Source organism: Pseudomonas sp. PDM16 (genome assembly GCF_014851865.1).
Lineage (GTDB): Bacteria > Pseudomonadota > Gammaproteobacteria > Pseudomonadales > Pseudomonadaceae > Aquipseudomonas.
In genome coordinates this window covers 340470-396687 of the sequence record NZ_JACVAM010000004.1, presented here as the reverse complement: position 1 = coordinate 396687, position 56218 = coordinate 340470, and the positions used below count along the sequence as shown (strand labels likewise).

At 62.5% G+C, this 56218-nt stretch carries 55 protein-coding genes (2 of these 55 only partly in view); 36 read left to right on the top strand and 19 right to left on the bottom strand.

Annotation, left to right across the window (positions count from 1 at the left end; all coding sequences use genetic code 11):
- Positions 1 to 80, bottom strand: partial view of an RES family NAD+ phosphorylase gene (locus IB234_RS16745; protein ID WP_192319924.1) — the beginning only. The gene continues 373 nt to the left of window position 1, outside the view; the window shows 80 of its 453 coding nt (coding positions 1-80); it begins with the start codon at positions 78 to 80; its stop codon lies beyond the left edge, outside the window.
- Positions 77 to 538 (bottom strand): antitoxin Xre/MbcA/ParS toxin-binding domain-containing protein, encoded by a 462-nt coding sequence (locus tag IB234_RS16740; RefSeq protein WP_192319922.1) that lies wholly within the window; start codon positions 536 to 538, stop codon positions 77 to 79. Before IB234_RS16740 ends, IB234_RS16745 begins: the two co-directional genes overlap by 4 nt.
- A gap of 207 nt (positions 539 to 745) precedes the next feature.
- Between IB234_RS16740 and mexE the strand changes: the two genes are divergently transcribed.
- The 3 genes from mexE to IB234_RS16725 are packed head-to-tail and all read left to right on the top strand — an operon-like array spanning position 746 to position 6566.
- A complete protein-coding gene (gene mexE, locus IB234_RS16735) occupies positions 746 to 1987 on the top strand; it encodes a multidrug efflux RND transporter periplasmic adaptor subunit MexE (protein ID WP_192319920.1) in 1242 nt (413 codons plus the stop codon).
- Between the two features lie 11 nt (positions 1988 to 1998).
- On the top strand, positions 1999 to 5181 hold the full coding sequence (locus tag IB234_RS16730; protein WP_192319918.1) for an efflux RND transporter permease subunit: 3183 nt from the start codon (positions 1999 to 2001) through the stop codon (positions 5179 to 5181).
- Positions 5178 to 6566 carry an efflux transporter outer membrane subunit gene (locus IB234_RS16725; protein ID WP_192319916.1) on the top strand — a complete coding sequence of 463 codons (1389 nt, stop codon included), beginning with the start codon at positions 5178 to 5180 and terminating at the stop codon, positions 6564 to 6566. The genes IB234_RS16730 and IB234_RS16725 overlap by 4 nt, the downstream gene beginning before the upstream one ends.
- Positions 6567 to 6685: 119 nt before the next feature.
- Here the strand turns inward: IB234_RS16725 and IB234_RS16720 are convergent, their stop codons facing one another.
- A complete protein-coding gene (locus IB234_RS16720) occupies positions 6686 to 6934 on the bottom strand; it encodes a DUF1127 domain-containing protein (protein WP_192319914.1) in 249 nt (82 codons plus the stop codon).
- A gap of 95 nt (positions 6935 to 7029) precedes the next feature.
- Between IB234_RS16720 and IB234_RS16715 the strand changes: the two genes are divergently transcribed.
- Positions 7030 to 7881 (top strand): LysR substrate-binding domain-containing protein, encoded by an 852-nt coding sequence (locus IB234_RS16715; protein ID WP_192319912.1) that lies wholly within the window; start codon positions 7030 to 7032, stop codon positions 7879 to 7881.
- A gap of 26 nt (positions 7882 to 7907) precedes the next feature.
- Here the strand turns inward: IB234_RS16715 and IB234_RS16710 are convergent, their stop codons facing one another.
- Positions 7908 to 8660, bottom strand: coding sequence for a sulfite exporter TauE/SafE family protein (locus tag IB234_RS16710; RefSeq protein ID WP_192319910.1), 753 nt, complete (start codon positions 8658 to 8660; stop codon positions 7908 to 7910).
- Between the two features lie 99 nt (positions 8661 to 8759).
- Here IB234_RS16710 and IB234_RS16705 point away from each other — a divergent pair, with 99 nt between their 5' ends.
- Positions 8760 to 9716 (top strand): LysR family transcriptional regulator, encoded by a 957-nt coding sequence (locus IB234_RS16705; RefSeq protein WP_192319908.1) that lies wholly within the window; start codon positions 8760 to 8762, stop codon positions 9714 to 9716.
- Between the two features lie 2 nt (positions 9717 to 9718).
- On the opposite strand, the gene IB234_RS16700 is transcribed toward IB234_RS16705, so the two are convergent.
- Positions 9719 to 10297, bottom strand: a complete 579-nt coding sequence (locus tag IB234_RS16700) for a TetR/AcrR family transcriptional regulator (protein ID WP_192319906.1) — start codon at positions 10295 to 10297, stop codon at positions 9719 to 9721.
- A 107-nt stretch (positions 10298 to 10404) separates the two neighbouring features.
- Between IB234_RS16700 and IB234_RS16695 the strand changes: the two genes are divergently transcribed.
- On the top strand, positions 10405 to 10842 hold the full coding sequence (locus IB234_RS16695) for a hotdog fold domain-containing protein (protein WP_192319904.1): 438 nt from the start codon (positions 10405 to 10407) through the stop codon (positions 10840 to 10842).
- A 48-nt stretch (positions 10843 to 10890) separates the two neighbouring features.
- Here IB234_RS16695 and IB234_RS16690 read toward each other — a convergent pair whose 3' ends face one another.
- Entirely contained in the window at positions 10891 to 11880 is a 990-nt protein-coding gene (locus tag IB234_RS16690; protein ID WP_192319902.1) for a YhdH/YhfP family quinone oxidoreductase, read from the bottom strand.
- Positions 11881 to 11889: 9 nt separating this feature from the next.
- A complete protein-coding gene (gene sohB, locus IB234_RS16685) occupies positions 11890 to 12912 on the bottom strand; it encodes a protease SohB (protein WP_192319900.1) in 1023 nt (340 codons plus the stop codon).
- 213 nt (positions 12913 to 13125) lie between these two features.
- Here sohB and IB234_RS16680 point away from each other — a divergent pair, with 213 nt between their 5' ends.
- The 4 genes from IB234_RS16680 (at position 13126) to IB234_RS16665 (ending at position 16267) form a co-directional block, all read left to right on the top strand.
- On the top strand, positions 13126 to 13836 hold the full coding sequence (locus IB234_RS16680; RefSeq protein ID WP_192319897.1) for a histidine phosphatase family protein: 711 nt from the start codon (positions 13126 to 13128) through the stop codon (positions 13834 to 13836).
- A 60-nt stretch (positions 13837 to 13896) separates the two neighbouring features.
- Positions 13897 to 14208, top strand: coding sequence for an SCP2 sterol-binding domain-containing protein (locus IB234_RS16675; protein WP_043307735.1), 312 nt, complete (start codon positions 13897 to 13899; stop codon positions 14206 to 14208).
- Between the two features lie 199 nt (positions 14209 to 14407).
- The gene (locus IB234_RS16670) at positions 14408 to 15475 is read left to right on the top strand and encodes a phosphotransferase family protein (RefSeq protein WP_192319895.1); all 1068 of its coding nucleotides are present in this window, start codon (positions 14408 to 14410) and stop codon (positions 15473 to 15475) included.
- Positions 15476 to 15499: 24 nt separating this feature from the next.
- Positions 15500 to 16267 (top strand): SDR family oxidoreductase, encoded by a 768-nt coding sequence (locus IB234_RS16665; protein WP_192319892.1) that lies wholly within the window; start codon positions 15500 to 15502, stop codon positions 16265 to 16267.
- Positions 16268 to 16325: 58 nt separating this feature from the next.
- Here IB234_RS16665 and IB234_RS16660 read toward each other — a convergent pair whose 3' ends face one another.
- Positions 16326 to 16976: a hypothetical protein gene (locus IB234_RS16660; protein ID WP_192319890.1), complete on the bottom strand. Its 651-nt coding sequence runs from the start codon at positions 16974 to 16976 to the stop codon at positions 16326 to 16328.
- Between the two features lie 100 nt (positions 16977 to 17076).
- Here IB234_RS16660 and IB234_RS16655 point away from each other — a divergent pair, with 100 nt between their 5' ends.
- Together IB234_RS16655 and IB234_RS16650 are read left to right on the top strand one after the other, a co-directional pair.
- Positions 17077 to 17853, top strand: a complete 777-nt coding sequence (locus IB234_RS16655) for a TSUP family transporter (protein WP_192319888.1) — start codon at positions 17077 to 17079, stop codon at positions 17851 to 17853.
- Positions 17854 to 17867: 14 nt separating this feature from the next.
- The gene (locus IB234_RS16650) at positions 17868 to 18233 is read left to right on the top strand and encodes a glyoxalase superfamily protein (RefSeq protein ID WP_192319886.1); all 366 of its coding nucleotides are present in this window, start codon (positions 17868 to 17870) and stop codon (positions 18231 to 18233) included.
- A gap of 2 nt (positions 18234 to 18235) precedes the next feature.
- Here the strand turns inward: IB234_RS16650 and nudC are convergent, their stop codons facing one another.
- The 9 genes from nudC to IB234_RS16605 form a co-directional block, all read right to left on the bottom strand.
- Complete coding sequence (nudC, locus tag IB234_RS16645; RefSeq protein ID WP_192319884.1) at positions 18236 to 19069, bottom strand: NAD(+) diphosphatase; 834 nt, start codon at positions 19067 to 19069, stop codon at positions 18236 to 18238.
- Positions 19069 to 20742 (bottom strand): ferrous iron transporter B, encoded by a 1674-nt coding sequence (locus tag IB234_RS16640; protein ID WP_192319881.1) that lies wholly within the window; start codon positions 20740 to 20742, stop codon positions 19069 to 19071. The genes nudC and IB234_RS16640 overlap by 1 nt, the downstream gene beginning before the upstream one ends.
- Positions 20743 to 20758: 16 nt before the next feature.
- Entirely contained in the window at positions 20759 to 21571 is an 813-nt protein-coding gene (locus tag IB234_RS16635) for a crotonase/enoyl-CoA hydratase family protein (RefSeq protein WP_192319879.1), read from the bottom strand.
- A 195-nt stretch (positions 21572 to 21766) separates the two neighbouring features.
- Positions 21767 to 23119: an amino acid permease gene (locus tag IB234_RS16630; protein WP_192319877.1), complete on the bottom strand. Its 1353-nt coding sequence runs from the start codon at positions 23117 to 23119 to the stop codon at positions 21767 to 21769.
- A gap of 59 nt (positions 23120 to 23178) precedes the next feature.
- A complete protein-coding gene (locus IB234_RS16625; RefSeq protein ID WP_192319875.1) occupies positions 23179 to 25431 on the bottom strand; it encodes an Orn/Lys/Arg decarboxylase N-terminal domain-containing protein in 2253 nt (750 codons plus the stop codon).
- A 127-nt stretch (positions 25432 to 25558) separates the two neighbouring features.
- Positions 25559 to 26323: a DNA polymerase III subunit epsilon gene (dnaQ, locus tag IB234_RS16620; RefSeq protein ID WP_192319873.1), complete on the bottom strand. Its 765-nt coding sequence runs from the start codon at positions 26321 to 26323 to the stop codon at positions 25559 to 25561.
- Positions 26324 to 26475: 152 nt separating this feature from the next.
- On the bottom strand, positions 26476 to 27390 hold the full coding sequence (galU, locus tag IB234_RS16615) for a UTP--glucose-1-phosphate uridylyltransferase GalU (RefSeq protein WP_192319870.1): 915 nt from the start codon (positions 27388 to 27390) through the stop codon (positions 26476 to 26478).
- 66 nt (positions 27391 to 27456) lie between these two features.
- A complete protein-coding gene (locus tag IB234_RS16610) occupies positions 27457 to 28413 on the bottom strand; it encodes a methyltransferase (RefSeq protein WP_192319868.1) in 957 nt (318 codons plus the stop codon).
- A gap of 1 nt (position 28414) precedes the next feature.
- Positions 28415 to 29779, bottom strand: coding sequence for an iron-containing redox enzyme family protein (locus tag IB234_RS16605; RefSeq protein WP_192319866.1), 1365 nt, complete (start codon positions 29777 to 29779; stop codon positions 28415 to 28417).
- Positions 29780 to 29883: 104 nt separating this feature from the next.
- On the opposite strand from IB234_RS16605, the gene IB234_RS16600 reads away from it, so the two are divergent.
- On the top strand, positions 29884 to 31044 hold the full coding sequence (locus IB234_RS16600) for a carboxylate-amine ligase (protein ID WP_192319864.1): 1161 nt from the start codon (positions 29884 to 29886) through the stop codon (positions 31042 to 31044).
- A gap of 78 nt (positions 31045 to 31122) precedes the next feature.
- Here IB234_RS16600 and IB234_RS16595 read toward each other — a convergent pair whose 3' ends face one another.
- Positions 31123 to 31593 carry a hemerythrin domain-containing protein gene (locus IB234_RS16595; RefSeq protein WP_192319862.1) on the bottom strand — a complete coding sequence of 157 codons (471 nt, stop codon included), beginning with the start codon at positions 31591 to 31593 and terminating at the stop codon, positions 31123 to 31125.
- A gap of 145 nt (positions 31594 to 31738) precedes the next feature.
- On the opposite strand from IB234_RS16595, the gene IB234_RS16590 reads away from it, so the two are divergent.
- Genes IB234_RS16590 through IB234_RS16580 form a run of 3 tightly spaced genes read left to right on the top strand, consistent with a single transcriptional unit; the run spans position 31739 to position 33732 of the window.
- Positions 31739 to 32263 carry a DUF4142 domain-containing protein gene (locus IB234_RS16590; protein WP_192319860.1) on the top strand — a complete coding sequence of 175 codons (525 nt, stop codon included), beginning with the start codon at positions 31739 to 31741 and terminating at the stop codon, positions 32261 to 32263.
- A gap of 3 nt (positions 32264 to 32266) precedes the next feature.
- Positions 32267 to 32599, top strand: a complete 333-nt coding sequence (locus IB234_RS16585) for a hypothetical protein (protein ID WP_192319858.1) — start codon at positions 32267 to 32269, stop codon at positions 32597 to 32599.
- Positions 32600 to 32607: 8 nt separating this feature from the next.
- On the top strand, positions 32608 to 33732 hold the full coding sequence (locus IB234_RS16580) for a mechanosensitive ion channel family protein (protein ID WP_192319856.1): 1125 nt from the start codon (positions 32608 to 32610) through the stop codon (positions 33730 to 33732).
- Positions 33733 to 33742: 10 nt separating this feature from the next.
- Here IB234_RS16580 and IB234_RS16575 read toward each other — a convergent pair whose 3' ends face one another.
- Positions 33743 to 34231 (bottom strand): CinA family protein, encoded by a 489-nt coding sequence (locus IB234_RS16575; RefSeq protein WP_192319854.1) that lies wholly within the window; start codon positions 34229 to 34231, stop codon positions 33743 to 33745.
- Positions 34232 to 34262: 31 nt separating this feature from the next.
- Between IB234_RS16575 and IB234_RS16570 the strand changes: the two genes are divergently transcribed.
- From IB234_RS16570 to IB234_RS16475, 20 genes are all read left to right on the top strand, one after another.
- The gene (locus IB234_RS16570; RefSeq protein WP_192320094.1) at positions 34263 to 34526 is read left to right on the top strand and encodes a hypothetical protein; all 264 of its coding nucleotides are present in this window, start codon (positions 34263 to 34265) and stop codon (positions 34524 to 34526) included.
- A 10-nt stretch (positions 34527 to 34536) separates the two neighbouring features.
- Positions 34537 to 36036 carry a glycogen synthase GlgA gene (glgA, locus tag IB234_RS16565; RefSeq protein WP_225580633.1) on the top strand — a complete coding sequence of 500 codons (1500 nt, stop codon included), beginning with the start codon at positions 34537 to 34539 and terminating at the stop codon, positions 36034 to 36036.
- Positions 36036 to 37790: a malto-oligosyltrehalose trehalohydrolase gene (gene treZ, locus IB234_RS16560; protein WP_192319850.1), complete on the top strand. Its 1755-nt coding sequence runs from the start codon at positions 36036 to 36038 to the stop codon at positions 37788 to 37790. The genes glgA and treZ overlap by 1 nt, the downstream gene beginning before the upstream one ends.
- A complete protein-coding gene (gene malQ / locus IB234_RS16555) occupies positions 37787 to 39847 on the top strand; it encodes a 4-alpha-glucanotransferase (protein ID WP_192319848.1) in 2061 nt (686 codons plus the stop codon). The genes treZ and malQ overlap by 4 nt, the downstream gene beginning before the upstream one ends.
- On the top strand, positions 39840 to 42653 hold the full coding sequence (locus IB234_RS16550; protein WP_192319846.1) for a malto-oligosyltrehalose synthase: 2814 nt from the start codon (positions 39840 to 39842) through the stop codon (positions 42651 to 42653). The genes malQ and IB234_RS16550 overlap by 8 nt, the downstream gene beginning before the upstream one ends.
- Positions 42640 to 42912, top strand: coding sequence for a DUF2934 domain-containing protein (locus IB234_RS16545; protein ID WP_192319844.1), 273 nt, complete (start codon positions 42640 to 42642; stop codon positions 42910 to 42912). Before IB234_RS16550 ends, IB234_RS16545 begins: the two co-directional genes overlap by 14 nt.
- Before the next feature lie 9 nt (positions 42913 to 42921).
- Positions 42922 to 45048 (top strand): glycogen debranching protein GlgX, encoded by a 2127-nt coding sequence (gene glgX / locus IB234_RS16540; protein ID WP_192319842.1) that lies wholly within the window; start codon positions 42922 to 42924, stop codon positions 45046 to 45048.
- 190 nt (positions 45049 to 45238) lie between these two features.
- Positions 45239 to 45646, top strand: coding sequence for a CBS domain-containing protein (locus tag IB234_RS16535; RefSeq protein WP_192319840.1), 408 nt, complete (start codon positions 45239 to 45241; stop codon positions 45644 to 45646).
- Positions 45647 to 45670: 24 nt separating this feature from the next.
- Positions 45671 to 46954 (top strand): zinc-dependent alcohol dehydrogenase, encoded by a 1284-nt coding sequence (locus IB234_RS16530; protein WP_192319838.1) that lies wholly within the window; start codon positions 45671 to 45673, stop codon positions 46952 to 46954.
- A gap of 55 nt (positions 46955 to 47009) precedes the next feature.
- Positions 47010 to 47909, top strand: a complete 900-nt coding sequence (locus IB234_RS16525; RefSeq protein WP_192319836.1) for a DUF72 domain-containing protein — start codon at positions 47010 to 47012, stop codon at positions 47907 to 47909.
- Positions 47906 to 48688 carry an endonuclease/exonuclease/phosphatase family protein gene (locus tag IB234_RS16520; protein ID WP_192319834.1) on the top strand — a complete coding sequence of 261 codons (783 nt, stop codon included), beginning with the start codon at positions 47906 to 47908 and terminating at the stop codon, positions 48686 to 48688. The genes IB234_RS16525 and IB234_RS16520 overlap by 4 nt, the downstream gene beginning before the upstream one ends.
- Complete coding sequence (clsB, locus tag IB234_RS16515) at positions 48685 to 49896, top strand: cardiolipin synthase ClsB (RefSeq protein ID WP_192319832.1); 1212 nt, start codon at positions 48685 to 48687, stop codon at positions 49894 to 49896. Before IB234_RS16520 ends, clsB begins: the two co-directional genes overlap by 4 nt.
- The gene (locus IB234_RS16510; RefSeq protein WP_192319830.1) at positions 49893 to 50876 is read left to right on the top strand and encodes a lysylphosphatidylglycerol synthase domain-containing protein; all 984 of its coding nucleotides are present in this window, start codon (positions 49893 to 49895) and stop codon (positions 50874 to 50876) included. The genes clsB and IB234_RS16510 overlap by 4 nt, the downstream gene beginning before the upstream one ends.
- A gap of 45 nt (positions 50877 to 50921) precedes the next feature.
- Positions 50922 to 51443 (top strand): GNAT family N-acetyltransferase, encoded by a 522-nt coding sequence (locus IB234_RS16505; protein WP_192319827.1) that lies wholly within the window; start codon positions 50922 to 50924, stop codon positions 51441 to 51443.
- A gap of 547 nt (positions 51444 to 51990) precedes the next feature.
- On the top strand, positions 51991 to 54315 hold the full coding sequence (locus IB234_RS16500) for a hypothetical protein (RefSeq protein ID WP_192319825.1): 2325 nt from the start codon (positions 51991 to 51993) through the stop codon (positions 54313 to 54315).
- Between the two features lie 189 nt (positions 54316 to 54504).
- Positions 54505 to 54726, top strand: a complete 222-nt coding sequence (locus tag IB234_RS16495; protein ID WP_192319822.1) for a hypothetical protein — start codon at positions 54505 to 54507, stop codon at positions 54724 to 54726.
- A gap of 2 nt (positions 54727 to 54728) precedes the next feature.
- Positions 54729 to 55337 (top strand): NAD(P)H-binding protein, encoded by a 609-nt coding sequence (locus tag IB234_RS16490; protein ID WP_192319820.1) that lies wholly within the window; start codon positions 54729 to 54731, stop codon positions 55335 to 55337.
- The gene (locus tag IB234_RS16485; protein ID WP_318652030.1) at positions 55334 to 55570 is read left to right on the top strand and encodes a hypothetical protein; all 237 of its coding nucleotides are present in this window, start codon (positions 55334 to 55336) and stop codon (positions 55568 to 55570) included. Before IB234_RS16490 ends, IB234_RS16485 begins: the two co-directional genes overlap by 4 nt.
- Before the next feature lie 81 nt (positions 55571 to 55651).
- A complete protein-coding gene (locus IB234_RS16480; RefSeq protein WP_192319818.1) occupies positions 55652 to 56041 on the top strand; it encodes a hypothetical protein in 390 nt (129 codons plus the stop codon).
- Between the two features lie 44 nt (positions 56042 to 56085).
- A protein-coding gene (locus tag IB234_RS16475) for a hypothetical protein (RefSeq protein ID WP_192319816.1) crosses the window boundary here: on the top strand, positions 56086 to 56218 show its 5' end (the start). 251 nt of this gene lie beyond the right edge of the window; 133 of the gene's 384 nt are visible here — the first part of the coding sequence; it begins with the start codon at positions 56086 to 56088; its stop codon lies off the right edge, out of view.

Below are 56218 nucleotides of genomic sequence, written 5' to 3'. Positions count from 1 at the left end.
CGGCCGCCGTAGAGCTCCGCACCCACTCCACTCCAGCAACTGTCGATATGACGGCGCCGGCAGATTCGATAAAGCCTCACACGAACACGCCATGTTCCAGGCGATGAATCAGGGCGAGAACTTCCCGGGTACCGAGCTCGGTACGCAGGTAATCGACTGGAGTCTGCCCTCCCAAAGCTCGTTCGGGGCCGTTGAGCCAGCGCGAGGTAGCCTCGGCGTTGCCACCGAAGAGCTGGAGCGCGGCGTCGTAGATGGTCAACAAGCTGACCAGGCGATCGCTTTCCTCACGCTGGAGGCGGCCACTCTCGCGTCGTCTGGCGAGAGTGCGCTCGCTCAGATTGAGGCTGCGCAGGATCTGGGCGGAGGTCAGTTGGGAGGCGCGAGCGAAACGGTCGATGAGCGCATGGCTCATCCCTTTCTCTATCTCCAGTTGCAACAGCCTGACATCCGCAGGTAGGCCCAAGAGGCTCCAGATAGAGCGGCTACTCGATGGCGGCGGCTGGAAGCGGGGCATTTCGGCCAGAGCGACGATACCCATGATGTCTCCTGTCAGATGGCAGGCAATTGTTTGCCATATGGCAAGAATACTACCCCGTGTGGTACCAGCCAAGTCCGTTGTTGCCGCACCGATTTGATGACTCAAAATCACGCGCATTGATAATTGAATTTGCGGCATTCGATTCGTCGCAGAAAAGAACACTGCGCAGACTCCGCCCATTCACAAATCCGACTGGCGGAGTCAAACATGGAACAGTCAAACACTATCTCCTGGCGCTTTCCCCTGGCCATTGCGGCGATGCTGGTACTAAGCGCCTGCGGCAAGGGTGAGCAAGCCAGCCAGCAGATGCCGGCCGCCAAGGTCAGCATCGCCGAAGTAATCGAGCAGCCGATCAACGAATGGGACGAGTTCACCGGTCGCCTGGAGGCTCCTGAGTCGGTCGAGGTCCGCCCGCGCGTTTCCGGCTACATCGACAAGGTGGCCTTCGACGAAGGCAGCCTGGTGAAGAAAGGCGACCTGCTGTTCCAGATCGACCCGCGCCCGTTCCAGGCCGAGGTCAAGCGCCTGCAGGCCCAGCTGCAGCAGGCCCGCGCCAGCCAGACCCGCGCCAACAATGAAGCCCGCCGTGGCGAGCGCCTGCGCCAGAGCAACGCCATCTCCGCCGAATTGGCCGATGCCCGCGCCAGCGCCGCCACCGAAGCTCAGGCTGCGGTAGCCGCCACCCAGGCCGAACTGGAGAACGCCCAGCTCAACCTCAGCTTCACCCGCATCACCTCACCGATCGATGGCCGCGTCAGCCGCGCCGAGATCACCGAGGGCAACCTGGTCGGCGCCGGCCAGTCCTTGCTGACCTCGGTGGTGTCCACCGACAAGGTCTACGCCTACTTCGACGCCGACGAGCGCGTGTTCCTCAAGTACATCGAGCTGGCCCGCAAGGCCGGTAGCGATGCCCGCGGCGCCAGCCCGGTGTACCTCGGTCTGTCTAGCGAGAGCGGCCACCCGCATGCCGGTCAGCTCGACTTCCTCGACAACCAGGTCAACCCACGCACCGGCACCATCCGAGGTCGTGCCGTGTTCGACAACAGCAAGGGCGAGTTCACTCCAGGCCTCTACGCCCGCCTCAAGCTGGTCGGCAGCAGCACCTACGCGGCAGCGCTGATCAAGGACGAAGCGGTCGGCACTGATCTCGGCAAGAAGTTCGTCCTGGTCCTCGGAGACAACAACACCGTGAACTACCGTGCCATCGAGCTCGGCCCGAAGCTGGAAGGTCTGCGCATCGTCCGCACCGGCTTGGCCAAGGGCGAGAAGATCGTGGTCAACGGTCTGCAACGTGCCATGCCGGGTGCCACTGTCGATCCGCAGTCCGTGCCGATGGCCGACGACGCCACCCTCGCCCAGCTGGCGCGCCTGCGTCAGGCCGTGGATGGCCGCGATGCCCCGCGCGTGGCCGAACAGCAAGTCAAATCCAGCAACGCACCGCGCGGCTGAGGTAGAACCCTATGAATTTCTCCCAGTTCTTCATCAAGCGGCCGATCTTCGCCGCCGTGCTGTCGCTGCTGATCCTGATCGCCGGTGCGATCTCGCTGTTCCAGCTGCCGATCAGTGAATACCCGGAAGTGGTGCCGCCCACCGTGGTGGTGCGCGCCAGCTTCCCCGGCGCCAACCCCAAGGTGATCGGTGAAACCGTCGCCTCGCCTTTGGAACAGGCCATCGTCGGCGTGGAAGGCATGCTCTACCTGTCGTCCCAGTCCACTGCCGACGGCAAGCTGACCCTGACCGTCACCTTCGCACTGGGTACCGACCTGGACAACGCCCAGGTGCAGGTGCAGAACCGCGTGACCCGCACCATGCCGACCTTGCCGACCGAAGTGCAGCGCCTGGGCGTGACCGTAGACAAGGCCTCGCCGGACCTGACCATGGTGGTGCACCTGACCTCGCCGGATCAGCGCTACGACATGCTCTACCTGTCCAACTACGCCGCGCTCAACGTGAAAGACGAGCTGGCGCGCCTGAATGGCGTGGGCGATGTGCAGCTGTTCGGCATGGGCAACTACTCGCTGCGTGTGTGGCTCGACCCGAACAAGGTGGCCTCGCGCAACCTCACCGCCACCGACGTGGTCAACGCCATTCGCGAACAGAACCGCCAGGTCGCCGCCGGCGCCCTCGGTGCGCCGCCCTCGGATGCTGGCAACAGTTTCCAGCTGTCGATCAACACCCAGGGTCGCCTGGTCAGCGAGGAAGAGTTCGAGAACATCATCATCCGTGCCGGTGACGATGGCGAAATCACTCGCCTGAAGGACATCGCCCGCGTCGAACTGGGTTCCAGCCAATACGCCCTGCGCTCGCTGCTGAACAACCAGCCAGCCGTAGCCATCCCTGTATTCCAGCGCCCCGGCTCCAATGCCATCGAAATCTCCGACTCGGTGCGTGAACGCATGGCTGAGTTGAAGCAGGCCTTCCCCCAGGGCATGGACTACGAGATCGTCTACGACCCGACCATCTTCGTGCGTGGTTCCATCGAGGCGGTGGTGCACACCCTGCTCGAAGCCATCGTGCTGGTGGTGCTGGTAGTGATCCTGTTCCTGCAGACCTGGCGCGCCTCGATCATCCCGCTGGCCGCCGTGCCGGTGTCGCTGATCGGTACCTTCGCCGTAATGCACATGTTCGGCTTCTCGCTCAACGCCCTGTCGCTGTTCGGCCTGGTACTGGCCATCGGCATCGTGGTGGACGATGCCATCGTCGTGGTGGAGAACGTCGAACGGAACATCGGCCTCGGCAAGTCACCGGTGGAAGCTACACGTCAGGCCATGAAGGAGGTGACAGGCCCCATCGTCGCCACCGCCCTGGTGCTGTGCGCCGTGTTCGTGCCGACCGCGTTCATCTCCGGTCTCACCGGGCAGTTCTACCAGCAGTTTGCCCTGACCATCGCCATTTCCACGGTGATCTCGGCGATCAACTCGCTGACCCTGTCGCCGGCCCTGGCTGCCGTGCTGCTCAAGGATCACCACGCGCCGAAGGACCGCTTCTCCCGCGTGCTCGACAAGCTGTTCGGTGGCTGGCTGTTCGGCCCGTTCAACCGTTTCTTCGACCGCGCCAGCCATGGCTACGTCGGCACTGTGAAGCGCGTGCTGCGCGGCAGCTCCATCGCCCTGCTGGTCTACGGCGGCCTGCTGGTGCTCGGCTACCTGGGCTTCTCCAACACCCCGAGCGGCTTCGTGCCACAGCAGGACAAACAGTACCTGGTCGCCTTCGCCCAGCTGCCGGACGCCGCCACCCTCGACCGTACCGAGGACGTGATCAAGCGCATGTCGGAAATCGCCGGCAAGCATCCGGGTGTGGAGAACACCGTGGCCTTCCCGGGCCTGTCGATCAACGGTTTCACCAACAGCCCGAACAGCGGCATCGTGTTCACCCCGCTCAAACCGTTCGATGAGCGCAAGGACCCAAGCATGTCTGCCGGCGCCATTGCTGCCGAGCTGAATGCCCAGTTCGCCGACATCCAGGATGCCTATATCGCCATCTTCCCGCCGCCACCGGTACAGGGCCTTGGCACTATCGGGGGCTTCCGCCTGCAGGTAGAGGACCGTGGCAGCCTGGGTTACGAAGAGCTGTACAAACAGACCCAGAACGTCATCGCCAAGGCGCGTCAGCTGCCTGAATTGGACCCGATGTCGGTGTTCACCAGCTACCAGGTCAACGTGCCGCAGGTGGAAGCCAACATCGACCGCGAGAAGGCCAAGACCCACGGCGTGGCCATCAGCGACATCTTCGACACCATGCAGGTGTACCTGGGTTCGCTGTACGCCAACGACTTCAACCGCTTTGGCCGCACCTACCAGGTCAACGTCCAGGCCGACCAGCAGTTCCGCCTGGAGCCCGAGCAGATCGGTCAGCTCAAGGTGCGCAACAACCGTGGCGAGATGATCCCGCTGTCGACCTTCGTCAAGGTGGACAACAGCGCAGGTCCTGATCGTGTGATGCACTACAACGGCTTCCTCACCGCCGAGATCAACGGTGCGGCGGCTCCGGGCTACAGCTCCGGCCAGGCCGAGGCGGCGATTGCCAAGCTGCTCAAGGAGGAACTGCCCAACGGCATGACCTACGAGTGGACCGAGCTGACCTACCAGCAGATCCTCGCTGGCAACACCGCGATCTTCATCTTCCCACTCTGCGTGCTGCTGGCCTTCCTGGTGCTGGCCGCCCAGTACGAGAGCTGGAGCCTGCCGCTGGCGGTGATCCTGATCGTGCCGACCGTGCTGTTCTCGGCCATCACCGGGGTGATCCTGGCCGGGGGAGACAACAACGTGTTCACCCAGATCGGTTTGATCGTATTGGTGGGCCTGGCGTGCAAGAACGCCATCCTCATCGTCGAGTTCGCCAAGGAGAAACAGGAAGAAGGCCTCGACCGCATGGCCGCGGTGCTGGAAGCCTGCCGCCTGCGTCTACGCCCGATCCTGATGACCTCCATCGCCTTCATCATGGGCGTGGTGCCCCTGGTGCTGTCGTCCGGTGCCGGCGCCGAAATGCGCCATGCCATGGGCGTGGCGGTGTTCAGCGGGATGAACGGCGTGACCTTCTTCGGCCTGTTGCTGACCCCGGTGTTCTACGTACTGATCCGCGCCTTCGTGGAGAAGCGCGAAGCACGCAAGGCCACCCAGATCGCTCACGAGGTGCATGCATGAAGCCGTTGATTCCCGCCCTGCTCGCCCTCGCGGTCAGTGCCTGCGCCGTCGGCCCGGACTATAAGGCGCCAGAAACCCAACCCGCGCAGATCACCGCTCTGGAGGCCGGCGATTACGACCGTACCGACTTCGAATCGGCCTGGTGGCAGCAGTTCGACGACCCGATCCTGAGCCAGCTGGTCCAGCAGTCGCTCAAGGAAAACCGTGAGCTGCGCGTGGCCTTCGCCCGCCTGCGCGCCGCCCGCGCCATCCGTGACGATGTCGGCAACGACCAGATGCCGGTGATTACCAGCCGTGCCAGCGGTGAGTTCGGCAAAGCTCAGCAGCCACCGACCAGCGACGAGCGCATCCGTCAGGAACGCTACGACCTGGGCCTGGATATGGCCTGGGAGCTTGACCTGTTCGGCCGCATCCAGCGCACCATCGAAGCCAGCGACGCGCAGAGCGAGGCCGCCGAGGCCGAGCTGTATCAGCTGCAGGTCAGCCTGATTGCCGAGCTTGTAGACGCCTATGGCAACCTGCGTGGTGCCCAATTACGTGAGCGGATTGCCCGCGACAACCTGAAGAACCAGAGCCAGTCGCGCGCCCTCACCGAGCAATTGCGCGACGCCGGCATCGGCAGCGAACTGGACGTGCTGCGCGCCGATGCGCGCCTGGCCGCCACCGAAGCCAGCCTGCCGCAACTACAGGCCGAAGAGGCGCGTGCCCGTCACCGCATCGCCACCCTGCTCGGCCAACGCCCGGAGCAGCTGACGATTGACCTGTCGGCCAAGCCGCTGCCGGTGATCGCCAAGGCCCTGCCGATCGGCGATCCGGCCGAGCTGCTGCGCCGCCGCCCGGATGTGCGCGTGGCTGAACGCCAACTGGCTGCTGCCACCGCCAACGTCGGCGTGGCCACCGCCGACCTGTTCCCGCGGGTCAGCCTGTCCGGCTTCCTCGGCTTCACCGCCGGGCGCGGCTCGCAGCTCGGCGCCGCCGATGCGCGGGCCTGGGGCGTGGCACCGACCATCAGCTGGGCGGCGTTCGACCTGGGCAGTGTGCGAGCCCGCCTGCGCGGCGCCGAGGCCGACGCCGATGGCGCACTGGCCAGCTACGAGCAGCAGGTGTTGCTGGCCCTGGAAGAATCGGAAAACGCTTTCAGCGACTACGCCAAGCGCCAGCAGCGCCTGGTCTCCCTGGTGCGCCAGTCCGAAGCCAGCCGCGCGGCTGCAGCCCAGGCTGCGGTGCGCTACCGCGAAGGCACCGAGGACTTCCTCGTGCTGCTGGATGCTGAGCGTGAGCGCCTGTCTGCCGAGGACGCCCAAGCCCTGGCCGAAATCGAGCTGTACCGCGGCATCGTCGCCATCTACAAGGCCCTCGGCGGAGGTTGGCAGCCCAGCGCCTGATCGAATCCGGCCCGAGCACGCTCGAGCCACACCATCCCTCCTGGGCCGACCCTGCCCTTGTCGGCCATTGCGCTCCCCGCGGCTCGCTCCTGACCGCGGGGATTTTTTTGCGCAGCCTTTCAACGTCTGATGGATTCATTCGGCTTCGACTCATCCCAGAACGGCCGCTCGCTTTCCTGAAGCGCATCGGCACGGCTCAGCCCTATATCCTTGAGCGCCATGTCGTCCAGGGTTGCCAGCATCCGGCGCTGGTTCGCAAGGTCATGCCAGTGCTTGAGCCGCTGCCAGAACTGCCTGAAGGAGAATTCGGGTTGCTCCCGCTCGAAGGAAACCGAGCGACTCAACACGTAGCCATTCTGATTCTTCATTTCATGCCCTCCCTGTGGGTTGGCGTCAGTCTCCCTTTCCCCATAAGATCAATCCAACGAATGTTTCTTATGTGACTCATCTTTAGGGTTGATGAATGACTGCCTATCCCAGCATTGATACCGAGCTGTTGCGCAGCTTCGTCGCCATCGCTGACAACGGTGGCTTCACTCGGGCAGCCGAGGCGGTGAATCGCACGCAATCCGCCGTTAGCATGCAGATGAAACGTCTGGAGGATGATGTGGTGCAGCGTGCCCTCTTCGAGCGCGATGGCCGGCAGGTGCGACTGACAGCCGAAGGCCAGGTGCTTCTTGGGTACGCAAGGCGCATCCTCAAATTGCACGGCGAAGTACTCAATACCCTGCGCGAGCCGCACATGGTGGGAGCCGTGCGTATCGGCACGCCAGACGACTATGTGATGCGCTTTCTACCCGAGATCCTCTCGCGCTTTGCCCAGGCCTATCCACTGGTGCAGGTGGAGGTACATTGCGAGCCTTCGAAGCAGTTGTTGCAGCGGCAAGATCTGGACCTGACCATCGTTACCCGGGAGCCGGGCAAGGAGATCGGCCAGTTGCTGCGCCAGGAGCGCTTTGTCTGGGCCGTGGCGCAGGGCCATACGCCCCATGAGCAGAATCCCCTACCGCTGGCGATGTTCAATGCCGACTGCTTCTGCCGTGCCTGGGCGTGCAATGCGCTGGATGCGATGGAACGTCCCTACCGCATCGCCTACACGAGCCCGAGCCTGGCTGCGCTGTTTGCGATCGTGGGCGCAGGCCTGGCCGTGACCGCCCAGCTGCAGAGCCTGATCACGCCAGATATGCGCATCCTTGGGGAATCGGAAGGCCTGCCCGTACTCCCGGCAACCAGTATCGTTCTGGTGCGCCACCCCCAGCGGCAGTCACAGGTCATCGACACCCTGGCAGAGCATATCGTCGAAGGGTTCAGGTAATGATGGCGAGGGCCGCCGTAGTGCTCTCAGCGCAGAGCCAGCAAGACAGCGCACAGCAGCAGGAAGCCGCAAAACAGACCGCGCAATACCCGCTCCGGTAGCGCATGGGCGAGCCTGACTCCCCACGAAATGCTGAGTAGACCACCGGCCGCCAGGGGAACACCCATGGCCCAGTCGACATGATCGTGCAGAGCGTAAGTGAACAGCGTGACGCCGGTGCTGGGGAGGGCCAGTGCCAAGGATAGGCCTTGGGCGACCAGCTGGCCGGCGCCGAACACATTGGTCAGCACCGGAACCGCCAGCACCGCCCCTCCTACGCCGAACATTCCGCCTAGAGCGCCCGCCGTACTGCCCAAGACACCGAGCCAGGGCCAGGGGTAGCGAAGCTCCGCCGAAGGCGTCGGATTGCGCATGACCAGCCGTGCCAGATTGTAGATAGCCAGGGCGACGAGGAACCCGATGAAGGCTATGCGCATGCGTTCCGCCTGAAGCTCCACGGCATAGAGCGAAGCCAGCCAGGCGAAAACGAACGCCGAGAGACTCAGCAGCAGTGCATTCCTGGGGTCGATGCGATTGCGTTGGTTATAACGCCATAGTGCCAGCACCACATTGGGCACCACCATGACCAGAGCGGTACCCTGGGCAAGCTGCTGATCCAGGCCAAACAGGACGCCGAGGGCTGGAATCGCTACCAGGCCTCCCCCAATGCCGAACAATCCTCCCAGGGTGCCCATTACCAAGCCGAGCAGCACATTCATGACGAGATCGAGGGTGTTCATCGGCGCCTCCTGAGGGTGGCCGCATGCTAGCTATTCCGTTATGGCTCGGAAACGCATAGCAGCGCACAATGGCTTTGCATAAATCGCAAAGGAAGACCTATGAATCCCGATGCTCTCACCGAACAGCTCGACCTCTACATGGATGTGCTGGAAACCGGCAGCTTCTCCGCCGCAGCTCGGCGTCAGCAGCTGAATCCATCATCGGTGGCCCGGCGCATCGATGCGTTGGAGCGTGCCATGGGCTGCCCTTTGCTGGTCCGTAGCACGCATGCCGTCAGGGCAAACCCGGCCGGCCTGGCTTTCGCGGAGCGCGCGCGGCGCATCCTCGTCGAACTGCGCCAGGCTCGTGCAGAAGCCGTCTCCCTGAGCAGCGCACCCGAAGGTCTGATCCGTATCGATGCCCCGGCACCGTTCGGCCGTCGCCACCTGGCCCCGGCCATCGCCGAGTTCCTCATGGCCTATCCGGGGCTGGACGTGCAACTTCGTCTGATCGATAGCTTCATCGATATGCAGGGCGAACACCTGGGAGAGGTCGATCTGGTGCTGCGTATCGGCCCGCTGGCCGACACCCGCCTGGTTGCCACACCACTTGCCCCCATGGTGCGGATACTCTGCGCCAGTCCCGAGTACATCCGCCGGCGCGGTATGCTACGAGACCCGCGTGAGCTGCCGGAGCACGATGGCTTGGACTGGGACGCCCTTTCGCCCCCTCATGCCTGGCGATTCGATGTAGACGGACGTTCGCAGGTGTATCGGCCGGGGCGGCTGAGAATGACCGCCAACAACGCGGAGACGCTGCTGTTCAGTGCTCTGGCGGGCCTAGGCATCGCGCATCTCCCGACCTGGCTGATCAGTGACTACCTGCTGCGCGGCGAGCTGATCCCCCTGCTGTGCGAGGGTGGGCTTCCGTCTGCCGAGCCCAGCGGCATCTATGCGCTGCGCCTCGCCAGCGACGCCAGCTCGCGTAGCCGACTGTTGCTGGAGTTCCTCAAGCGGCGCTTCGGCCCGATCCCGCCATGGGACCTGGCACTGCAGCGTGGCCTGAAACGCGACTAGCTTCAGACCCTGACGGATTCCCAGGCCACACTGGCCAGCAGCTCGCGGCAATCTGCCAACTGTGAGTGGGTACGCCCGGCCAGCCAATTACGGGCGAAGTCATGAGCCGGTCCGATGATCACCGACCCGAAGCAATCCGCTGGCATGGCCTTGAACAGCCCGTCCTGGCGATAGCCGGCCAGGGCATCGAGGATCCGTTGGTAGTGAACGCGATTGGCCTCGCGCAGCTGCTCGCCCATTTCACTGGCCTCCACTCGCCCGCGGCTGTGCAGGACGAATCGGGCCCAGTCCGGATTGGCCACCACCCAGTCGATATAGCTGGTGACCAGCAGCCTGACGCAGGCCTCGGCGCTGTCGGCCGTGGCGAAGCCCTGGTCCAGCAAGGCTGCGTATTCGGCAGTGCCGGCCAGGTAGAGCGCACCGATGATGCGCTCCTTGTTGCCGAAGTGGTGGTAGAGGCTGCCGATGCTGGCGCCGGAGCGGTCGCGGATCATCTCGATGGTGGTGGCATCCACGCCGGTTTCGGTGAAGCAGGCCAGGGCGGCCTGGAGGATTTCGTCTTTGCGAGAGCGGCGAGCCATGAGGCTTCCTTGGAGTATTAGAATAATGTTCTAGAATTAAATTCTGATATTCGTATACTGCCTCGGCGCGCGCTTCTCTTCAATGCCATCCATTTCAGGAGCACCCCATGAGTCAGATGATGCAAATGTACAAGCAGGCAGGCCCGGCACAGTTCAGCGCCATGATCGGTCAGGTCGCGCCCTACTTCGCCAGCATCGCCCCGCAGTTCGTCGAACTGCGCCCGGGCTACGCCGAAGTGACCTTCCCCAAGCGCCGCGAAGTGCTGAACCACATCGGCACCGTGCACGCCATTGCTCTGTGCAACGCCGCCGAACTGGCCGCCGGCACCATGACCGACGCCTCCATTCCCAGCGGCTGCCGCTGGATTCCGCGTGGCATGACGGTGGAGTACCTGGCCAAGGCCAAGGGTGACGTGCGTACCGTGGCGGACGGCAGCGCCATCGACTGGAGCCAGACTGGTGACGTGAAGGTGCCAGTGGTGGCCTACGTGGAAGGCGAGCCAGTGTTCCGCGCCGAGATCACCATGTACGTCAGCCAGGCGTAGAAACGAAAAGGCCCGGCATGCGCCGGGCCTTTTCTACTGTTCGCGCTCTCAGGCGAGATTGACCAGTACCCGTCCGACCATCTGACCGGCGAGAATCTGCTCGATGGCCTTGGGCAGTTGCTCCAGGCTTACTTCCTCGGCCAGGCTTTCCAGATTGCCAAGCTTCCACTGCAGGGACAGCTTGTCCCACATGGAGGCCTTGACTACCAATGGCAGCTCCACCGAATCCACCCCGAGCAGGTTGACCCCGCGCAGGATGAAGGGCGCCACGCTGCCCTTGAAGCCCATGCCAGCGGTCAGGCCGCAGCAGGCCGCACTGGCCCCATAGCGCAGCGACTTGACCACGTTGAACAGGATGTCGCCGCCGACGGTATCCACCGCGCCGGCCCAGCGCTCCTTGAGCATCATCTTCTCGCTGCCGTCCTGCAGCTCCTCACGCGGCACGATCTGCTGCGCGCCGAGCTGACGCAGGAACTCGCCCTGCCCGGCCTTGCCGGTGGACGCGGCGACGTTGTAGCCCAGGCGCGACAATAACGCGACGGCGATTGAGCCGACGCCACCGGTGGCGCCGGTGACCAGTACCGGGCCGGCAGCCGGCGTCAGGCCGCTCTGCTCCAGCTTGTCCACACACAGTGCAGCGGTCAGGCCGGCAGTGCCGAGCAGCATGGCCTCGCGCAGGCTCAGGCCCTTAGGACGCTTGATCACCCAGGCGGCCGGCACGCGGATGTACTGGCCGAAGCCGCCGGCGGTGTTCATGCCCAGGTCGTAACCAGTGACAATCACCTCGTCACCCGCCGCGAACTCGCTCGCCGATGACTCGGCCACTATGCCAGCCGCGTCGATACCCGGGGTATGCGGGAAGGCCTTGGTCACGCCGCGATTACCGCTGGCGGACAGGGCGTCCTTGTAGTTGAGCGAGGAATACTGCACACGGATCAGCACCTCGCCCGCTGGCAGATCGGCGATGGCTCGCTCTACCACCTTGGGCACGAAGGCGCCATTCTCCTCGCTGACCAGCAGAGCCTTGAAGGCAGTCATGACTTACTCCTACCAGAATCGTTGTTGATTGAGACGGCTCCACCAGTTCAGCAGCAGACGGTCCAGCGTAACGCTGGCCGCCAGGCCGAAACGCTCGGGCAGGCTCTTCTTCTCGGCGAAATGCAGATGAAACAGTTCGGCTTCGCGCGCACGCTCGGCCAGGTATTCGTCGCTGGTCTTGAGTTCGTCGACCAGCTGTTTATCCAGTGCGGAGATGCCCAGCCAGACCTCGCCAGTGGCGATCTCGTCGATATTCAGACGCGGGCGGTAACTGGCCACGAAGTTCTTGAACAGCTCGTGGGTAGTCTCGAGGTCTTCCTGGAATTTCTCGCGGCCCTTCTCGGTATTCTCGCCGAGCACGGTTAAGGTACGTTTGAATTCGCCGGCCGTGAGCATCTCGACATCTATATCGTGTTTCTTCAGCAGACGATGGATGTTGGGCAGCTGCGCCAGTACACCGATGGAGCCGAGTATGGCGAACGGCGCGGACAATACCTTGTCGCCGATACAAGCCATCATGTAGCCACCGCTGGCGGCGACCTTGTCGACGCACACGGTAAGCGGCACGCCGGCCTGACGGATACGCGCCAGTTGCGAAGAGGCCAGGCCGTAGCCATGCACCATACCGCCGCCGCTCTCCAGGCGCAGCACCACTTCGTCCTGGGCGGTGGCCATGCTCAGCAGCGCAGTGACCTCATGGCGCAGATTGTCGGTTGCCGAGGCCTTGATATCGCCATCGAAGTCCAGCACGAACACTCGTGCTTTCGCCTTCCCTTCCTTTTTCTCCAGTTTGGTCTGCTTCGCCTCGGCCTTGCGCTGAACCTTGAGCTGCGCCTTGTCCAGCAACTCATGCTCCAGGCGCTCGCGTAGCGCCTTGTAGAACTCGTTCAGTTTGTGCACCTGTAACTGGCCGCCGGCCTTGGTGCGCCCTTTGCCGCGTAACGCGGCGATAGTCACCAGTACCACGATGATCGCGACCACCACAGTCAGGGTGCGGAGCAAAAACTCCGCGTAATCCACCAGAAACTCCACAGACTCCCCCTTCGTTCATCCTGTCACAGGGCCCGATCCAGGCACCTGCCAGCCCTCAGCATACCGGCGCTGGAGCCTGCCGGCCAACCACAGCGAGCGATGTGCTGGACACCCTCGAGCAAATTCAAACAAGCGTATGTTTTTTCGTTGACAGCAGCCCGGCTCTGACCCTACCCTCGCGAAACTTCAACCAGTCGGGATCGGACAGCGGACGTGGGCAGCATCTACCTGATACGACATGGCCAGGCCTCATTCGGTGCAGACGATTACGACGTGCTGTCCCCACTGGGCGTGCGCCAGGCCGAAGTGCTGGGCGACCACCTGGCCCAGCTCGGCATCAGCCTCGATCGCTGCCTGAGCGGCAACCTGCGTCGTCAGCAGCATACCGCCACTTCCGCCCTGCAGCGCTGCGTGGCGGCCGGCCTGAATGCTCCCGAGCTGGAAATCGATCCGGCCTTCAACGAATTCGACGCCGAAGCGGTGATCCGCAATCTGCTGCCGGCCATGCTACCGGACGAGCCGGATGCGCTGGACATCATGCGCAATCCGAAGGAAAACCGCGCCGCCTTCCAGCACCTGTTCGCCCGCATCATCCGCCGCTGGGTCAGCGGCGAATATGACGAACCCGAGCACGACACCTGGCAAGGCTTCGTCGACACAGTGCACGGCGGCCTGCAGCGCCTGCTGGCGCAAGCCGAGCGCGGCCAGCACATCGCCGTATTCACCTCCGGCGGCACCATCACCGCCCTGCTCCATCTGCTGACCGGCGTGCCGGCGGACAGATCCTTCGAGCTCAACTGGCAGATCGTCAATACTTCGCTCTCGCGCCTGACCTTCCGAGGCAGCGAGGCGACCCTGGCTTCCTTCAACAGCCGTGTGCATTTGGAGCTGTTGAAGGCCCCGGAACTCATCACCTACCGCTGAGAACCGGCCCACGGCGGCCCGCAAGGCCGCGAGTAACCCCTGATAAAAAGGACAGAAACCATGAGCGTTGCCGACACCATCAACACTATGAAGTCCAAGTTCAACGCCAGCGCTGCCGCCGGCCTGGACCTGGTATTCCAGTTCAACATCGAAGACGGTGACAACTACGCGCTGATCGTCAAAGACGGCACCTGCGACGTACAACAGGGCGACAACGCCAACGCCAACGTCACCCTGATCATGGACAGCGCCACCCTGGCCGGCATCGCTTCCGGCGAAACCGACGGCATGCAAGCCTTCATGGGCGGCAAACTGCGCGCCGAAGGCGACATGATGCTGGCCATGAAACTGGCCGAACTGTTCCCGGTATAAGCCCTAGGGCATACCGCGAAACACAGAAGAACCGGAGCCTTCGGACTCCGGTTTTTTTTCGCCCGCGCCCAGCGAAATGTGGCAATCAGGCCTCTTGATCGACGACCAACAGCCACATCTATAACGCTGTGCTTTGCTTAAGGGCACCATTAAATTAGCCAATGATTAGTGGCACCCATCATCATCAGAAGGGATAAGCATGACGCTGACAGACCAGTCCACCGGCATCCGCGAGGGCGAAGAGCTCGATGCCGCGCAGATCGACCCGTACCTGAAGGCGCACATCCCGGGCCTCACCGGCAACCCGCGCATCAGCCAGTTCCCCGGTGGCGCCTCCAACCTGACCTACCTGCTGGAATACCCCGAGCAGGAGTTCGTGCTGCGCCGCCCACCGTTCGGCCACAAGGCCAAGTCGGCTCACGACATGGGCCGCGAGTACCGCATTCTCAACCAGCTCAACGCCGGTTTCCCGTACTGCCCCAAGGCCTACGTGCACTGCACCGACGAGTCGGTGATCGGCGCCGAGTTCTATGTGATGCAGCGGGTCAAGGGCATCATCCTGCGCAGCGACATGCCGGCCGAGCTGAACTTCAGTGCCGAGCAGACCAACGCCCTGTGCAAGAGCTTCATCGACAAGCTGGTCGACCTGCACAACGTCGACTATCAGGCCTGCGGCCTCGCCGACCTGGGCAAGCCGGAAGGCTATGTGAAACGCCAGATCGAAGGCTGGAGTGACCGCTACGAGAAAGCCCTGACCCCCGACGCTCCCACCTGGGAGCCGGTCAAGGCCTGGCTGCGCGAAAAAATGCCGGTCGACCACCACAAGCCGGGCATCGTGCATAACGACTACCGCTTCGACAACGTGATCCTCGACCCGGCCAACCCGATGCAGATCATCGGCGTACTCGACTGGGAGCTGACCACCATCGGCGACCCGCTGATGGACCTGGGCAACACCCTCGCCTACTGGATCGAGGCAGGCGATGCGCAACCCATGCAGCTGATGCGCCGCCAGCCGAGCAACGCACCGGGCATGCTGACCCGCCAGGAGTTCGTCGACTACTACGCCGAGCGCGCCGGCATCCAGATCGACAACTTCGACTTCTACTACTGCTATGGCCTGTTCCGTCTGGCCGGCATCGTGCAGCAGATCTACTACCGCTTCTTCCATGGCCAGACCAAGGACAAGCGCTTCGCCCAGTTCATCATGATGAACAAGCTGCTGGAGCAGGCTGCCTTGCAGGTCATCAAGAAATCCACTCTCTAACCCGGCTCAGACAAGGGAACCACAATGTCCAAGACCCAACTGTTCGACCTCGACGGCAAGATCGCTTTCGTCTCCGGCGCCAGCCGCGGCATCGGTGAGGCCATCGCCAAACTGCTGGCCCAGCAAGGCGCCCACGTGATCGTCTCGAGCCGCAAGATCGACGACTGCCAGAAGGTCGCCGACGCCATCATCGCCGACGGCGGCAAGGCCACCGCCATCGCCTGTCACATCGGCGAGATGGAACAGATCCAGAACGTCTTCGCCTTTATCCGCGAGCAGTTCGGCCGCCTGGACATCCTGGTCAACAACGCCGCCACCAACCCGCAGTTCTGCAACGTGCTGGACACCGACCTGGGCGCCTTCCAGAAGACCGTCGACGTCAACATCCGCGGCTACTACTTCATGTCCATCGAAGGCGGCAAGCTGATGAAGGCCAACGGTGGCGGCTCGATCATCAACGTCGCCTCGATCAACGGCGTCTCGCCGGGCGAGTTCCAGGGCATCTACTCGGTGACCAAGGCCGCCGTGATCAGCATGACCAAGGTCTTCGCCAAGGAGTGCGCGCAGTTCGGCATCCGCTGCAACGCCCTGCTGCCGGGCCTGACCGACACCAAGTTCGCCTCGGCCCTGACCAAGAACGATGCGATCCTCAACGTCGCCCTGCAGCGCATCCCGCTCAAGCGCGTGGCCGAGCCGAGCGAAATGGCCGGCACCGTGCTGTACCTGGCCAGCGATGCCTCCAGCTACACCACCGGCGTGGCGCTGAACGTGGACGGCGGCTTCCTCTCCTGAGCCTGCCAGCATGAAAAAAGGGACCTTAGGGTCCCTTTTTCTTTGCCTGCCAGAAATCTTACTGCCAGTCCTGCAACGCCTGCTCGGCGGCCTGGTTCATCGGTTTGGCGAGCAGGCCGGTGGGGCTGAGGCTGACACTGAACGATGCACCATCGGCGATTGGCAAATAGGTGACCCGAGCGGCCTGAGGGTCGAACAGGAACAGGTCGCGCTGGCTCAGGCGAAGCCAGCGCCACAGGTCGATACCATAGGGGCTCTGCGCTAGCGCTACCTGGGCATGGCGGGCGTTCTGCTGCTGCTCGATGGCGAGGAAGCGGCCCGACAGTTTCTCCAGGCGGTATCCAGGTTCCAGACCGATCAGCGCGGCCAGGCCTTTCCAACCCAGCAGGCGGGCATCCAGCTGCCACAGGTCACCCTCCAGGGTCACCTCTCGTTCCTCTGCTCCTTCAAGTAGATTGACGCGGTAGCGCTGTGGGCCGTCCGCGACGAAGCTCAGCGTGACCAGGGGACGATCCTCGACCTGAGGATCGTAGCTGCGCAGGTCATAGGCGACCACACCGATCAACAGGGCTAAGCCGAGAAATGCCAGGCCGGCAGTGCCGCGAAGCCAGGCAAGAAACCACTGGGGAGTGAACAGGATGCGGGCGGCGATGAACAGCGCCAGCAAGGCCAGCAGACCGGTAAACCAGGCCAGGCCGTCATACTGCATGCGTGCGATTCCTTATACGAATTTTTATCGGCATTATGATCAGCGGCCACGCTGTGAACCAGCAACGACCCCGCACAATTGAATCCACTTCGAGTTTTTTATGCCTTTTGCTCTCGAGCTGGGTGTCGACCCGACTACCCTGCTGATCCTCGCTCTCGTTGCCTTCACCGCTGGATTCATTGACGCCATCGCTGGCGGCGGTGGCCTGCTGACCATTCCAGCCCTGCTCACCGCCGGGCTGCCTCCGCACCTGGTGCTGGGCACCAATAAGCTGTGCGCTACCTTTGGCTCGGCCACTGCCAGCTGGACGTTCTACCGCCGCAAGCTATTTCATCCTCGACAATGGCGCAATGCACTGATCGCTACTGCAGTCGGTGCGGCTATCGGTGCTGTTATCGCTCACTGGTTACCGGCCGCCTGGCTCAATCAGATGCTTCCGGTGGTCGTCTTCGGCTGCGGACTGTACCTGTTGTTCGGCAAGACGCCCGAGACCCATGGTCAGCAGGATGCTCCAGTGTCGCAGGGTCGCCAGTGGCCACAGGGCCTGGGCCTCGGTTTCTACGATGGCGTGGCCGGCCCGGGGACAGGTGCGTTCTGGACGGTGAGCACTCTGCTGCTCTACCCGATGGACCTGGTGCGGGCGAGTGGCGTGGCGCGCAGCATGAACTTCGTCAGCAACGGCGTCGCTCTGGGTGTGTTCATCATCGCCGGCCAGGTGGCCTGGCTGCTTGGCATCAGCATGGGGCTGGCACTGATGGCCGGCGCCTTCTTCGGCGCCCGAACGGCCATCAGTGGTGGTTCCAAGTTCATTCGCCCGGTATTCATCTTGGTAGTATTGGCGCTTACCGCACGCCTGGCCTGGCAGCACTGGTTTTGAAAGGAGCCGTACCGATGAAAATGGGCAAGACCACTCCGATCCTGCGCATCTTCGATGAGAGCAAGGCACGAGAGTTCTACGTGGACTTTCTGGGTTTCCAGGTCGACTGGGAGCATCGTTTCGCTGCTGGAATGCCTCTGTACCTGCAAGTATCACGCGGCAGTTGCGTGCTGCATTTGTCGGAGCACCACGGTGATGCCTGCCCAGGCGCGGCGATGCGCATAGAAACCGATAGTCTCGATGCGCTTCACCAGGAACTGGAACAGAAGGACTATGGCTTTGCACGTCCGGCGATCGAAGTCATGCCCTGGGACAGCCGCGACATGAGCGTACGCGATCCCTTCGGCAACCGCCTGACCTTCACCGACGCGGTTGGCTGACCTCAGCGAAGCAGCTGCGGCTCAGGTTGCCCCAGGCGGCGGGCTACATGAAGGTCGATCAGATAACGAGCGATGGAGCGAGACATCGGCAGCGGAGGTAGCCGGTCGATGGGGAACCAGCGTGCGTCCTCGATCTCGTCGGCCTGCGGCACTATCTCGCCGCTGACGTATTCGACGTGGAAGCCGAGCATCAGCGAATGCGGGAACGGCCAGCTCTGGCTGCCCAGGTACTGCGGCGTGCCGACCTCGATACCGACTTCCTCGCGCACCTCGCGAGCCACGCACTCTTCCGCCGACTCACCGGGCTCGACGAAACCGGCCAGGGTGCTGTAGACGCCGGGAACGAAGCGCGGCGATCTAGCCAGCAGCACATCGTCACCCCGTGTGACCAGTACGATCATGCTTGGTGAGATGCGCGCATAACTGTCCAGTCCACATTCGGGGCAGCGCATGCAGCGTTCGTTCGGTACCTGGCGATTGCGGCTGCCACAGCGGCCACAGAAGCGATGATTGAGATCCCAGTTGCCGACCTGTTCGGCGAACGAGAGCATGCGGAAGGTCGGGTAGTCGGACTGCAGCATGAACTGGCGCAGCCCCTGCCAGGAGCAACCCGGCATCTCGGCCGGCCGATCCAGCGTCAGCAACCAGACAGGCTCTCCGTCGAAGTGACCGAGACCATGCTCGGCAATCGAGGGCAGGTCCTGGCGCTTGAGCCACTCTCGGGGGAACAGCACGCCATTGGTATCGGCGAGGAAGCCTTGCGGACCCCGGACCAGTGCCCAGCCGCCGGGCTGAGCATTGTCCAGTGGAGGTGTGGTCTGCCAGCCGGTCACCATCAGGCCGCTACCGGCATGCCCAGCGCGCGCACGCTTTCTTCGGCCAGGTCGAGCACGCTCGGCGTGGTTTCGGGACGCAGCACGGCGCCGCCCTCGAGGTAGTACTCCAGGCTGCTGAGCGCATCGGCCAGGGTCTCCAGCATCTGCTCGGAAGGCATCTGCAGGTTGTCGATCATCTGCGCCTGGATGTAGTCGGCGCACAGGCCGATCAGCCTGGCCGCGCGCTCCTGTCCCAGGAACCAGAGGCCGCCTCGTACGGCTTGCAGGCTGAACGGCACATTGGCCAGGTGCAGCTTGTCGCCATTGGACTCCAGATACGAAGTGATAGCCCGCTTGGCCAGGGCGAGTCCACCCTGAGCTTCATCGACCACCACGATGCGTGCTTCAGCCAGCTGATGGGCGGCGAATGCCTCGCCTTCATCACCCGGTTGCACGGCAGTTGGGCGCTGAGTGCGCTGCTCGCCGCGCTCCAGGCTGGCAACCATGCTTTCAACGTAGAGAACCGCCTCGGCCAGTTTGTGCAGCTCGCCGCTGGTCGCCGGGCTCTCCGCACTCCAGGCGGCGACCTGCGACAGTTGCAGCTGGAAGGCATTGGAAGCGGAGCTGAGACCAACCATACCCAGTGTCTTGGAGAGTTTGCCCAGCAAGGCGTGGAGGCTGCCGTAGCTTTCCGGTTGGGCGGTGCCGCGCTCGATCAGGTCCAGCAGATCCTTGACGCTGGCCAGCTCCTCTCTGATCGCGGTGGACAGCGAGCGCATCACGCCCTGGCCGGGTCCGGACAGACGTTGGTATTCCTCGTCCAGCAAATGATCGGTGAATGGCAACGGTGTCAGGCCGAATACTTCGCGTACCACGCCGGCCTGAGGGCCAGTGCTGTTCGCCAGGGCGACCAGATAGAGCAGTTCTTTGAGGAGGCTACGCGGAGCTTCGTAGCTGCCATTCGCACCCAGCGCCTGCCTGATCTCACGGTCCAGGCGAGAGAACAGCTGCTTGCGCGATTTGCGCGGGAGCAACTGGCCATCCAGTTGTGACTCTACCGCGGCAGCGCCAATCCAGTAGAGGCGGCCTGCCGGCTTGTCGATGAACAGGCTGTCGAGACGTGCCAACGCGCGCAGCATGAGCTTGAGCCCGGCTTGGGGATTATCCTCGCGAATGAAGCCCAGCAGGCCAACCTGGAACATGTGGCGAAGCCGACGTGCGTCACTGGCGCTGACCGGTGCGCCTGGAACTCCCGCAGGACGAGGCTGGTCAAGCCTTACGCTGAAGAAGAAGCTTTCCGGTAGTGGCGGCTGGGAGCCTGCCTGGCGCAGATCGTTGATGGCCGGTAACAATAGCTCCGGCATCTCCTGACGATGGGCGTCGACGTTTTCAAGATAGCGGCGCAGTACATGAAGGGCATTGCTCAGGGCCGACAGTTGTCCATCGCGCTCCTCACCCGCCCCGGTAGGGATGTCTGTGGCCTGTTGCAGGACTTCCTGGGCCAGCAATTCCGCACCGGCCAGTTCGATCAGGTTGAGCGTGCCACGAACCTGCTGCAGGTTTTCTACTGCCTGCTGTAGCAGGCTGCCGTTGTTCCGTTCGGCGATAAAATGTTCGAGGCTCTGCTCGGTCTCTTCCATGGTGGTGAACAACTCGTCACGCACCAGGCTCAGGGATGTCGCTCCAGTGACCATAGGTCTGCTGAACCTCTCAGTCGGCGAATTCCGGTTTCTGCTTGCTCATGTGCGCGGCCATGGCCACGCGGAGGTCTGCGGACTGCAACATGGCGCCATTCCAGTTGGCGACATACTCCAGGCCGTCGTCGACCCGGTGATCGCGCATGTAGCGAATCATGTGTTTGGTGCCGCGAATCGCGATTGGCGACTTCGCGGCGATCTCGCGAGCGATCTCGAACACGCCGGCCAGCAGCGCGTCCTGATCGGCATAGGTGCGATTGACCAGGTTGATACGCAACGCCTCGTTGCCATCGATGGTGCGGCCGGTGAAGGCCAACTCGCGCATCATTCCGTCACCGATGATGCGCGGCAGGCGCTGTAGGGTGCCGACATCGGCGGCCATGCCCATGTCGATTTCCTTGATGGAGAACTGAGCATCGGCGGTGGAGTAGCGCATGTCGCAAGCCGAGATCAGATCGATCGCACCGCCCAGGCAGTAGCCCTGAATGGCCGCCAGCACAGGTTTGCGGCAATTGTCGACGGCATTGAACGAGCCTTGCAGCTGGAGGATCTTGCGGCGCAGCGCTTCGGCATTGCGGCCCACATCCTTGCCCAGCGCGCTGCCGGCCTGGGCCAGCAGCATGAGATCGATGCCCGAGGAGAAGTGCTTGCCGGCACCGGACAGAACCACCACGCGGGCTTCGTCCGTATCGTCGACCCAGCGGAAGATATCAATGATCTCCTCCCAGAAATCGACATTCATGGCATTGACCTTCTCAGGGCGATTGATCTGCACATGGGCGATCTTGTCGATGAGTTCGACGCGGAAAGCTTTGTATTCAGGCACGCAGATCATCCTCGAGGGCAAAGCGCACGGCGGCGCAACATGAATATGTTGTTTTGGAATCAATCGGCCAACTATAACAAGCGCCAAACAAAAGTCGATGCTGGCGACTGTGATACACGCCACGCTAGCAAACCTAAAGAGGTTTCTGACTATATACGATAAGCGCTTGATATTTTGGGGGCTGGCAAGCCTGGCTCAGTCCTTGCCGCCACCCAGCACCCTTCCCTCCACCCGGTTGCGCCACTGGCGCCAGGTATAGAGAGGAATGCCGACCATGAGCACGAGGAAGCCCCAGAAGATCGCCTGCTCGCCGGTGCCATACAGTGCCCACATCGAATAGATGAATGTGCAGCAGCCTATCCAGAGCAACCGCCCTCTTTCTCGGTCACTGAAGTCGGCGGGCTGAATGGCCAGTAGGTGCAGCAGCGCCGCCGCGCAGAACACATAAGGCACCACGCCGGCCATGGTGCCGAGCAGGATGATCACGTTGAATACCTCGACCAGGTCGCCCTGCCCGTCTACCAACACCAACAAGGTGACCAGTACGCCGGAGATCAGAAGGCCGTTGGCCGGCACGCCATAGCGATTGGTCCTGGCCAGGGATTCCGGCAGCAAGCCGTCGCGGGCGGTGGCCATGGGAATCTGACCTTGCAACAGTACCCAGCCATTGAGCGCACCGAGGCAGGCGATCACTGCACCACCGGCGATGAAGTAGTAGCCCCAGTCCCCCAACATCACCCGTGCGGCGTCGGCAAAGGGCGCAGTAGATTTCGCTAGTACCTCCGGCGGCAGCACACCCTGCACCGCGGTGATCGACAGGATGTACACCGTCGCCGCCACCAGTGTACCGAAGAGTGTGGCGCGCGGTATGGTACGACGCGGATCGCGTACGTGCTCCGCCGGCACGGTGGCCGACTCCAGACCGATGAAGGACCACAGGGTCAACGCCGCCGTGGTGGCGATCGCCTGCACATAACCTCCGACCGGTAATGCGGAGGGCTCGGGAATGGCCAGATACTCGGGGTGGAAGTAGAACCAGCCGAGTACACCGACCAGCAGCAGCGGCACCAGTTTGAGTAGGGTCAGCACGTTCTGCACGTAGCCGAAGGCGGTAATGCCGCGCAAATTGATCAGGGTGCACAGCCAGATGGCGCCGATGGCGGTCGCCACCATCGGCAGCGGTGCACGAAGCACCGGCAGGAATACCTGCAGGTAGCCGACCAGGGTCACGGCGATAGCGGCGTTACCAATCCAGGCGGCCTTCCAGTAGGTCCATGCGCAGAGATAACCTGCGAAGCCGCCAAAGGCATCGCGGGTGTAGGCATAGGGGCCGCCAGCCGCTGGATTGAGACGGGCCAGTCGCGAGAAGGTCAACGCCAGCAGTACCGCACCTGTGGTCGAAACCAACCAGCCGATCAGGCTGAGGCCACCATAGGGGGCCAGGGCGGAAGGCAGGAGAAATACTCCGGAGCCCACCATGTTACCGACCACCAGGGCGGTACAGGTCCAGAAACCCATCTTGCCCCGCGCGCCCTTTTCCTCAGCCATAACTCCCCCCGATGGCGTGGCCGGCCTGCCCGCCACTCCGGGTCGTCACAGGCCGTGCGTTACTCCTTGATGCAATCCACTGTATAGCAGGCCTGCCCCTCCACTTCCTCCCGCTGCAGGCCATGTACGTCGGCGTCGAAGCCAGGGAACTGGCTGTCGAAAGTGCGAGCGAACTGCAGATAATCGATGATCGAGCGGGTCTCGGTGGTGAAACGCTCGCCAGGCATGATCAGGGGGATGCCCGGCGGATAGGGGACCAGCATTACCGCGGCGATGCGCCCTTCCAGCTGTTCGATTGGCACCGCTTCGACCTCGCCACGCACCAGCTTGTCGTAGGCGTCGGCCGGCTTGATGGTCACTTGCGGCAGCACCGTGTACATGCGTTTGAGTGCCTTGGCCGTGGCATTCTCGCGGTAGCAGCCGTGCAGCTGGTCGCAGAGATCGCGCAGCCCCATGCCGGCGTAGCGTGCCCCGCCTTCTCGGGCGATCGAGGGCAGAGCCTCGGTCAGCGGCACGTTGGCGTCGTACAGACGCTTGAACTCCAGCAGGCCGGTCAGCAAGGTGCTCCACTTGCCCTTGGTGATGCCCATGGAGAAGAGCACCAGGAAGGAGTACAGGCCGGTCTTCTCCACCACCAGGCCGTGTTCCCAGAGGAACTTGCTGACCACCGCTGCCGGAATGCCCGATTCGGCCAACTTGCCATCGGCGGACAATCCCGGCATCACCAGGGTGACCTTGATCGGGTCGAGCAGCACGTAGTCCTCGGCCACCTCGCCGAAGCCGTGCCAGTCGGCATTGGGCGCCAGCAGCCAGTCACCGGTCTGCACGTCCTCGCCACCAGCCTGCTCCGGCTGCCAGATGCTGAACCACCAGTCATCCGTCGCCAGGTTCTGGCGCAGGTTGGCCAGTGCGCGGCGGAAGCTCAGCGCCTCGTCGAAAGTCTCCTGGATCAGCGAGCGCCCGGCCGGGCCCTCCATCATCGCCGAGGCCACGTCCAGCGAGGCGATGATGCCGTACTGCGGCGAGGTGGAGATGTGCATCATGAAGGCTTCGTTGAAGCGGTCACGGTCCAGTTGGCGTGCACCGCCGTCCTGTACGTGGATCATCGAGGCCTGGCTGAAGGCCGCCAGCAGCTTGTGGGTGGAATGGGTGGTGAACACCAGCGGCGAATGCTCGTCGCACTGGGTGCCCATGCCGTAGCGCCCGGCGTAGAACTCGTGGAACGCCGCATAGGCGTACCAGGCCTCGTCGAAGTGCAGCACTTCCACCGAGTCGCCTAGCGCTTGCTTGACCATTTCGGCGTTGTAGCAGAGGCCGTCGTAGGTCGAGTTGGTCACCACCGCCAGCTTGACCTTGGGCGCGCGCCCGCGGGCGAGGGGGCTGGCGTCGATCTTGGCCTGGATCGACTCCTTGCTGAATTCGGAGAGCGGAATCGGCCCGATGATGCCCAGTTCGTTACGCTCCGGGCACAGGTACAGCGGGATGGCGCCGGTCATGATGATCGAGTGGAGGATCGACTTGTGGCAGTTGCGATCCACCAGCACCAGGTCGTCGCGGCCGACCATGGAGTGCCAGACGATCTTGTTCGCCGTCGAGGTGCCATTGATCACGAAGAAGGTGTGATCGGCGCCGAAGTTGCGCGCGGCACGCGCCTCGGCCTCGGCCAGCGGGCCGGTGTGATCGAGCAGCGAGCCCAGTTCCGGTACCGACACGGAGAGGTCGGAACGCAGGGTGTTCTCGCCAAAGAATTGGTGGAAGGCTTTCCCTACCGGGCTCTTGCGGTAGGCCACACCCCCGCCGTGGCCGGGTGTGTGCCAGGAATAATTGGACTGCGCGGTGTGCTGCACCAGCGCCTTGAAGAATGGCGGCAGCAGGCCGTCGAGGTAGTTGTGCGCGGCGCGCGCCACCTGGCGAGCGAGGAAAGAAACGGTGTCCTCGTACAGGTAGAGGATGCCACGCAGGTGGTTAAGGTCGGCCATGGCCTCGGCGGGGGCGTTCTCGATGGTGACCTGTTCACCGAGGGCGAAAATGGGCAGCTGCGGTGCGCGGACGCGAGCGACGCGGATCAGCTCGACCATGTCCTGCAGCAGGCGCTGGTTCTCCCCCGCGCCTTCCGCGGCCACCAGGATGCAAGCCAGGCCATGGTGGGTGGAGGCAACGATGCGACCCTCGGCCGAACTGGCGGTGGTGAGAATGGTGAAGCCGTCCTTGCTCAGCTCTTCGGCAATGGCGCGGATGCGTTCGCCGGCGACGGTGTCGGCCTTTATGTCGCGGTGAACGATGAGAATGGGGAAGTTCAGGTCTTTATACATTGGAGGTTCCTGAGGATGGTGCTCTCGGGCACCTATCCCCTCAGGGTAGAAGTTCGCCCCAACGGGCGGAACCCCCAGTGCGGAAGGCTGTAAGAAAAGGTCGCATTGGCCATACGACCGGTTCCCGTCAGCCAGCCGTTTCCTCGGCCGGCGCGTCCATCTTGGCCCACAGCGACGGGCCGCCGGCGGACTTCTCGATGATCGCCAGGCGCGCAGCATGGGCCGCCAGCTCCTCGTCGCTGGCGCGCAGCACGCGGGTCAGGTTGCGGCCCGGGTCCAGGCGGCGGATCGGGCTCGGCAGAACCCGGCCCGAACCGTCGCCACCTTCGCCGGCCAGTGACAGGTGGGTCTGGCCACCGGTCATCGCAAGGTAGACGTCGGCGAGAATCTCAGCGTCGAGCAGCGCGCCGTGCAGCTCTCGGCCGGAGTTGTCTACGCCGTAGCGCTTGCACAGGGCATCGAGGTTGTTGCGCTGGCCCGGATGGCGCTCGCGAGCCATCAGCAGGGTGTCGAGGACCGAGCAGTAGTCCGCGACGTCGCTGCGCTCGCTCTGTCCCAGCATGGCGAATTCGTTGTTGATGAAGCCAACGTCGAACGCCGCGTTGTGGATGATCAGCTGGGCACCGGTAATGAACTCGAAGAACTCGTCGGCCACATCCTTGAATCGCTGTTTGTCGGCGACGAACTCGTTGGTGATGCCGTGGACCGCGATGGCCCCCTCGTCGATCTCGCGATCGGGGTTGAGGTAGACGTGGAAGTGGCGGCCGGTCAGGCGGCGGCCCTCCAGCTCGACGCAACCGATCTCGATAATGCGGTGACCATCGGTCACCGGCATGCCGGTGGTCTCGGTGTCCAGTACTACCATCCGGTTAACGGAAACTTGCCCACTCATATGCCGCAGAACCCCATGCAGAAAACGCCTCGAATTGCCGGGCACAATTAGAACCCCGATGGGTCAAGATGGCGAGTGCTTTTACCAGCATCACGACGAGAGACTGGGGGCACGCAGGAGCTTCGGGACTCCTGCGGCTTCAGGCGGGATAATCAGGCTACCGAAGCAGTACCTTCCGGCGCTTCTACTTCAACTGCAGCCACGGCAGGGGCCACCTTGCTTAGGCGGCGTTTCTGCTGCTCCGGCTTGTAGCGATGCTCGAAGCAGAAGTTGGTGGCTTCCACGTAACCCTCGGCGGCACCACAGTCGAAGCGACGGCCCTTGAACTTGTAGGCCAGCACGCACCCCTGCTCGGCCTGCTTCATCAGCGCGTCGGTGATCTGGATCTCGCCGCCTTTGCCTGGCTCCGTCTGCTCGATCAGCTTGAAGATGTCCGGAGTGAGGATGTAGCGACCGATGATCGCCAGATTGGACGGTGCGTCCTCCGGACGTGGTTTTTCCACCATGCGATCGACACGGAAGATGTCGTCGCGGATCGCCTCGCCAGAGATGATGCCGTACTTGTGGGTTTCTTCACGGGGCACTTCCTCGATCGCCACAATCGAACAGCGGAACTGGTTGTACAGCTTGACCATCTGCTGCAACACGCCGTCGCCGCCCGGGTTCAGGCACAGGTCGTCGGCCAGTACCACGGCGAAGGCCTCGTCGCCGATCAGGGGGCGCCCTGTCAGGATCGCATGCCCCAGGCCTTTCATTTCCACTTGGCGGGTGTAGGAGAAAGTGCAGTTCTCGATCAGCCGGCGAATACCACGTAGTGCAGTTTCCTTGTCGGTATTACTGATTTCCCTTTCCAGCTCGTAACTGATGTCGAAGTGATCCTCCAGAGAGCGCTTGCCACGCCCGGTGACCACGGCAATCTGGTTGAGGCCGGCCTCGAATGCCTCTTCGACCCCATACTGGATAAGCGGTGTGTCCACTATCGGGAGCATTTCCTTGGGCATCGACTTGGTAGCCGGAAGGAAGCGGGTGCCGTAGCCGGCAGCTGGAAACAGGCATTTCTTGATCATGTTGGGCTCCCCAATTGACGTGTCAACATGAACAAGCTGACTGGCCGCCCAACACTCTGGTTCAAGCTATTTCTGCGCGTGTCCCGCTGCCTGCCTGGTCACGGTGAGTACCACCGCAGCAATGCGCTCGACCCTCTCGTAGCCCTGCTCAAGCAACTGCTCTGCGAACACGTCCGGATCCATCTCCCGATAACCCCACACAAAGTCCTGGCCGGCCAGGTAGGTCTTGCAGTGCTCGAGCAAAGGGTCGCGGCCATCGACCATGGCGACACCGGTATAGAGCAGCAGTGTTCCGCCAGGCATAAGGCGCGGTAGCGCCGAGTCGATCAGCCTCATTGCGAATTCCGCGCCCAGCTCGCCACCTCCGTGGCGGTAGGCACGCGCCTGCGGGTCGAGCATGTAGGGAGGGTTGCTGAGAATCAGATCGAACTGGCCGGAAACCCCGTCCAGCAGGTCGCTGCGCAGCGCGCGCAGATTGCCCACGCCGGCGAGACGCGCGTTCACTTCGGTGTACTCCAATGCAGTCGGATTGATGTCCAAGCCGTACACCTCTGCATTGCCACATGCATGTGCCGCCAGCAGCGCGCCCGGCCCTGCACCGCAGCCGATATCGACGACCCTGCGCAGTTCCTCGGCAGGCTGGCGGCGCAGGTGCTGGTCGATGGCTTGGGCGAAACGGTAGGTATCGGGGCCGAAGAACACCGCATCGTGCTCGGACGTGGGGTAGCACGAATGCACATACAGTTCGTCGCCGATGCTGGACCAGCGTACCGCGCTTCGCCAGCCGCCTTGTATGTCCAGCAAGATATTGGCGCTGTCCATCAGGCCGAACAGTTCCTCACCCACCGTCTCGCGCTTGAAGGGCCTGCTCCAGCCGAACACGCCGGCCAGGTCCGTCGCCCAGGCGTTTTCCACACGAGCATTGACCCGTGAGTGGGTCAGCGGCGTGACTGTAGTGAAGCGGTATGCCCTCGCGTGCAGCGCCTGGCCGAGCCTGAGCAAGGGGCGATTGAGCTTGGTCATGTCAGCGGTGACTCGCGGCGAACAGGCGGGTGGCAAGCAGCCCCGCTGGCGTGTGATGCAGAGACGGCGACATCAGCTCGATGAGCCGCTGCGTTCGCGCGTCACAGGGTAAATCTTCCAGTTGGGCCAACAGCGCCCGGGTTTCACTGGCGAAATCCCCCACTGCGGTTTGCAACACCGCCGGTTGCGTACGCGGGGGAATGTTTGCGCCCTCCTCCGCCAGCCATTCACCGGCTATCCAGTCATGCAGAAGCTGGCGCTCGTAAGGGTTGAATACACCGAACATTGCTGCCCTCTCACCATCGATGAGCTGCCAGAAGTGGCTGTCACGCGGGTCGCGGTTCCGACGAATCCAGCCCTTGGCCTGCAAGGCCGAGAGGAAGTCGAGCATGCGCCCCGGCACGCCAAGCCATTGGTTGACCGTGCGCCCATCGATACGACAGTGGTCGGAGTGCACCCTTCCTGCCACCTGACGCTTACGCTCGAACATGCTCAGCAACTCGCGCTGCAGGTCGAACTCATCAATCGCTGCGGTGCTTCCCAAACCCAAGTCATTCAGGCGATAGCCACGGCCGACACGTTGCATGAACTGCTTGCGATCACCCACTACCGGAAGGTTGTCCAGCAACGCCTGCACTGCACGCTGGGCGTGGCCGCTGGCAGCGTTGTCGATAGTCACGTGCAGCTGGAAGTAATAGGGATCGATGCCCAGCTCGCCCAGTTCATAGGTACTGATCAGCAAATGCAACGGCAGTTGTTCGTATCCCAGGTTGTAGCCGATCAGCTCCGGCAGATAGCGTTCGGCCAGATAACCGAGTGCCAACTGCTGGGTGCCCTGCACGTAGTGGGCATCGCTCAGGCCGCTGAGGTCGTCACAACCATGCTCGGCCAGCAACCTTCTGTACAACACCACGTGATTCTGCGCCGCTACACCACTTCCGAGTTCCTCGATGTAGGTCTGCATCAGCGGCTTCAGGTGCAGCTCGTGCCAATGCGGCAGCACGCCATACAGCCAGGCGCCATCCACCAGTTTGGTTGGCGCCACGGCGCGAACGAAATACAGGGAATGGGCACGCCCGGTGAAGTAACGGCGCGGCTCGCCACCCTTGCGCTCTCGCAGGTATTCGGCATAGGCCTCGGTGGTGCGTTTGGCGCCTGCCCTCATCCACTCCAGCAGTCGATATGGCTCGTCGGGCAGGTCACAATCCAGCCGCTCGGCGTGCGTTAGCTGGGTCTCAAGAAAATCCTCGGCACGCCGCAGCGTGACGGCATCAGGGGGAGAATGCAGCAGGGCCTGATAGGTATCGCGGATCGGATGGCAATCCACCGCGCTCAACTGACTACAAGGAGATGACGCTGTGCTCATGGTCCGATTCTCTGATTGTTTTCCGCTTATTCAGTGGGATTTCGCCCCCTTGCAAAAGATTCCCGTGAATTGAACTTGCCCTCGTGGCCGGTCGTCACTTGAGAATGCACACGATCATTCCGCGCGCCGCCCCTACCTTCGGCATCGAAGAAGAATTCCTTCTCGTCGATCTCTGCAGCCGTGACGTCGTGTCTAGCCCGCCGCAGGGGCTGATACGAGCCTGCCGTCAGGCATTTGGCGAGCGCCTGGCAGAGGAGATGTTCCAGAGCCAGATCGAGCTAGTCACGCCAGTGCTGGATGACCTGGCCAATGCCCGTGATTGCCTGGTCGAGGGGCGTCTAGGCCTGAGCGAACTTGCCGAAGGCCAAGGTCTCGGTCTGTATGGCGCAGCCTCCCATCCTTTCGCCGATTGGCGGCTGCAGCTGGCCACCGACTCGCCTCACTATCGCCAGCTGTTCGTCGATTATCGCGACGTGGCGCAGCGCAGCCTGCTGTCCGGGCTCCATGTCCACGTCGCTGTGGAGCCGCAGGTCGACCGAGTGCGGGTCATGAATCGCGTACTGCCCTGGTTGCCGCTGCTGCTGGCCCTGAGTGCGTCATCACCGTTCTGGGCTGGTAGGGATACCGGCATGTTCAGCTACCGTCGAACCCTGTGTGGGGAGTGGCCGCGTATGAGCATTCCGGAGCCGCTGGAGGACGATGCGGCGTTGAATCGCTATGTCGACCTGCTGCTGAACTCGGGTTCGATCCGCAAGCCTGGTGACGTGTGGTGGTTCATCCGTCCCTCGGCCCGCTTTCCCACCTTGGAGTTGCGCATCGCCGACGCCTGCCCGCGCGTGGAGGATGTGTTGTGCATCACCGGATTGTTTCGCGGCCTGGTGGCTTGGGCTAGTGGTGTGGACGGTGGTGATGCCCTGGCTGTTCAGCGCCCGATACTGGAAGAGAACTATTGGCGAGCGATACGCCAGGGCAGCGCCGGCAGGTTTCTGGATGTGCGCGCTCGCCAGGGGCTGACCGCCAGCGTCTGGTTGGCTCAATTGCGCGACGTTATCGGCGAGCGGGTCGATGTGCATGGTGATGGCGAGGTATTCGACCAGGCCGAGCGGATCCTCCGCCACGGCAGCAGTGCGGATCGTCAACTGGCCTGCCATCAGAGCGCAACGCATGAGGGGCTTGATAACCTAGCCGCGCTGGCCAGGGTTGTCGATCTGGTTCTCGAGGAGACGCGAACCAGTGCGGTGGAGCGCAATCTGGCCTCGGCCTAGGAAAAAGGCTGTTTGCGGCTTCGATGGTGACACCCTCCAGGTGCCTGTCATGGCACCTGGAAGGCCTATCGCGTTTGACTAGGCGGCCTCGCGACTCAGCGCCTGCTTGAGGCTGCGCTTGCGCTCCTCCATCAGCAGACCTAGCTCCTTGAGCTTCTTCGCACCTAGTAGCTTGGTGGCCTTGGGGAACATCTCCTTTTCCTCTTCTTCTATGTGGTGCTCCAGTAGCTCCTTGAGCACCTTGGCCCGGCCGGCGAAGGTAGTGGTGGATGGGTCCGTCTTGATCAGGTCCGGCAGCACCTGAGAATCCACGGCGCGGTGTTCCTCGGTCGCTTCGGCGGTCATCACTGCCTCGTCCCGAGCACCGGCCTGTTGATAGGCCGGGTAGAAAATCTGTTCTTCGAGATCGGTGTGCACCGCAAGCTCCATGTGCAGTTTCTGCACCAGATCGCGGCGGGTCTTCACGCCGCGCTCGGTAGTGGCGACCAGTTTCTCCAGCAGTTGCTTGACCACTTCATGGTCCTGTTTCAACAGCTCTATGGCGTTCATGTTCATCTCCAGGCTAATGGACGGTATCCGCAGTGCGGACCTAGGGAATGACTGCCCGCCTCGCCTCGAAGTTCGAGTGCGATTTACCTGAACTTCGGTGGCTGGCGGTGCTTCTACCCCATGTGACTCACCGGAGGATTTACGTATGCACTACCTGAAAAGACTCTCACTGGGAATGCTCACCGCCACCGCGCTGCTCAGCGCCAACCTGCATGCCGAAGGCACTTCGGAGGCGGAACAGATCAGTCCGCGCAACTTCATTGAAGAGGCATCGGCCAAGGGCATTGCCGAGATAGAAACCGGCAGGCTGGCGCTGGAAAAAGGCACTACGCAAGACGTCAAGGAATTCGCCCAGACCATGGTCGAGGACCATACCGCCGCCAACCAGAAGCTCAAGGCACTGGCCGAGCAGAAGGAGATGGAGGTTGCCAGCGATGCCGAGCTGCTCAATCAGGCCAAGGCGCTGATCCTGCAGCTTCGCGGTGAGAACTCGTTTGACAAGGCCTATATGAACAATCAGGTGGTAGCGCACAAGGAGGCCATCGAGCTGTTCCAGAAGGCCACCAACGCCGAGGATGCCGAAATCGCGGCCTTCGCCAAGGAAACGCTGCCCAGGCTCGAGGCGCACCTGAAGATGGCCGAGCAGATCAACGCCCAACTGCCAGACTGATCCATGGCCGCCCTCCTCGCACGTCTGCTCGGGGCCTCGCTACTGCTGGCCGGACTCGTGCTGGCAGCGGGTGACATCCGTGTTGACGCCCCGTTGCGCGAGTTCTTCGGCGACCTGATGTTGCTACCGGTCGGAGCCCTGTTGTTGCTTCGGCGTGCAGAAGCCGTGGCGCTCTACGTGCTGGTGACGGTGCTGACGGGTATGTGGGTGATGCTGGAGCAGGATGTAGACAGCTGGCAGCTGCTGCCCTATCTGCTGCTCTGGCTGACCATCGGCATCCTGCTGCTGCCGGCCAATAGAGCTTTCGGCCGCCTGCTTGACCATTCGGCCTATTGAGCGGATCGATGGATACAGAGTGGCTCAATCTCCTGCCCTGGCCGGAACTACGGACCCTCGCCGTGGCGCTGGTGGTAGCGCTGCTGCTGGAATTGATTTCCGGTTGGCTATTGCGCCTGCTGCAACGCATCGCGCGTGCGATACCAACGGCACGGGAGATTCTGCAACGAGCTAGAGCGCCGGTACGCCTGCTATTGCCGTTGTGCGGCGTGCAGGTGGTGCTGAGTTCGGCTCCCGACGACCTGTTCATGATCGATGGAGCTCGGCGCCTGGTACTGCTGGCAATGATCGCCGCCTTTACCTGGCTCGGCCTGCGTGCGGCTGATGCGGTGCAACGGGTGATCGTTGCCCACCATCCGGTCGATGTGGTGGACAACCTGCATGCTCGCCGCATCCAGACTCAGACTCGCGTGCTGGTAAGAATCGTCGGCGTTTTCGTGGTGATCTTTGGCATCTCCACCATGCTGATGACTTTCCCCGCGGCTCGCCAGTTCGGTACCAGCCTGCTGGCCTCGGCCGGCCTCGCCGGTCTTGCCGTGGGCTTCGCCGCCAAGCCGGTACTGGGCAACCTGATTGCGGGTCTGCAGATCGCTCTGACCCAACCCATCCGCCTGGATGATGTGGTGATCGTCGAAAATGAATGGGGGCGCATCGAGGAAATCACCGGCAGCTACGTGGTAGTGCGCGTCTGGGATGATCGGCGGTTGGTCGTGCCGCTACAGTGGTTCATCGAGAATCCGTTCCAGAACTGGACACGCAGTACCTCTTCGCTCACCGGCGCGGTCACGTTCTGGGTCGACTACTCCACCCCGCTGGAGCCGCTCCGCCAAGAGTTGGCCCGGCTGTGCGCGGAGGCGATGCACCTGTGGGATGGCCGCGTCAGCGTGCTGCAGCTGGTGGAGGCCGGCGAGAAGGCGATACAGCTGCGGGTGCTGGTCAGCTCGGCGGACTCTTCGCGCAACTGGGACCTGCGCTGCTACATCCGCGAGAACCTGGTGAACTTCATCTGCGCCAACTTCCCCGGCTGCCTCCCGCAGCTTCGCGCGTCGGTCGGCAGCGCCTCGGGTATCGACCTTGTCGAGTCACAGGAGCCAGGCCAAGTGGTCGAAGCCGAGCGACAACCACCGGTCTGAAGGCTGGCCTTTACTGAGACAGGCCCCGCAGGCGTTCGTAGTAATAAGGTAGTTGCAACAGCGCATAGCGGGCCGCCGCATACCGTACCTCATTGCGCTCCCCTTCGAACTTGAGGGTCTCGCTGACCACTCCTTCGTGGTCGTTGACCCGCATCGCACAGGCGAAGCACTGCACGCCGTCCATGGGCCCTTCCGCTTCCGCCAGTCCGGTATTGGCCAGGGCAATGTCGGCATGCCCCATCTTCAACGCGCCGACGGCCATCTCCCGCGCCACCTCTTCGCTGGTGAGACCGAAGCGATCGATGGTCGCCTCGTTCACGCCGAGGCACAGCTGCTTGGCTTCGGGCGAGTAGACCACGAAGCCACTGTCCAGTACCGAGCCGCTGCCCGAGACCTCTGCCAGCAGCGACGCCATGAGCCCGCCAGTGCAGGATTCAGCGGTACTCAGGGTCAGGTGGTATTTCTCCAGGAAATGCACCACTTGTTCGACGCTCTGCATCTGCGCGACCTCTCTGTGAAAGGGTTTTCCCATGCCCTATCGGAAGGCCGCGTGCATCGCAAAGTTCAAGTTTGCCGAACTCGGTGAAACGGGAAAAAAGTCGAAACTTTCCCCGGCGCGCTCCAGTCAGCAAAAGGGTATGGGGTTGTCGGTTACTCAGCAGACACCGCCGGTCGGGCAAGGTCGAGCCGACTTGGCGGTATCGCTTCGCGTGACTGCCCCGGCGGCAGGACTCGACCTGATTGATATTTGCGGAGAACGACATGGGAAACGCTGCGGTGACCGCTCGAATTGACGCACAGGACATGGTTAACACTCCCGTACAGCCGCAACTGCACGTCGAGAGTCTGCGTGAGCAGAAGAAACGGATTCTCTTCGTCTCCTCGGAGTTCGCCGACCTGATCAAGGTAGGTGGACTGGGTGACGTGTCCGCCGCTTTGCCTCGAGCAATGGCCAGTCGCCATGACATGCGTCTTCTGATTCCCGGGTACCGGCAGGTCCTGGAAAGCGGTCAGCAAATCCGCATCGTCGGCGAAGTACCAGGGCTGGCCGCACTGCCACCCTGCAAGATCGGCCGTATGGATCTGCCCGATGGGCTGATCGTCTACGTCCTGATCAATCCGGACCTGTTCGAACGCGATGGCACGCCCTACGGCGACAGCCAAGGGCGCGACTGGCCGGACAACCACATCCGCTTCGCCAGCCTTGGCCTGGCCGCAGCGGAGATCGCCAGTGGCACCGCCTGCATCCGTTGGTGCCCGGAACTCGTGCATGCCAACGACTGGCCGGCCGCCATGGCTCCCGCCTACATGGCCTGGCGCAAGATGAGCACACCGACCGTGCTGACCATCCACAACCTCGCCTATCAGGGCCTGTGTGATGTGCAGAGCTGCGCCGAACTCGGCATCCCTCCGCAGGCCTGCAGCAGCGAGGCTATGGAGTTCTACGGAAAACTGTCGTTCCTCAAGGCGGGTATTGCATATGCCAGCCATATCACCACTGTGAGCCACACCTACGCCCAGGAAATCACAACTCCAGACTTCGGTTGCGGGCTGGACGGCATGTTGCGCACCAAAGTCGCCACAGGACAGCTCAGCGGCATCATCAATGGCATCGACGAGAGCTGGGAACCCCGCAGCGATCCTCATCTGGTGGAAGGATTCTGTGCCCATGAGTGGCATGGCAAACAAGTCAACCGCGAATACGTGGAACAGACCTTCGGCCTTGAGGCGGACGACGGCCCCCTATTCGGAGTGGTGTCTCGCCTGGTTCAACAGAAAGGTATCGATCTGACCCTCTGCGTGGCAGAAGAGATCGTCGCCCAGGGTGGGCGTCTGGTGGTGATCGGCCGCGGTGAACCCGACCTCGAGGCTGCCATGGCCGAGCTGGGAAAAAAACATCCGGGACGCATCGGTGTACACGTCGGCTTCAATGAGACCGACGCCCGGCGCATCTTCGCCGGCAGCGACTTCCTGCTCATGCCTTCGCGATTCGAACCCTGTGGATTGAGCCAGATGTACGCCCAGCGTTTCGGCTCGCTGCCAATCGCCCGACGTACCGGTGGTCTGGCAGACACCATCGAGGATGGCGTTACCGGCTTCCTGTTTCAAGAGCCGACAAAGGAGAGCTATCAGGAGGCGGTACAGCGCGCGTTCAGCGTCTTCCATCGCCCGGAGCTGCTCTCGGCCATGCGCTGCAAGGCAATGAACGCCCCGCTGTGCTGGCAAGAGTCGGTGGCGCCTTACGACGAGCTGTACCAGCAGCTGATCGGTGGTGAACACGTGATCACCGCGGAACCTCTTTGATGTACCGCCACGGTGCCCGGCGCCTGGACCAGCATCGCAGCCGTTTCGCCCTGTGGGCTCCGAACTGTCGCGAGGTGGCCCTAGAGCTGCAGGATGAGTCAGTGCATTCACTGCAGGCGACCGGAGATGGCTGGTTCAACCTGGATCTGGATTGCCCGTCCGACACCAGCTACCGCTTCGTCATCGATGGTCGGGTTCGTGTGCCCGATCCGGCGTCGCGTCGCCAATTCGGCGACGTTCACGGCTTCAGCCGGGTGGTCGACCATGATGCCTACGAATGGCGCCACAGTGCATGGCAAGGAAGGCCCTGGCACGAAACGGTGATCTACGAGGTGCATGCCGGCCTGCTCGGCGGCTTCACGGGTATCGAGGCAATGCTGCCGCACCTGGTGCAACTGGGGGTAACGGCCCTGGAGCTGATGCCGCTGGGGGAGTTTCCCGGCAGGCGCAACTGGGGGTACGACGGCGTCCTTCCGTTCGCCCCGGATGGCAGCTACGGCACGCCAGAACAGCTCAAACACCTGATCGACAGCGCGCACGGCATGGGCCTGATGGTGTTCATCGACGTGGTCTACAACCACTTCGGGCCGGACGGTAACTATCTGGGCCAGTACGCCGCCGATTTCTTTCGCGAGGATCGCCATACACCCTGGGGCGCGGCCATCGACTTCCGCCGCCCGCAGGTGCGCGATTTCTTCTGCGAGAACGCCTTGATGTGGCTACTCGACTATCGGGTCGACGGCCTGCGCCTGGACGCCGTGCACGCCATCGGTGACGACGCGTTCCTGATCGAACTCGCCGAGCGGGTCCGCGCTGCCGTGGAGCCCGGCCGCCATGTGCACCTGGTGCTTGAGAACGAAGACAACCGCGCCAGCCTGTTGCAACAAGGCTATGAGGCGCAGTGGAACGATGATGGCCACAACGCCCTGCATGTCCTGCTGACCGGCGAGAGTGAAGGCTACTATGCCGACTTCGCCGAGGATGCCACCGCGAAGCTGGCAACCTGCCTCTCCCAAGGCTTCGTCTTCCAGGGGCAGACCGACCGGCGTGGGCAGGCCCGGGGCGAGCCTAGCGAGCATTTGTCGCCACTGTCGTTCGTGCTGTTCCTGCAGAACCACGATCAGGTGGGTAATCGAGCCTTCGGTGAGCGGCTGGCTGCGATGGCAAACGAGGATGCGCTGAAGGCAGCCACCCTGCTGCTTCTACTCTGCCCAATGGTGCCCCTGCTATTCATGGGAGAGGAATGGGGCTCTCGCCAGCCGTTCCTGTTCTTCACCGATCACCATGGCGAACTGGCGGACGCGGTACGCGAAGGCCGGCGCAACGAGTTTGCCGAGTTCTCGCGCTTTGCCGATGCGCAGCAACTGACGTGCATTCCCGACCCCAATGCCGTGGAAACCTTCGCCAGCTCGCAGCCGGACCTTGAGCCTGCCCATCAGCCGCAGCAACGTGCCTGGCTGACGTTTTACCGCACACTGCTGCGTCTGCGTCAGCGTGAACTGGTACCGGCACTGCCCGGGAGTCGCTCCCTCGGCGCAGAAGCGCTGGCACCTGGCGCGCTCTCCGCCGGCTGGCGCCTGGGCGACGGCCGACTGCTGCGCATCGACATCAATCTTGGTTCCGAGGTGGTCGCCACCGGCGCCCGCTCCCCGGCAGGCGATCTGTTATGCGCCCACCGGGTAAGCGAAGAGGACTATCGCCAGGGCGTGCTGCCGTCACACAGCGCCCAGGCCGTTCTGGAGATTGCCCCATGAGTGACGCCCTGCTTGCCGAACTGGCTGGTGCCGTCGGTATCAGCATCAATTGGACGGATGCCAATGGCCGCCCTCAGCGGGTCAGCCCCGAGGCGCAGCGGCGCCTGCTAGAAGCCCTTGGTTATCCGGCACAGAGCACGCAGCAGGTCCAGGGCAGCCTGGCCGAGCTGCAAAGCAACAACGGTGCTGTCGCCACCGCCCCGTTGTTGAATCTGGAACTGAATGAATCCATACATCTGCAAGGCCATCGCCCGGATGCTGCCTACAAGCTGATCCGTGAGGATGGCGAAACACTGTCTGGCCGACTGGACGGGGAATCCCGGCTGCCTGGTCTCGACCTGCCTGGCTATCACCAACTGGAGATAGACGATCGGCGCCTGACACTGGCCGTGGCGCCGCCTGCCTGTCGCAGCGTCGAGGAACTGTGCGGTACCCGTCGCGCCTGGGGCCTCACCACCCAGCTGTACTCGCTGCGCCGCACTGGCGATGGTGGCCTGGGCGATACCCGCGCGCTGGAGGACCTCGCCCGTCATGCCGCCAATCTAGGGGCGGACGCACTGGCCATCAGCCCAGTGCATGCGATGTTCTCCGCGTCTCGCGACCACTACAGCCCGTATTCGCCGTCCAGCCGGTTGTTCTTCAATGTGTTGCACGCCGTACCGAGCAATCTGCTGGGCAGCGATGCGGTCAAACGCGCGATTGCCACCTGCGGCCTGCAGGAGGAAATGGCCCGACTGGAAAAGAACGATCTGATCGACTGGCCTGCCGTGAGCGAAGCGCGTCATCGGTTGCTGGCCCAGCTCTACCGAGACTTCCGCGAAAGCGATGGCAGTCTGCTTGGCGACTTCACCAACTTCTGTGACGAAGGTGGCGACGCCCTGCTCCAGCATTGCCGGTTCGAGGCCCTACACGGCCATATGCTGCGTATCGGCGAATCCGGCGACTGGCGGAACTGGCCGGAATCGCTGCGCAATCCACGCAACCAGGCTGTGATCCGATTCGCCACGGACTATGCCAATGAGGTTGGCCTGCATGCGTTCGGCCAGTGGTTGATTGCACGCAGCCTGGAAAGCGCGCAAACCGTGGCGACTGGCGCGGGCATGGGCATAGGCCTGATCGCCGACCTGGCGGTCGGTGCAGATTGCGCCGGCAGCCAGGCCTGGACTCGCCAGGACGAGTTGCTGCAGGAGGTCACTGTCGGTGCGCCGCCTGACATCCTCAATCGCTCCGGACAGAACTGGGGAGTGTCCGCCTTCTCTCCCGAAGGGCTGAGGCGCCATGGCTTTCGCGCTTTCATCGAGATGCTGCGAGCCAACCTGGCCCATGCCGGTGGTATCCGTATCGACCATGTGATGGGTCTGCAGCGACTTTGGGTGATCCCTCAGGGTGGCGAGCCGCAGGACGGTGCCTATCTGAAGTATCCGCTGACCGACCTGCTGCGCCTGCTGACGCTGGAGTCCCACCGCAACCGCGCGCTGGTTATTGGCGAGGACCTCGGCACCGTGCCGGAAGGCCTGCGCGAGGAGCTGGCACGGCGCAACATCCTCGGCATGCGCGTGCTGCTGTTCGAGCAGCATGACGGGCGCTTCGTCGCCCCGCAGCACTGGCCGGGCGACGCCCTGGCCACCACCACCACCCATGACTTGCCGAGTATCAAGGGCTGGTTGGCCGGCAACGACATCGACTGGCGCCTGCGCGCGGGTCATACCCGCCCGGAATATGAGGCCGATGATCGTGCCGGGCGGCAGCGCGAGCGCGCGGCACTACTAGACGCATTGAGCGAACACGGCAAGCTGCAAGGCCCGCGAGAGGACGCCGACGCCGCCCTGCAGGCCGGCATCGAGTATATCGGCGCTACGCCTGCCCCCCTGGTGCTGCTGCCGCTGGAAGATGCCGTCGGCGACGACCAGCAACCCAACCTTCCCGGCCCAGGAAATGATCATCCCAACTGGCGCCGTCGCTACGTTCTGCCGGTGCGTGAGCTGCTGGAAACCGAGGCCACCCTCCTGCGTCTGACACGCTTGGCTGATGCTCGCCGGGAGGCCGATGATGAGTGACTTGCGCGCGACCCTGCGCCTGCAGTTCCACCAGGGCTTCACCCTGCATGACGCCGTGCCACTGGTGCCCTACTTCTCACGGCTGGGTATCAGCCATGTATATGCCTCGCCGCTGCTGGTGGCTCGGCCCGGCTCTACGCATGGCTACGACGTGGTGGACCCTACCCGGATCAACCCCGAGCTCGGTGGCGAACCCGGCCTGATCCGCCTGGTAGAAGCGCTGCACAGCCGTGACATGGGCCTGATTCTCGACATCGTGCCCAACCACATGGCGGTCGGCGGCGATGCCAACCCCTGGTGGCTGGACCTGCTGGAATGGGGACAGGAAAGCCCCTTCGCCAAGTTCTTCGACATCCAGTGGAACTCCCACGACCCCCTGCTGGCCGGCCAGCTCCTGGTGCCCTTCCTGCGCACCGACTATGGCGAGGTCCTGGCCAGTGGCGACATTCCCCTGCACTACGACCTGGAGAACGGCACGTTCTATGCTCAACACTTCGAGCATCGTCTGCCGATTACCCCGCCCAGCTACGGCGAGATCCTGCGCGGAGCCGGTAACGCAGCACTGACGGATCTGGCCAGGCGCTTCGATGCCCTGCGCGGCACCGCCGATGCATGGGAACGAGCCAAGATTCTGCGCGCTGAACTGGCCGAGCTGGGCCGCCCGGAGGTCGGCGGTGATGCCATACCCCGCGCCCTCGCCCGTTATCGATGTGACTCGGAAGAGGGGTTACAGCGCCTGCACCGACTGCTTGAACGCCAGCACTACCGGGTGGCGAGCTGGCGCACTGCGGCTGACGATATCAACTGGCGGCGCTTCTTCGACATCAACGAACTGGGCGGCCTGCGGGTGGAGCGCCCGGAGGTGTTCGAGCTCACCCACGGCAAGATCTTCCAGCTGATCGAGCAGGGGCTGGTGGACGGCCTGCGCATCGACCATGTGGATGGACTGGCCAACCCGCGCGCCTATTGCCGGCGCCTGCGTCGCCGTGTCGAGCGGCTGCTGGCCCGGCGTCAGCAGCCGCTGCTCGACCAGGACTTTCCGATCTACGTGGAGAAGATCCTCGGTCACGCCGAGCGATTGCCGCACGACTGGAACATTACCGGCTGTACCGGCTATGCCTTCATGAATCAGGTCTCGCTGCTGCAGCATGATCCACGCGGCGAGCAGCCGCTGCGCGAGTTGTGGCATGAGCTGAGCGGAAGGCCCGCGGTCTTCGAGGAAGAGATACTCGAAGCACGACGCCTTGTGCTGACCACTTCGCTGACGGGCGATCTGGAAGAAGTGGCACAAGGCCTGCTGCAGGTGGCACGCAACGACATCGCTAGCCGTGATCTGACCCTGGCATCGATCCGCCGCGCTCTACTTGAACTGATCGTGCATTTTCAGGTGTATCGCACCTATGCCAATGCCTGTGGCCGCTCCGAACAGGATCGGCAGGTGTTCCGCCAGGCTCTCGACGGTGCCCGCCTGACCCTGGCCGAAGCGGACTGGCCGTTGCTCGAGCACCTCGACCGCTGGTTGGGCGGCCAACCTCTACACGACTTGCCGCCAGGGCGACCTCGCAAATTGCGCGCGCGGGTGTTGAGCCGCTTTCAGCAGCTTACTTCGCCGGTAGCCGCCAAGGCGGTGGAAGACACCGCCTGCTACCGCTCCGGTGTGCTGCTCTCGCGCTACGACGTAGGCTTCGACACCGAGCATTTCAGCCAGCCACCGGAGCACTTCCACGCCAGCTGTATCGCGCGCTGCCAGTACCTGCCGAGCAATCTGTTGGCCACCGCGACCCATGACCACAAGCGTGGTGAGGACAGCCGCGCACGCCTGGCTGTACTCAGCGAGCGTGCCCACTGGTACGCCGGAAAGGTCCGCCAGTGGCGAGACCTGGCCGAGCGATTGCGTGCCGACCTGCCTGAGGCGGTACCCAGCGCGGGCGAGGAGCTGATCCTCTACCAGGTGCTGCTCGGCAGCTGGCCGCTGAGCCTGGGAGCAGATGACGAGAGGGAGTTGCGCGCCTACCTGGAGCGGCTCCTGACCTGGCAGCGCAAGGCCTTGCGAGAAGCCAAGCTCAGCAGTAGTTGGAGCGCGCCGAACGAGGCGCACGAGCGGGCCTGTCATACCTTTCTCGAACGCTTGCTGACCACCCCGGAAGGCCTCGAGATGCGCCGGGAGTTGGTAGCGGCCGTCGAGTCCATCGCTCCTGCCGGTGCGCTGAACAGCCTTGCCCAGACGCTGCTGCGCCTGAGCACGCCGGGTGTACCGGATCTCTTTCAGGGTTGCGAGTACTGGGACTTCAGTCTGGTCGACCCGGACAACCGTCAGCCGGTGGATTTCTCTGCGCGGGTGGCGTCGCTGGACGGCCTGGCCGACCCCGGCGAGCTGCTGGAGAGCTGGCGCGACGGTCGTATCAAACAATGGCTGGTCTCCAGCGTGCTGGCGATCAGGCGCGCCCGTCACCACTTATTCTCGGGCAGCGATTACCGCGCCTTGAAGGTAGAGGGCGAGCATGCCGAGCATGTGCTGGCCTTCGCCCGCAGCCTTGGCGACACCCATCTGATCGTCGTGGTGCCACGCCTGGTGGCAGAGCTGCTCGGCGATAGCGCCAGCCCCCATGTGCCCGCCGAGCGCTGGGGCGATACCCGAGTGGTATTGCCACCCGAGCTTGCCGATCTCGGGTTGACCGGCATCCTGCCGCCACAGCACCCGATGAATCGCGGATACCTGCCGCTGACCGAGGTACTGGCCCAGTTCCCGGTCAATTTGCTCTGCCTCAAACCCCATCCTCAGGAGAATTGCCATGAGCATCGATGAACAACGCGTCCGCGAATTCGCCTACCAGATCTGGGAGTCCGAGGGTAAACCTGCAGGCCAGGAAGACCGCCACTGGGAAATGGCTCGCAAACTGGCCGAGGCCGAGGCGGTGGGCCAGCAGTTGCCAACCACGCCCAAGCCACGGCGCATCAGCAAGCCCAAGGCCGTGACGCTGGCTGAGGCGGAGGCGCAAGTGGAGCAGGCGGCAACGAAGCCTGCATTGCTGAAGAAGCCCCGCACTCCACGCAGCAAGGCCTGAGGCTGAGCCATGAAGCAACCACGTTCGCGTATCGCCGAAGGCCATCCCTTCCCGCTAGGTGCCACCTGGGACGGGCTCGGGGTCAACTTCGCCCTGTTTTCTGCTCACGCCACCAAGGTCGAGCTGTGCCTGTTCGATGACCAGGGCAAGACCGAGATCGAGCGCATCGAGCTGCCCGAGCACACCGACGAGATCTGGCATGGCTACCTGCCGGACGCCCACCCCGGCCAGGTCTATGGCTATAGGGTGTACGGCCCCTACGAGCCGGACGCGGGGCACCGTTTCAACCCCAACAAGCTGCTGATCGATCCCTACGCCAAGCAACTGGTTGGTCGGCTCAAGTGGTCCGAGGCCCTGTTCGGCTACACCATCGGCCACGCTGACGCCGACCTCAGCTTCGACAAGCGCGACAGTGCTGCCTTCGTACCCAAGAGCAAAGTCATGGACCCGGCCTTCACCTGGGGTGAGCAGTCACCGATCCGGGTGCCGTGGGACAGCACCATCGTCTACGAGACCCATCTGCGCGGTATCAGCATGCTGCACCCTGCGGTACCGGAGCACCTGCGTGGCACCTGCGCAGGGTTGATGAACCCGGAGCTGCTCAAGCACATCCGTTCGCTCGGCGTATCCAGCATCGAGCTGCTGCCAGTACATGCCTTCGTCAATGACCAGCACCTGCTGGAAAAGGGCATGAACAACTACTGGGGTTACAACAGCATCGGCTTCTTCGCACCGCATCCGGCATACCTGGCCAGCGGTAAGGTCAGCGAATTCAAGGAAATGGTCGCCCACCTGCACGACGCAGGGCTGGAGCTGATCCTGGACGTGGTCTACAACCACACCGCAGAAGGCAACGAGCGCGGCCCGACCCTGTGCATGCGCGGCATCGACAACGCCAGTTACTACCGGCTGATGCCGGACGACCGGCGCTACTACATCAACGACTCGGGTACCGGCAACACACTGGACCTCTCGCACCCCTGCGTGCTGCAGATGGTCACCGACTCCCTGCGCTACTGGGCCACCGAGATGCGCGTGGACGGCTTCCGCTTCGATCTGGCGACCATCCTCGGTCGCTACGCCGATGGCTTCGACGAGCGCCACAGCTTCCTGGTCGCCTGCCGCCAGGACCCGGTGCTGAGCAAGGTCAAGCTGATTGCCGAGCCTTGGGACTGTGGCCCGGGCGGCTATCAGGTCGGTGGTTTCCCACCCGGCTGGGCAGAGTGGAACGACAAGTTCCGTGACAACGTGCGCGCCTTCTGGAAGGGCGATGAGGGGCAGCTAGCGGAACTGGCAAGCCGCCTGACCGGCTCCGGGGACCTGTACAACCAGCGAGGCCGCAGGCCATTCGCCTCGGTCAATTTCATTACCGCCCATGACGGCTTCACTCTGCGCGATGTGGTGTCCTACGACCACAAGCACAATGAGGCCAACGACGAAGGCAACCGCGACGGCACCGACAACAACATTTCCTGGAACCACGGCAGCGAGGGGCCGACGGAGGAGCCGGAAGTCCGCGAACTGCGCATGCGGCAAATGCGCAACATGCTGGCCACCCTGCTGTTCTCCCAGGGCACACCGATGCTGCTGGCCGGCGATGAATTCGGCCGTACCCAGCAAGGCAACAACAATGCCTACTGTCAGGACAACGAGCTGAGCTGGGTCGACTGGAACATCGATCAGGAAGGTCAGGATCTGATGGCCTTCACCCGCCGGCTTATCAAGCTGCGACGGGACTACCCGATTCTGCGTCGCGGGCGCTTTCTGGTTGGCCACTACAACGAGGAACTGGGGGTCAAGGATGTCACATGGCTCACGCCGGGCGGCGAGGAGATGGGCGAAGAACACTGGCACGACGCCGAAGCCCGCTGCATGGGCATGCTGTTGGACGGCCGTGCCCAGCCCACGGGTATTCGCCGCAGCGGCGCCGACGCCACCCTGCTGCTGATTCTCAACGCGCATCACGAGGCCGTGGACTTCCTTCTGCCGGAGGTGGCCGAAGGCTCGGGCTGGCTCGGGCTGCTGGACAGCAACCAGCCGAAGCAGAAGAGCATCGAGCAGTTCGCTTTCGGCAGCCAGTTCCTGGTGACGGCGAGATCGTTGCTGCTGTTCAGGTTGCAGAGCGAAAGCGAGTAGAGCCTCCAGCCTGGCTTGATGAGATGGACCGACGGTGCTGGCCGGTGCACCCCCCCATCAAGCCAGAGGGTCTGTCGTTCGCACGGTATATCCCGCACCCAAAAAACCCTGAACCGTGCCCTGCCCCTCCAGTCCCACCTGAGTAGGCGCCGCAAAAGCGGCGTCGCCACTTTCGACACAGGAGGAAGGCATGAAAATCAACGAGATCATGACCCGCAACGTGCAGACAGTGCGCCCCGAGGAAAGCATCCGCGAGGCGGCCGCACTGATGGCGCGCATCGACAGTGGTGCGCTGCTGGTGGAAGAGAACGATCGCCTGGTGGGCATGCTCACCGACCGCGACATTGCCCTGCGTGCCGTGGCCGAGGGCCTGCACGGCGACACCCCGGTGCGGCAGATCATGAGTGGCAACGTCTGCTACTGCTTCGAGGACGTGCAGCACGTGGCCCAGAACATGGCAGACATTCAGAAGCGACGCCTGCCGGTGCTCACCCGTGAGAAGCGCCTGATCGGCGTGGTCTCTCTCGGCAACATCGCCAGTGCCCGCAGCGACAGGAGCAGCGGCACCGTACTGCGCGGCGTCGCCCAGGCCCACTGAGGCCCCTCGGGCGCGGAGAACAGTATGAAAGCCGTAGTATTCCATGATGTGGGCGACATTCGTCTCGATGACGTGCCCGAGCCCATTCTGCAAGAACCAACCGACGCCATCGTCCGCCTGACCGCTTCCGCCATCTGCGGCACTGACCTGCACTTCGTGCGCGGCACAGTCGGCGGCATGGCGAAGGGCACCATTCTCGGCCATGAGGGCGTCGGGATAATCGAGGCGCTGGGGGCGGACGTACGCAACCTGCAGGTTGGCGATCGAGTGGTGATCCCCTCCACCATCGCCTGCGGCAACTGCGCGTACTGCCGCGCTGGCTACTACGCCCAATGCGATGACGCCAATCCAAATGGCAAGGGGGCTGGTACGGCTTTCTTCGGTGGCCCTTCACCGTCTGGGTCGTTCCACGGATTGCAGGCCGAGAAGGCCCGCATTCCATTCGCCCATGTTGGCCTGGTGCGGTTGCCCAGCGAGATCAGCGACGACCAAGCCATCCTGCTGTCGGACATATTCCCCACCGGCTACTTCGGCGCCGAGATGGCCGAGATCACTCACGGCGATACGGTAGCCGTGTTCGGTTGCGGACCGGTCGGCCAGTTCGCCATTGCCAGCGCCAAGCTGCTCGGTGCGGCCCGTGTATTCGCCATCGACCACCTGGAGGACCGCCTGCGCATGGCCCGTCAGCAGGGCGCGGAGGTGATCAATTTCGACGATGAAGACCCGGTTCAGACCCTCCGTCGATTGACCAACGGCATCGGAGTGGACCGGGCCATCGATGCCGTCGGCGTCGACGCAGAATGCTCCTGCCATGCCGGTAGCCAGGAGGTCAGCGCCTTCCGCGAGGAAGTGGCCGCGGTGGCCCCCAAGACCCACCCGGACGGCGCCAACTGGCATCCCGGATCGGCGCCGAGTCAGGCGTTGCAGTGGGCAGTGGAGGCGCTGGACAAGGCGGGAACCCTGTCGATCATCGGCGTTTACCCGCAGCAGGCCCGCTACTTCCCCATCGGCTTGGCGATGAACAAGAACCTGACCATCAACATGGGTAACTGCCATCACCGCAAATACATTCCGCGGCTGATCGATCTGGTGCTCAACCATCGCATCGATCCGGCCAAGATTCTTACCCAGGTCAAGCCCATGAGCGATGCGATTGAGGCCTTCAAGGCTTTCGACCGGCGCGACCAGGGCTGGATAAAGGTGGAGCTTCACCCGCAGCAGATGCAGCTGGGAGGCGGCAGCGAGGAGGACGTCCGGGAAAGCCGCCTCGATGAGGCAATCGAGGGTGCCACCGCGACGAAGTCATAGGCGTACTGGAACGTCGCCACACCGGCGGCATCGGAAAGAGGACCTGAGGAGTTCCATGAGCGATATCCGTATCGGTATTTCCGGATGGCGCTACGCCCCGTGGCGTGGCGACTTCTACCCCAAGGGGCTGGCCCAGCGCCGAGAGCTGGAGTTCGCTTCGCGGGAGGTCAACAGTATCGAGATCAATGGCTCTTTCTACGGTCTGCAGACGCCGCAACGTTACGCCAGTTGGTATGCCGACACGCCGGAGGACTTCGTTTTCAGCGTCAAGGCCCCCCGTTACATCACCCACGTACTGCGACTAAGCGAGGTGGCCCAGCCGCTGGCCAATTTCTACGCCTCCGGTCCGCTGCAGCTGAAGGAAAAGCTGGGGCCATTCCTCTGGCAGTTCCCGCCGAGCTTCCGCTTCGACGCCGAACTGTTCGATTCCTTTCTCGCTCAGCTGCCCCATGACACCGACCAGGCCCGCACGCTGGCCCGCCGCGCCGATGCACGTCTGCATGTAACGGGCTATCTGGATGCGAAACCGGATGGTCCGCTGCGTCATGCCGTCGAGATCCGTAACGCCAGCTTCGTGAACCCCGAGTTCGCCGCCCTGCTGCGCCGGTACAAGGTAGCCCTGGTCGTGGCGGACACGGCAGGCAAGTGGCCCTATGTGGAAGATGTCACCGCCGACTTCGTCTACATGCGCCTGCACGGCGATGCCGAGCTCTATGCCAGCGGCTATTCGGATCAGGCGCTTCTGCGTTGGCAAAAGCGCATCGAGGCCTGGACCTCCGGCAGCCAACCGGATGACGCCCACCTGATCGACCGCACACATAAGCCAACCAGGCGCCAGCGCGATCTCTACTGCTACTTCGACAACGACGTGAAGGTACGTGCGCCCTATGACGCCCGTCAGCTGCTGGAGCGACTCGGGCGTTTACCGCAGCCTCGCCAAGGAGCCCTGGTATGACCGAATCCCTGCCGATCATGACCGTGGACAGCGCCCCGGCCGTCCATCGGATCAAGCTGCTCACGATCAACACCCACAAGGGGTTCACCCCGCTCAACCGGCGCTTCATCCTGCCCGAGCTGCGCACGGCGGTGCGTGCCACCGCTGCCGACGTGGTATTCCTGCAGGAGGTGCTGGGTACCCACCAGCGTCACGCCAGGCGCCACCAGAACTGGCCTGAGACACCACACTACGAGTTCCTGGCCGACAGCATGTGGCCGCAGTTCGCCTATGGGCGCAACGCCGTCTATCCCGACGGCGATCATGGCAATGCGCTGATGAGCAAATTTCCCATCAGCCATTACGAGAACTTCGACGTATCCATCGGCGTGGTCGAGCAACGCGGCCTGTTGCATTGCGTGCTGGATGTGCCTGGCCCACGCCAGGTGCATGCGATCTGCGTGCACCTGGGCCTGCGCGAAGGACACCGGCGCCAGCAGCTGGCACTGCTCTGCGGCCTGCTGGAGCGCTTGCCGGCCGACGACCCGGTGATTGTCGCTGGTGACTTCAACGACTGGCGCCTGCGTGCCAGCAGCATCCTTGCCGAGCAGCGTATGCACGAGGTGTTCGCCAGCGAGTTCGGCGAGCCCGCCCGAAGCTTTCCCGCCCGCTGGCCAGTGCTGCGGCTGGATCGAATCTACGTACGCAACGTCACCAGCCACGAGCCGGTCGTGCTTTCTACCCATCCCTGGTCACACCTTTCCGACCATGCCCCCCTGGCCGTGGAGATCCACCTATGAATTACGAGTGGCGCGAAGGCAACCAGGTACAACTGCTGATCAACGGCGAGGAGTACTACCCGCGGGTGTTCGAATGCATCCGTGCAGCCCGCCATGAGGTGCTGATCGAGACCTTCATCATCTTCGAGGACAAGGTCGGCAACGAGCTGCAGCAGGTGCTGATCGCCGCCGCCCAGCGGGGCGTGCGCGTGGAGCTGACGGTGGATGGCTATGGCACGGCCGACCTCAGCCGCGAGTTCGTCGCCGACATGGTCGCCGCCGGAGTCAAGCTCCACGTATTCGATCCCAGCCCCCGCCGCCTGGGCGTACGCACCAATCTGTTCCGCCGTCTGCATCGCAAGATCGTGGTGATCGACGGCGAGCGCGCCTTCGTCGGCGGCATCAACTATTCGGCGGATCACCTGGGCGACTTCGGCCCGATGGCCAAGCAGGACTACGCGGTGGAGGTCACGGGGCCGGTGGTGGCGGATGTGCACAAGGCCAGCCTGCGACTCATGCGCCCAGCGCTGGACGCGCCCAGCGACATCCAGCCGAAGACCCGCTTCGTCGGCGATACCCGCATGCTCCTGTCGGTTCGCGACAATGCCAGGCACAGCCGGGACATCGAGTCTCAGTATCTGATGGCCATTCGAGCAGCCAACCAGCGTCTGGTGATCGCCAACGCCTATTTCTTTCCCGGTTACCGGCTGCTGCGTGAGATGCGCAACGCGGCCCGCCGGGGCGTGCGGGTGACGCTAATTCTGCAGGGCCAGCCGGACATGCCCTGGGCCCGGGGATTCTCTCGACTGCTCTACAACTATCTGCTGCGCGACGGCGTGGAGATATTCGAGTACTGCCAGCGCCCTCTGCACGGCAAGGTGGCGCTGGCCGACAGCGAGTGGGCTACCGTGGGCTCCAGCAACCTCGACCCCTTGAGCCTGGCGCTGAACCTCGAGGCGAACCTGATCATCCGCGATGCGAAGTTCAATCAGCAGTTGCATGATCACCTGCAAGGCCTGGCCAGCGACCATTGCAAGCGCATCAGCCTGGAGCGTGTCATCCGCGGATACTGGTGGCGGGCGCCGCTGATCTTCATGTGCTTTCACTTCACCCGTCTGTTCCCCGCCATCGCCGGCAAGTTTCCGGCGCACTCGCCGCGCCTGGCCTCCGTGCGACCCGATCAGGACGGACCGGCGCAGGCCTGCTTCGAGCAGGGCAAGCCATCATGAGCCAGAAGCAAAATCCCAATCCCTGGATTCGCTGGGGCAAGCGACTGCTCACCGCCCTTTTCTTCATCCTGGTACCGGTACTGCTGTTCCTGTTGGTGAAGAATCTGGAATGGAACGACGTGGTGCAGGCGCTGCGCAGCTACAGCCCACTGACGCTGGCAGCCTGTGTGGGTATCACCGCTACTAGCTTCCTGCTTTTCGCCAGCTACGATCTGCTGGGTAGGGCCTACACCGGCCATCACCTGCCTGCGCGACAGATACTGCCACTGACGTTCGTCTGTTACGCCTTCAACCTCAACCTCAGCTCCTGGGTGGGCGCCATCGCCCTGCGCTATCGCCTCTACTCGCGGCTGGGGCTGGGCGTGGCCACGGTCACGCGCATCCTCACCTTCAGCCTGATCACCAACTGGCTCGGCTACGTGATTCTCGCCGGCAGCGTATTTTCCCTGCGCCTCGTACGTCTGCCGGATCAATGGGCGATCGGTACCACCGCTCTGCAGGTGATTGGCGTCTGCCTGCTGCTGGTAGCGGCAACCTATCTGCTAGCCTGCCGCTTTGCCAAGCGCCGGTCCTGGTCCTGGCGTGAGCATGAGGTGACGCTGCCATCGTTGAAGCTGGCGCTGACCCAGGCAGGCATGTCGATGTGCAACTGGTCGCTGTCCAGCCTGCTGGTGTTCCTGTTGTTGCCGAGCGGCATCGATTACCCGACGGTGCTGGGCATCATGCTGGTCAGCAGCATCGCCGGAGTGATCACCCATATTCCCGCCGGTCTCGGTGTTCTGGAGGCGGTATTCATCGCCATGCTGCAGGACCAGGCCTCGAAGGGGGCCGTACTGGCCGCCTTGATCGGCTATCGCGCCATCTACCTGTTGCTACCGCTGCTGGTGGCCGTAGTGGTGTATCTGGTTCTGGAGAAGCGAGCCAAGCACCTGCGCCAGAAGTCACAGCAATCCGGAAGACTGAAGACGGAGGGGACCTGAGTGGGTGTATAACGGCCGGCTGTACCCTCAGCGCCAGTTAACATCATGATCAGCATCCTCCCCTGCATAGGCCCGCCCCCCACGTTCGATCGCAGCTTCACCGTGACTGCGGAGCTGCGGATCAGTCTCTGCGAAGGAATCTTCACCTACGATGCCGTTGCCGTGGAACCCTATGAAAAGACCTACGCCGACGAAGGCGAGGAAGACGGCGGAGAAATGTTCGCCGCTCACCTGAACGGTGAGCTGGCCGGTATCATTGTGCTGTCCAGGGCGTGGAACGGTTATGCACTGATCGAGGACATTGCCGTCGCTCGCAACCTTCGCCGTGTCGGCGTGGCCGCCGCCCTGCTCCGGCACGCCAAGGCCTGGTGCCTGCGGCAGGGGCTGCCCGGCATCATGCTGGAAACCCAGCACAACAACCTGGCCGCCTGCCGCCTCTACGAACGCCACGGCTTTCGTCTACGCGGTGTCGACCTCGATCTCTATCGCGGTCTGCTGAACCAGATCCGGCCCGAAATCGCCCTGTTCTGGTATTGGCAAGCGGATAACGACGACACCATCGCCTAAATAAACGCGGCGACCCTGCAGGTAAAAGTGTCTGCAGGGGAATGCCATGTTCTCGGCTCGGACTATAGCCTGCTGACACAATCTGGCCGTTGTCAGGCTTGCCACGCCCGATCCAGTGCGCGCACCACCCGGTCCGCCGGCAGCGAGCGGCCATCCGCTGACTGATCGTACATAGAGCCACATCGACCAGTAGTGGCTGATTGCCTCGGGCACCACCAAGGACTCCGGTCCTTCCCGTACGATGCGCCTGGGTGGTTTGATACGTAGGTTGATCGATAGGATTCCAGCTGCAGTCTTTTTGCGTTGCGCAGGTGCAGGAAGCGTGGGCCGGAGCACTGGTTGTGCGTTCCCCGGATCGGCCTGCTTGATAATGGCAATGATCTGGCGGCCTGAAAGCGCGATGCCCTCACGCCAAGGATCCTTGATCCTACTGGGAGAAGATTCACTTCCAGCGAGCACCGGTTTTCGGAGGGAATGCCCGTGGGAATGGAGTAACAACCCTGTATCGTGCTTGCTTTTTGAGGCGACTTTGAAGGGATCGAGTGGGATGTTTGAAATGCTGCTCCGGGATTATGCATGCCGCCAGGCATACTGGAAACTTGCCTGCACACTGCTTGCCGTAGCATGTATAAGCTCATTTGTTTCACCTGCCCCAAGTTTGCCGTTCGATTCATTAGACCCTTCATGGCATCTGGGGGTGAGCCATGGCGTCGAGCAAGGGCTTAGAATAGGCACCGACCTGATATTTACCATCGGCCCGCTGTCCAATGTTTACACCGAGGTGTACTCGAAGACCTTCGACTCGGTATACTTGGCATATTCCTGCTATATAGCCATCGCTATCTATATCGGAATCTACGGCATCTTTGTGGACCACAAGAAAGCCACTCCGGTCTTTCTGTGCGCGCTTGTAATATTAGCCCTGGGGGCGTACAGGGACGCGTTCTTTATGCTCGCCCCTGTATTGACGTCTCTTTGTTTGATTTCGAGAGCACCTACGTCAAATAATATCTCCCAAGGTAGACTGTTTCTGGTGGCGCTTTGCATTCCGATGCTAGGACTGCTGCCTCTAGTAAAGCTCAACGCCTCTGCTCTTTGTATATTTTGCATGTTCTTGAATGTAGTTTTTGCTCTGCATGGGAGGCACTACTTCTGGGCTGCTCTATATTGCATCCTGCCCGTCGCATCTTTATGTATTGCTTGGATATCTTGCGGTCAAAGTCTCTCGGATATCCCGGCTTACATTGTAAATTCGCAATACATAATTTCCGGCTACACAGAGGCAATGGCCTTGCAAAACAGCATTGCCCTCCCCTTGTTGTTTCTGGCGGGGTGCGGTGTGTTGGGCGCGGGCCTTCTGCTGTCCAGCTCTGTAAGTAAACATCTTCGCCTGACGATCTTGATGCTGGTTGTCGCCTATCTGTTCGTAGCCCTCAAGGCCGGGTTTGTTCGGGAGGATGATGGCCATACAACCCTGAGCGGCATTGCTCTGCTTATGATCTCCCTGCTTTCATGGCCGTTCGTTCAATCATTCAAAGGCCTTGGCTCTGTATGTGCTGGCTGCCTTGCCGGCATGGTTGTCATTGGCGCAAGCAAATACATAGTGCCAGCCACTATTCCCGGTGACGTTTATAGAGAAATTGTCAACTTCTATAGCGGACTCAAGGTCCGGATACTGTCTCCTGAACGTTACGCCATCGACGTAAAGAATCGTATGGAGCAGATTGCGTCCACGTCCGGCTTTCCACGACTAGAAGGCTCAACCGATGTCTATTCGGCTGGCCAGGTGGCTCTTATATCATCGGGGGTCGAGTGGAAACCAAGGCCGATATTTCAGAGTTACTCGGCATACACGCCGGAACTTATAGAAAAAAACGCCCGGCACTTGCAGGGTGCGGGAGGCGCCAAAAACATTGTGTTCGCGGTAGAACCTATTGATGGTCGCTTGCCGAGCCTGGAGGACGGGGAAAGCTGGCCTATCATTTATAGCCAGTACACGTTATCCGGGTTCTCTGGGAAATACACCATTCTTGCAAGAAACAACGATTTACCCACAACTCCTTCCCTGCTCGAACGACGTGTCGTAAAGCTTGGCGAGCGCTTCGCGATTCCAGAGTTCGAGGGTCAGACATACATGACCGCAGAGATCAATCCCAGTTTTTTCGGCAGGGTCCGGGCGGCGATTTTCAAACCTGCGCAACTGAAGGTCAGGCTTGTCTTGGGTAATGGCCAGACAAGAGAATACCGAGTCGTGTCAGGGATGACCAAAACCAAATTCCTGATATCCCCCCTCGTTGAAACTACCTCAGAATTTGCGGACTTGTTTGGAGGCCATGAGCTCCTGACAAGTAAAAAAGTAGTGTCGGCTGAATTCCTTTCAGCAACACCCAATGACGAATCCTGGTCAGACCATGTTGAGCTTAAATTTTTTGGGCTAAAGGCCAATGTTGATGAATCTGCCAGTAAAATTCTTGGTGTAACCATGCTGGAGCCTGCTACAAATATTTCGGAGCGAACGTGCGTGGGCTGGATCGACAGCCTCAATGGCGCTGAGCCCAAACCTGAAGTCATTAAGCCGCATGGATATCTTCAGCTCGCCGGCTGGAACAGCATTACAACAGATGGCTTCCCTAAAGGTGTCGAGAACGTGGTATTGCTTTCCTCTGGCAACCAGACTTTGGCAGGCAATGCAAAACCCTTCGATAGGCCGGATCTAGAAGAGCACTTCAATGCGTCCAGCATGGCGAAATCAGGCTTTTCTACAATCATCGATGTTCGCGGTCTGTCCGGACGGTTCAAGTTGGGTCTTGGCATCAAGGAAAATGGCGAGATTGCAAGATGCCCGCAATATTCGTATGACATAGAGCTTTAATTAAGCCCCTTCCGGATAGCTTGTAGCCGACTGCCTTGGGACAGAACGGCTCCATCGCCCGCCCCCGCAAACCTGTCAGCCACCTCTGCCCTCCGAATACCGTTCAGCAATCGCGTTGAACTCCCCCCTGCCCTTCGATGGTCTATCTCTCAGACGGTCCGGAGGGCCAGGCAACAGGGAGTGGGAGCCATGACGAAAAAATACGATTTTCTGGTCAGCTACATCCTCGATAACCAACCGAAATCAACCACGGTGCACGCCGACAGCGAGTCGATGACACCCAATCAGGCACGGTTCTATCTGCAGTCGCTGCATACCCATGCCCTGCCTGACACGATCACCGACGTTCAGGTGAGTCGCATCGACCCCCGCAAGATCGCCGAAGCGCCGGGTCACCATCTGCAACCCTGATCATGAAGAATCTAGAGACGCCGGTGACCAAGGTGGCTGTCTATGGGGCGCACGGCAGCCTCGGTAGTGCTTTACTGGTTGAGGCACTTCACCGCCAGTACGAAGTCACGGCAATCGTCGACGAGCTCAACGTACTGCAGGCGCGCCCAGGGTTGCGTACCAAGGGTGGCACGCCCTTCGACAGCCTCGAGGTGAGTCGATCCGTAGCTGGTATGAACGCCGTGGTCTGCCTGCTGGATCAGCAGTTGCCCGGAACTCCTGGAGACGACTTCCCCCAGATGTACGGGGCTCTGCTGGCCATGCTGGACGGGTTGGAGGTGGCTGGCGTTGATCGTCTGCTGGTGGTGGATAACTTCACCTGGCTGGATGGGAGCCCGGAACGCCCCTCCGCTCCCGTACGGCACCTGCAGGAGCGACTCACGGCCAGTTTGATCGACTGGACATTCTTCGAGGCGCCCGCATGGCCCGTCGAGAAGCTGGATCTCGATGATTTCCTCCAGCCCAGCGAGGCCGCCCTGGCCTTGCGCCGCTTCGCCGCCGCGCTGCTGGATGAGATGAACCTGGCGCTGCACGTTCACGAACGTGTACGCATCGTAGAAGGAGACCGATGATGGGACCGGAAAGCATCATTCTGCTCATGATCTCGGCCTGGTTTATGGTAGCCGCTGCCATGCTCTGGGGCATGTTGCGTATCGTCCGCCGTCATGCGGCCGACGTCGGCCCCCGAGCGCTGGACAACGCGCAGGTCGTGCATCACGTCAAACGCCGCCCCCAGCGGCCCAAGCTGCCGCGCCCGGCGTTCTCACCGGCCTATCGAGCGGCGCATCACTTCGCCCACCGCTAGATGTGCAGAAAATTTCTGGCACTCGCCGCGGGAGTCTCTGTCGAAACGACAATCCCAACGCATTCAAGGTGTTAGCAACAAATGAACAACGAGAGACTGTTCCGTGATGCGCTGCTGGCGGCCCTGGTGGAACATGCGGCGCACCATTTCGAAGAGGCTGCCCACTATGCCTATGTCAACGGTCTGCAAGCCCGCACATTGCTGACCAACTCCGCACGCACCGAGTTGAGTCTGACCGTGACCCGTCCGCGCGACGGCGCACCCTGTGGCTACCGCATCGCAGCGCTCCCGCAACGTGGCCTGGTGCTGTTCGAGCAGCGTTTTGGCGATCAGATAGTAAGGCGTGAAGCACCGTTGACCTCGATCAGCAGTTCGGCAGTCGAAGGGGAATTGGCGGAGTTCTTCGTCAGAGCCACCGCGCTGCCCATTGGCCACGTCGCCGAGCACTACCAGCACCAGGGCGCGGCCTGATCAATCTGGGCTACTTGCCCAGGCAATGCCAACGAGGTTTCACCATGAACAGCCCACTCGACGAATCCCGTTTCCATCCTGCGCTGCGCTCCGCCCTGGATGAGGCGCAACACCACTTCGACGAGGCCGCACGCTACGCCCACGACAACGGACTGCTGGCTGAGGTCACGCGCCAGC

Coding starts and splice junctions, on each gene's coding strand:
- IB234_RS16530 (WP_192319838.1), top strand. CDS start 45,671: ATGAAAGCCGTAGTATTCCATGATGTGGGCGACATTCGTCTCGATGAC.
- IB234_RS16710 (WP_192319910.1), bottom strand. CDS start 8,660: ATGAACACCCTCGATCTCGTCATGAATGTGCTGCTCGGCTTGGTAATG.
- IB234_RS16605 (WP_192319866.1), bottom strand. CDS start 29,779: ATGAGCACAGCGTCATCTCCTTGTAGTCAGTTGAGCGCGGTGGATTGC.
- IB234_RS16720 (WP_192319914.1), bottom strand. CDS start 6,934: ATGAAGAATCAGAATGGCTACGTGTTGAGTCGCTCGGTTTCCTTCGAG.
- dnaQ (WP_192319873.1), bottom strand. CDS start 26,323: ATGAGTGGGCAAGTTTCCGTTAACCGGATGGTAGTACTGGACACCGAG.
- IB234_RS16665 (WP_192319892.1), top strand. CDS start 15,500: ATGTCCAAGACCCAACTGTTCGACCTCGACGGCAAGATCGCTTTCGTC.
- nudC (WP_192319884.1), bottom strand. CDS start 19,069: ATGGTGACCGGCTGGCAGACCACACCTCCACTGGACAATGCTCAGCCC.
- IB234_RS16690 (WP_192319902.1), bottom strand. CDS start 11,880: ATGACTGCCTTCAAGGCTCTGCTGGTCAGCGAGGAGAATGGCGCCTTC.
- glgX (WP_192319842.1), top strand. CDS start 42,922: ATGAAGCAACCACGTTCGCGTATCGCCGAAGGCCATCCCTTCCCGCTA.
- mexE (WP_192319920.1), top strand. CDS start 746: ATGGAACAGTCAAACACTATCTCCTGGCGCTTTCCCCTGGCCATTGCG.
- IB234_RS16545 (WP_192319844.1), top strand. CDS start 42,640: ATGAGCATCGATGAACAACGCGTCCGCGAATTCGCCTACCAGATCTGG.
- IB234_RS16660 (WP_192319890.1), bottom strand. CDS start 16,976: ATGCAGTATGACGGCCTGGCCTGGTTTACCGGTCTGCTGGCCTTGCTG.
- IB234_RS16510 (WP_192319830.1), top strand. CDS start 49,893: ATGAGCCAGAAGCAAAATCCCAATCCCTGGATTCGCTGGGGCAAGCGA.
- IB234_RS16610 (WP_192319868.1), bottom strand. CDS start 28,413: ATGACCAAGCTCAATCGCCCCTTGCTCAGGCTCGGCCAGGCGCTGCAC.
- IB234_RS16725 (WP_192319916.1), top strand. CDS start 5,178: ATGAAGCCGTTGATTCCCGCCCTGCTCGCCCTCGCGGTCAGTGCCTGC.
- glgA (WP_225580633.1), top strand. CDS start 34,537: ATGGTTAACACTCCCGTACAGCCGCAACTGCACGTCGAGAGTCTGCGT.
- IB234_RS16650 (WP_192319886.1), top strand. CDS start 17,868: ATGAAAATGGGCAAGACCACTCCGATCCTGCGCATCTTCGATGAGAGC.
- IB234_RS16585 (WP_192319858.1), top strand. CDS start 32,267: ATGGCCGCCCTCCTCGCACGTCTGCTCGGGGCCTCGCTACTGCTGGCC.
- treZ (WP_192319850.1), top strand. CDS start 36,036: ATGTACCGCCACGGTGCCCGGCGCCTGGACCAGCATCGCAGCCGTTTC.
- IB234_RS16670 (WP_192319895.1), top strand. CDS start 14,408: ATGACGCTGACAGACCAGTCCACCGGCATCCGCGAGGGCGAAGAGCTC.
- IB234_RS16495 (WP_192319822.1), top strand. CDS start 54,505: ATGACGAAAAAATACGATTTTCTGGTCAGCTACATCCTCGATAACCAA.
- IB234_RS16625 (WP_192319875.1), bottom strand. CDS start 25,431: ATGTATAAAGACCTGAACTTCCCCATTCTCATCGTTCACCGCGACATA.
- IB234_RS16570 (WP_192320094.1), top strand. CDS start 34,263: ATGCCCTATCGGAAGGCCGCGTGCATCGCAAAGTTCAAGTTTGCCGAA.
- IB234_RS16600 (WP_192319864.1), top strand. CDS start 29,884: ATGCACACGATCATTCCGCGCGCCGCCCCTACCTTCGGCATCGAAGAA.
- IB234_RS16640 (WP_192319881.1), bottom strand. CDS start 20,742: ATGGTCACTGGAGCGACATCCCTGAGCCTGGTGCGTGACGAGTTGTTC.
- IB234_RS16485 (WP_318652030.1), top strand. CDS start 55,334: ATGATGGGACCGGAAAGCATCATTCTGCTCATGATCTCGGCCTGGTTT.
- IB234_RS16700 (WP_192319906.1), bottom strand. CDS start 10,297: ATGGCTCGCCGCTCTCGCAAAGACGAAATCCTCCAGGCCGCCCTGGCC.
- IB234_RS16505 (WP_192319827.1), top strand. CDS start 50,922: ATGATCAGCATCCTCCCCTGCATAGGCCCGCCCCCCACGTTCGATCGC.
- malQ (WP_192319848.1), top strand. CDS start 37,787: ATGAGTGACGCCCTGCTTGCCGAACTGGCTGGTGCCGTCGGTATCAGC.
- IB234_RS16525 (WP_192319836.1), top strand. CDS start 47,010: ATGAGCGATATCCGTATCGGTATTTCCGGATGGCGCTACGCCCCGTGG.
- IB234_RS16535 (WP_192319840.1), top strand. CDS start 45,239: ATGAAAATCAACGAGATCATGACCCGCAACGTGCAGACAGTGCGCCCC.
- IB234_RS16490 (WP_192319820.1), top strand. CDS start 54,729: ATGAAGAATCTAGAGACGCCGGTGACCAAGGTGGCTGTCTATGGGGCG.
- IB234_RS16480 (WP_192319818.1), top strand. CDS start 55,652: ATGAACAACGAGAGACTGTTCCGTGATGCGCTGCTGGCGGCCCTGGTG.
- IB234_RS16655 (WP_192319888.1), top strand. CDS start 17,077: ATGCCTTTTGCTCTCGAGCTGGGTGTCGACCCGACTACCCTGCTGATC.
- IB234_RS16695 (WP_192319904.1), top strand. CDS start 10,405: ATGAGTCAGATGATGCAAATGTACAAGCAGGCAGGCCCGGCACAGTTC.
- IB234_RS16500 (WP_192319825.1), top strand. CDS start 51,991: ATGTTTGAAATGCTGCTCCGGGATTATGCATGCCGCCAGGCATACTGG.
- IB234_RS16595 (WP_192319862.1), bottom strand. CDS start 31,593: ATGAACGCCATAGAGCTGTTGAAACAGGACCATGAAGTGGTCAAGCAA.
- IB234_RS16675 (WP_043307735.1), top strand. CDS start 13,897: ATGAGCGTTGCCGACACCATCAACACTATGAAGTCCAAGTTCAACGCC.
- IB234_RS16550 (WP_192319846.1), top strand. CDS start 39,840: ATGAGTGACTTGCGCGCGACCCTGCGCCTGCAGTTCCACCAGGGCTTC.
- IB234_RS16715 (WP_192319912.1), top strand. CDS start 7,030: ATGACTGCCTATCCCAGCATTGATACCGAGCTGTTGCGCAGCTTCGTC.
- IB234_RS16705 (WP_192319908.1), top strand. CDS start 8,760: ATGAATCCCGATGCTCTCACCGAACAGCTCGACCTCTACATGGATGTG.
- clsB (WP_192319832.1), top strand. CDS start 48,685: ATGAATTACGAGTGGCGCGAAGGCAACCAGGTACAACTGCTGATCAAC.
- IB234_RS16630 (WP_192319877.1), bottom strand. CDS start 23,119: ATGGCTGAGGAAAAGGGCGCGCGGGGCAAGATGGGTTTCTGGACCTGT.
- IB234_RS16520 (WP_192319834.1), top strand. CDS start 47,906: ATGACCGAATCCCTGCCGATCATGACCGTGGACAGCGCCCCGGCCGTC.
- IB234_RS16730 (WP_192319918.1), top strand. CDS start 1,999: ATGAATTTCTCCCAGTTCTTCATCAAGCGGCCGATCTTCGCCGCCGTG.
- galU (WP_192319870.1), bottom strand. CDS start 27,390: ATGATCAAGAAATGCCTGTTTCCAGCTGCCGGCTACGGCACCCGCTTC.
- IB234_RS16590 (WP_192319860.1), top strand. CDS start 31,739: ATGCACTACCTGAAAAGACTCTCACTGGGAATGCTCACCGCCACCGCG.
- IB234_RS16740 (WP_192319922.1), bottom strand. CDS start 538: ATGGGTATCGTCGCTCTGGCCGAAATGCCCCGCTTCCAGCCGCCGCCA.
- IB234_RS16575 (WP_192319854.1), bottom strand. CDS start 34,231: ATGCAGAGCGTCGAACAAGTGGTGCATTTCCTGGAGAAATACCACCTG.
- IB234_RS16580 (WP_192319856.1), top strand. CDS start 32,608: ATGGATACAGAGTGGCTCAATCTCCTGCCCTGGCCGGAACTACGGACC.